Source organism: Hymenobacter edaphi (genome assembly GCF_003258365.1).
GTDB classification, from domain to species: domain Bacteria; phylum Bacteroidota; class Bacteroidia; order Cytophagales; family Hymenobacteraceae; genus Solirubrum; species Solirubrum edaphi.
The window spans coordinates 114,029-171,410 of the sequence record NZ_QHKM01000004.1 but is presented as its reverse complement, the minus strand read 5'-3'; the positions used below and the strand labels follow the sequence as shown (position 1 = coordinate 171,410).

Annotated in this window: 49 protein-coding genes, 1 tRNA gene and 1 pseudogene (2 of these 51 cut by a window edge); 9 read left to right on the top strand and 42 right to left on the bottom strand. The window is 63.4% G+C overall.

Annotated elements, in window-relative coordinates; genetic code table 11:
* The 4 genes from DLM85_RS13885 to DLM85_RS13870 form a co-directional block, all read right to left on the bottom strand.
* Nucleotides 1-328 carry the 5' end (the start) of an ABC transporter permease gene (locus DLM85_RS13885; protein ID WP_111478714.1) on the bottom strand. The gene continues 1,007 nt to the left of window position 1, outside the view, so the window shows 328 of its 1,335 coding nt (coding positions 1-328); it begins with the start codon at nt 326-328; its stop codon lies off the left edge, out of view.
* A gap of 51 nt (nt 329-379) precedes the next feature.
* Entirely contained in the window at nt 380-1,330 is a 951-nt protein-coding gene (locus DLM85_RS13880; RefSeq protein ID WP_111478713.1) for an ABC transporter ATP-binding protein, read from the bottom strand.
* 141 nt (nt 1,331-1,471) lie between these two features.
* A complete protein-coding gene (locus tag DLM85_RS13875) occupies nt 1,472-2,104 on the bottom strand; it encodes a hypothetical protein (RefSeq protein WP_111478712.1) in 633 nt (210 codons plus the stop codon).
* Entirely contained in the window at nt 2,104-2,610 is a 507-nt protein-coding gene (locus DLM85_RS13870; protein WP_111478711.1) for an RNA polymerase sigma factor, read from the bottom strand. The genes DLM85_RS13875 and DLM85_RS13870 overlap by 1 nt, the downstream gene beginning before the upstream one ends.
* A 141-nt stretch (nt 2,611-2,751) precedes the next feature.
* Here DLM85_RS13870 and DLM85_RS13865 point away from each other — a divergent pair, with 141 nt between their 5' ends.
* The gene (locus DLM85_RS13865) at nt 2,752-3,252 is read left to right on the top strand and encodes a hypothetical protein (RefSeq protein WP_133257057.1); all 501 of its coding nucleotides are present in this window, start codon (nt 2,752-2,754) and stop codon (nt 3,250-3,252) included.
* Between the two features lie 442 nt (nt 3,253-3,694).
* Here the strand turns inward: DLM85_RS13865 and dnaJ are convergent, their stop codons facing one another.
* Together dnaJ and DLM85_RS13855 are read right to left on the bottom strand one after the other, a co-directional pair.
* The gene (gene dnaJ, locus DLM85_RS13860; RefSeq protein ID WP_111478709.1) at nt 3,695-4,846 is read right to left on the bottom strand and encodes a molecular chaperone DnaJ; all 1,152 of its coding nucleotides are present in this window, start codon (nt 4,844-4,846) and stop codon (nt 3,695-3,697) included.
* 69 nt (nt 4,847-4,915) lie between these two features.
* A complete protein-coding gene (locus DLM85_RS13855) occupies nt 4,916-5,509 on the bottom strand; it encodes a nucleotide exchange factor GrpE (RefSeq protein ID WP_243635960.1) in 594 nt (197 codons plus the stop codon).
* A 265-nt stretch (nt 5,510-5,774) separates the two neighbouring features.
* Between DLM85_RS13855 and DLM85_RS13850 the strand changes: the two genes are divergently transcribed.
* Entirely contained in the window at nt 5,775-6,266 is a 492-nt protein-coding gene (locus DLM85_RS13850) for a GAF domain-containing protein (protein WP_133257056.1), read from the top strand.
* A gap of 4 nt (nt 6,267-6,270) precedes the next feature.
* On the opposite strand, the gene obgE is transcribed toward DLM85_RS13850, so the two are convergent.
* From obgE to DLM85_RS13825, 5 genes are all read right to left on the bottom strand, one after another.
* Nucleotides 6,271-7,380: a GTPase ObgE gene (gene obgE, locus DLM85_RS13845; protein ID WP_111478707.1), complete on the bottom strand. Its 1,110-nt coding sequence runs from the start codon at nt 7,378-7,380 to the stop codon at nt 6,271-6,273.
* 221 nt (nt 7,381-7,601) lie between these two features.
* Entirely contained in the window at nt 7,602-8,225 is a 624-nt protein-coding gene (locus tag DLM85_RS13840; RefSeq protein WP_111478706.1) for an adenylate kinase, read from the bottom strand.
* An 80-nt stretch (nt 8,226-8,305) separates the two neighbouring features.
* The gene (gene hpt / locus DLM85_RS13835; RefSeq protein ID WP_111478705.1) at nt 8,306-8,845 is read right to left on the bottom strand and encodes a hypoxanthine phosphoribosyltransferase; all 540 of its coding nucleotides are present in this window, start codon (nt 8,843-8,845) and stop codon (nt 8,306-8,308) included.
* A 212-nt stretch (nt 8,846-9,057) separates the two neighbouring features.
* Entirely contained in the window at nt 9,058-11,316 is a 2,259-nt protein-coding gene (locus DLM85_RS13830; protein WP_111478704.1) for a sodium-translocating pyrophosphatase, read from the bottom strand.
* Between the two features lie 132 nt (nt 11,317-11,448).
* Complete coding sequence (locus tag DLM85_RS13825; protein WP_111478703.1) at nt 11,449-12,363, bottom strand: M20/M25/M40 family metallo-hydrolase; 915 nt, start codon at nt 12,361-12,363, stop codon at nt 11,449-11,451.
* A gap of 104 nt (nt 12,364-12,467) precedes the next feature.
* On the opposite strand from DLM85_RS13825, the gene DLM85_RS13820 reads away from it, so the two are divergent.
* Both DLM85_RS13820 and DLM85_RS13815 read left to right on the top strand, forming a co-directional pair.
* A complete protein-coding gene (locus DLM85_RS13820) occupies nt 12,468-13,805 on the top strand; it encodes a hypothetical protein (RefSeq protein WP_111478702.1) in 1,338 nt (445 codons plus the stop codon).
* A 101-nt stretch (nt 13,806-13,906) separates the two neighbouring features.
* A pseudogene (locus tag DLM85_RS13815) lies at nt 13,907-15,225 on the top strand (IS3 family transposase).
* A gap of 31 nt (nt 15,226-15,256) precedes the next feature.
* Here DLM85_RS13815 and DLM85_RS13810 read toward each other — a convergent pair.
* The 18 genes from DLM85_RS13810 to DLM85_RS13725 all read right to left on the bottom strand — a co-directional run bounded on the left by DLM85_RS13810 (nt 15,257) and on the right by DLM85_RS13725 (nt 35,251).
* Nucleotides 15,257-16,330: a glycosyltransferase family 4 protein gene (locus DLM85_RS13810; protein ID WP_111478701.1), complete on the bottom strand. Its 1,074-nt coding sequence runs from the start codon at nt 16,328-16,330 to the stop codon at nt 15,257-15,259.
* Between the two features lie 27 nt (nt 16,331-16,357).
* The gene (rffA, locus tag DLM85_RS13805; RefSeq protein WP_111478700.1) at nt 16,358-17,485 is read right to left on the bottom strand and encodes a dTDP-4-amino-4,6-dideoxygalactose transaminase; all 1,128 of its coding nucleotides are present in this window, start codon (nt 17,483-17,485) and stop codon (nt 16,358-16,360) included.
* Between the two features lie 61 nt (nt 17,486-17,546).
* Nucleotides 17,547-18,200, bottom strand: coding sequence for a GNAT family N-acetyltransferase (locus DLM85_RS13800; RefSeq protein ID WP_165822139.1), 654 nt, complete (start codon nt 18,198-18,200; stop codon nt 17,547-17,549).
* 64 nt (nt 18,201-18,264) lie between these two features.
* Nucleotides 18,265-19,245, bottom strand: coding sequence for a glycosyltransferase family 2 protein (locus DLM85_RS13795; protein ID WP_243635959.1), 981 nt, complete (start codon nt 19,243-19,245; stop codon nt 18,265-18,267).
* A gap of 56 nt (nt 19,246-19,301) precedes the next feature.
* Nucleotides 19,302-20,495 (bottom strand): glycosyltransferase, encoded by a 1,194-nt coding sequence (locus DLM85_RS13790; protein ID WP_111478698.1) that lies wholly within the window; start codon nt 20,493-20,495, stop codon nt 19,302-19,304.
* Between the two features lie 36 nt (nt 20,496-20,531).
* Entirely contained in the window at nt 20,532-21,431 is a 900-nt protein-coding gene (locus DLM85_RS13785; protein WP_165822138.1) for a glycosyltransferase family 2 protein, read from the bottom strand.
* A gap of 63 nt (nt 21,432-21,494) precedes the next feature.
* Nucleotides 21,495-22,520 carry a glycosyltransferase family 2 protein gene (locus tag DLM85_RS13780; RefSeq protein WP_111478696.1) on the bottom strand — a complete coding sequence of 342 codons (1,026 nt, stop codon included), beginning with the start codon at nt 22,518-22,520 and terminating at the stop codon, nt 21,495-21,497.
* 148 nt (nt 22,521-22,668) lie between these two features.
* Nucleotides 22,669-24,075 carry a lipopolysaccharide biosynthesis protein gene (locus DLM85_RS13775; RefSeq protein ID WP_111478695.1) on the bottom strand — a complete coding sequence of 469 codons (1,407 nt, stop codon included), beginning with the start codon at nt 24,073-24,075 and terminating at the stop codon, nt 22,669-22,671.
* Between the two features lie 110 nt (nt 24,076-24,185).
* Nucleotides 24,186-25,388, bottom strand: a complete 1,203-nt coding sequence (locus DLM85_RS13770) for a glycosyltransferase (protein ID WP_133257055.1) — start codon at nt 25,386-25,388, stop codon at nt 24,186-24,188.
* Nucleotides 25,389-25,485: 97 nt separating this feature from the next.
* Nucleotides 25,486-26,871, bottom strand: a complete 1,386-nt coding sequence (locus DLM85_RS13765; protein WP_111478693.1) for a lipopolysaccharide biosynthesis protein — start codon at nt 26,869-26,871, stop codon at nt 25,486-25,488.
* A gap of 120 nt (nt 26,872-26,991) precedes the next feature.
* Nucleotides 26,992-28,104: a GDP-mannose 4,6-dehydratase gene (gene gmd, locus DLM85_RS13760; RefSeq protein WP_111478692.1), complete on the bottom strand. Its 1,113-nt coding sequence runs from the start codon at nt 28,102-28,104 to the stop codon at nt 26,992-26,994.
* 73 nt (nt 28,105-28,177) lie between these two features.
* The gene (locus tag DLM85_RS13755; protein WP_111478691.1) at nt 28,178-29,164 is read right to left on the bottom strand and encodes a glycosyltransferase family 2 protein; all 987 of its coding nucleotides are present in this window, start codon (nt 29,162-29,164) and stop codon (nt 28,178-28,180) included.
* A 165-nt stretch (nt 29,165-29,329) separates the two neighbouring features.
* A complete protein-coding gene (locus tag DLM85_RS13750; RefSeq protein ID WP_111478690.1) occupies nt 29,330-30,343 on the bottom strand; it encodes a glycosyltransferase family A protein in 1,014 nt (337 codons plus the stop codon).
* Between the two features lie 24 nt (nt 30,344-30,367).
* Nucleotides 30,368-30,937: an acyltransferase gene (locus DLM85_RS13745; RefSeq protein WP_111478689.1), complete on the bottom strand. Its 570-nt coding sequence runs from the start codon at nt 30,935-30,937 to the stop codon at nt 30,368-30,370.
* 102 nt (nt 30,938-31,039) lie between these two features.
* The gene (locus tag DLM85_RS13740) at nt 31,040-31,972 is read right to left on the bottom strand and encodes an NAD-dependent epimerase/dehydratase family protein (protein WP_207891028.1); all 933 of its coding nucleotides are present in this window, start codon (nt 31,970-31,972) and stop codon (nt 31,040-31,042) included.
* A gap of 8 nt (nt 31,973-31,980) precedes the next feature.
* On the bottom strand, nt 31,981-33,126 hold the full coding sequence (locus DLM85_RS13735; RefSeq protein WP_111478687.1) for a DegT/DnrJ/EryC1/StrS family aminotransferase: 1,146 nt from the start codon (nt 33,124-33,126) through the stop codon (nt 31,981-31,983).
* Between the two features lie 76 nt (nt 33,127-33,202).
* Complete coding sequence (locus DLM85_RS13730; RefSeq protein ID WP_111478686.1) at nt 33,203-34,273, bottom strand: Gfo/Idh/MocA family oxidoreductase; 1,071 nt, start codon at nt 34,271-34,273, stop codon at nt 33,203-33,205.
* Between the two features lie 63 nt (nt 34,274-34,336).
* Nucleotides 34,337-35,251 (bottom strand): glycosyltransferase, encoded by a 915-nt coding sequence (locus tag DLM85_RS13725; RefSeq protein WP_111478685.1) that lies wholly within the window; start codon nt 35,249-35,251, stop codon nt 34,337-34,339.
* 311 nt (nt 35,252-35,562) lie between these two features.
* On the opposite strand from DLM85_RS13725, the gene DLM85_RS13720 reads away from it, so the two are divergent.
* Nucleotides 35,563-36,582, top strand: a complete 1,020-nt coding sequence (locus DLM85_RS13720; RefSeq protein WP_111478684.1) for a hypothetical protein — start codon at nt 35,563-35,565, stop codon at nt 36,580-36,582.
* 97 nt (nt 36,583-36,679) lie between these two features.
* On the opposite strand, the gene DLM85_RS13715 is transcribed toward DLM85_RS13720, so the two are convergent.
* From DLM85_RS13715 to asnB, 10 genes are all read right to left on the bottom strand, one after another.
* A complete protein-coding gene (locus DLM85_RS13715) occupies nt 36,680-38,254 on the bottom strand; it encodes a hypothetical protein (RefSeq protein ID WP_111478683.1) in 1,575 nt (524 codons plus the stop codon).
* A 19-nt stretch (nt 38,255-38,273) separates the two neighbouring features.
* Complete coding sequence (locus DLM85_RS13710; RefSeq protein WP_111478682.1) at nt 38,274-39,236, bottom strand: glycosyltransferase family 2 protein; 963 nt, start codon at nt 39,234-39,236, stop codon at nt 38,274-38,276.
* Between the two features lie 53 nt (nt 39,237-39,289).
* The gene (locus tag DLM85_RS13705) at nt 39,290-40,396 is read right to left on the bottom strand and encodes a DegT/DnrJ/EryC1/StrS family aminotransferase (RefSeq protein WP_111478681.1); all 1,107 of its coding nucleotides are present in this window, start codon (nt 40,394-40,396) and stop codon (nt 39,290-39,292) included.
* 46 nt (nt 40,397-40,442) lie between these two features.
* The gene (locus tag DLM85_RS13700) at nt 40,443-41,417 is read right to left on the bottom strand and encodes a GNAT family protein (RefSeq protein ID WP_133257054.1); all 975 of its coding nucleotides are present in this window, start codon (nt 41,415-41,417) and stop codon (nt 40,443-40,445) included.
* Nucleotides 41,399-41,809, bottom strand: coding sequence for a sugar 3,4-ketoisomerase (locus DLM85_RS13695; protein ID WP_111478679.1), 411 nt, complete (start codon nt 41,807-41,809; stop codon nt 41,399-41,401). Before DLM85_RS13695 ends, DLM85_RS13700 begins: the two co-directional genes overlap by 19 nt.
* Before the next feature lie 280 nt (nt 41,810-42,089).
* Complete coding sequence (locus DLM85_RS13690; RefSeq protein WP_111478678.1) at nt 42,090-43,052, bottom strand: UDP-glucuronic acid decarboxylase family protein; 963 nt, start codon at nt 43,050-43,052, stop codon at nt 42,090-42,092.
* A 41-nt stretch (nt 43,053-43,093) separates the two neighbouring features.
* Nucleotides 43,094-44,437 carry a UDP-glucose dehydrogenase family protein gene (locus DLM85_RS13685; RefSeq protein WP_111478677.1) on the bottom strand — a complete coding sequence of 448 codons (1,344 nt, stop codon included), beginning with the start codon at nt 44,435-44,437 and terminating at the stop codon, nt 43,094-43,096.
* A 14-nt stretch (nt 44,438-44,451) separates the two neighbouring features.
* Nucleotides 44,452-46,071 (bottom strand): hypothetical protein, encoded by a 1,620-nt coding sequence (locus tag DLM85_RS13680; RefSeq protein WP_133257053.1) that lies wholly within the window; start codon nt 46,069-46,071, stop codon nt 44,452-44,454.
* A 77-nt stretch (nt 46,072-46,148) separates the two neighbouring features.
* Nucleotides 46,149-46,913, bottom strand: coding sequence for a glycosyltransferase family 2 protein (locus DLM85_RS13675; protein WP_111478675.1), 765 nt, complete (start codon nt 46,911-46,913; stop codon nt 46,149-46,151).
* Nucleotides 46,913-48,868: an asparagine synthase (glutamine-hydrolyzing) gene (gene asnB, locus DLM85_RS13670; RefSeq protein ID WP_111478674.1), complete on the bottom strand. Its 1,956-nt coding sequence runs from the start codon at nt 48,866-48,868 to the stop codon at nt 46,913-46,915. The genes DLM85_RS13675 and asnB overlap by 1 nt, the downstream gene beginning before the upstream one ends.
* A gap of 166 nt (nt 48,869-49,034) precedes the next feature.
* Here asnB and DLM85_RS13665 point away from each other — a divergent pair, with 166 nt between their 5' ends.
* The gene (locus DLM85_RS13665) at nt 49,035-49,556 is read left to right on the top strand and encodes an acyl-CoA-binding protein (RefSeq protein WP_111478673.1); all 522 of its coding nucleotides are present in this window, start codon (nt 49,035-49,037) and stop codon (nt 49,554-49,556) included.
* A 231-nt stretch (nt 49,557-49,787) separates the two neighbouring features.
* On the opposite strand, the gene DLM85_RS13660 is transcribed toward DLM85_RS13665, so the two are convergent.
* A complete protein-coding gene (locus DLM85_RS13660) occupies nt 49,788-51,218 on the bottom strand; it encodes an FAD-binding oxidoreductase (protein WP_111478672.1) in 1,431 nt (476 codons plus the stop codon).
* A 52-nt stretch (nt 51,219-51,270) separates the two neighbouring features.
* Here DLM85_RS13660 and DLM85_RS13655 point away from each other — a divergent pair, with 52 nt between their 5' ends.
* The 3 genes from DLM85_RS13655 to DLM85_RS13645 all read left to right on the top strand — a co-directional run bounded on the left by DLM85_RS13655 (nt 51,271) and on the right by DLM85_RS13645 (nt 55,868).
* Nucleotides 51,271-51,918, top strand: coding sequence for a C40 family peptidase (locus DLM85_RS13655; protein WP_243635958.1), 648 nt, complete (start codon nt 51,271-51,273; stop codon nt 51,916-51,918).
* Nucleotides 51,919-52,231: 313 nt separating this feature from the next.
* Nucleotides 52,232-55,639: a TonB-dependent receptor gene (locus tag DLM85_RS13650; protein ID WP_111478671.1), complete on the top strand. Its 3,408-nt coding sequence runs from the start codon at nt 52,232-52,234 to the stop codon at nt 55,637-55,639.
* A gap of 155 nt (nt 55,640-55,794) precedes the next feature.
* Nucleotides 55,795-55,868: transfer RNA gene (locus DLM85_RS13645), tRNA-Ala, on the top strand.
* Nucleotides 55,869-56,058: 190 nt separating this feature from the next.
* Here the strand turns inward: DLM85_RS13645 and cysK are convergent.
* The gene (gene cysK, locus DLM85_RS13640) at nt 56,059-56,982 is read right to left on the bottom strand and encodes a cysteine synthase A (protein ID WP_111478670.1); all 924 of its coding nucleotides are present in this window, start codon (nt 56,980-56,982) and stop codon (nt 56,059-56,061) included.
* A 96-nt stretch (nt 56,983-57,078) separates the two neighbouring features.
* On the bottom strand, nt 57,079-57,382 hold the 3' end of the coding sequence (epsC, locus tag DLM85_RS13635; RefSeq protein ID WP_111478669.1) for a serine O-acetyltransferase EpsC. The gene runs 527 nt beyond the window's last position; only the last 304 of its 831 coding nucleotides appear in the window; its start codon lies off the right edge, out of view — the gene reads right to left on this strand; its stop codon occupies nt 57,079-57,081.

Sequence of the window (57,382 nt, the reverse complement as noted above, 5' to 3'; positions counted from 1 at the left end):
AGCCGGCCGGGTTGCTGATGTCGAGCTTCGGCACGTAGAGCAGCGCGTCGTGCTTGCTCTTTTTAAACTCGGTTTTAGCCGTAGCCAGGTCCGGCGATACGCGGGTGAAACTGATGTCGTCCTTGGGCTCGGGCAGCTTGTCGGTGAAGAGGCCGCCGGCGTCGGCCACGGCCACCACCTTGCCGTTGTCCGACATTTTGGCGATGAGCACGGGCACCGCAAACAGGGCCACCGTCAGCAGCGGCCCGATCAGCGACATGATGATGAAGCTCTTTTTGCGCACCCGCGTGAGGTATTCGCGCTGCGCGATAAGCCAGATTTTAGACATGGTGTGGGTTGACAGTTGTCAGTTCTCGGTGGTCAGGCAATTCCGCTGCCGCTAGGCCAATACCGAGTCGGTATCGGGCACGTAGTCGGGCTGGGTTTCGCGCACGCGCTGAATGAAGATTTCGTTGATGCTCGGCACCCGCTCGCGGAAGGTGTGCACCTCCACGTTGGCCGGCCCGATGAGGTAGCGCAGCAAATCGTTGGGCGTGCCGTGCACGATGCGGATTCGGTCGTAGAAGTGGCCGTTTTCGCGCTCCTTGTGCTCCACCACCTCAAAATCGGGGTGCATCACCATCAGCTGGCCCTTGCCCTCCACCTCGTAGGTCTGGGTGCGGTAGGCGTCGCGCACCTGGCGCACGGGCCCGTCGAGCACCTTTTTCGAGCGGTTGATCAGGGCAATGTAGTCGCACATTTCCTCCACCGACTCCATGCGGTGCGTCGAGAAGATGATGCTGGCGCCCCGGTCGCGCATGGCCAGGATTTCGTCCTTGAGCAGGTTGGCGTTGATGGGGTCGAAGCCCGAGAACGGCTCGTCGAGGATGACCAGCTGCGGGTCGTGCACCACGGTGGCAATGAACTGCACCTTTTGCTGCATGCCTTTCGAGAGGTCCTCAATGTTCTTATCGGCCCAGCTTTTGATGTCGAAGCGCTCCAGCCAGTGTTTGATTTTCTGGCGGGCCTCCTCCTTCTGGATGCCCTTGAGCTGGGCCAGGTACATGAGCTGCTCGCCCACCTTCATCTTCTTGTAAAGGCCACGCTCCTCGGGCAGGTAGCCGATCTGCCCGATGTGCGAGGGATTGAGCTTCTCGCCGCGAAACAGAATCTGGCCCGAGTCGGCGCCGGTAATCTGGGTGATGATGCGGATGAGCGAGGTTTTGCCGGCGCCGTTGGGGCCCAGCAGCCCGAAGATGGAGCCTTCCGGCACCTCCAGGCTCACCCCGTCGAGGGCGGTATGGTTGGCGTACTGCTTGCGTACGTCAATGGCCTGTAAGATTGGTTTCATAGCTGTCGAAGAGCTGATTGTGACTGCCAAGGTAGAGAGTTCCGGGGCACGCCGCCCCAGGCCCGCGGCTAATCTTAGACCAACGGTCGTTCCGCGGGCCTGAACCGGCGAAAACGTGGCCCAAACGGCCGGGGCCGCGGCCTAGTCCCGCAGCTCCCGCAGCGCGTCCTGCAGCCGGGTCAGGTGCGGGCCGTAGCGGCGCTGCTCCCGGGCTTCGCTCCACAGCATAACCAGCCCCAGCGCCACGGCTCCCAGCGCCGCCAGCCCGGTGCGCTGCCAGTCCACCGAATCCGTAAACGGGTTGCTCACGAAGCGGTGCCGCAGCACAAAGCCCACGCCGAGCACCAGCACCACGGCGAACAGGTAGCCCACCCGGCGGTGCAGGCGAAACAGCTGCACCAGCTGCCGCGTCTGCTCGCGCAGCTGCAGGGCCAGGCCGGCGTCGGGCGTTTGCTGCTGCATGCGTTTCAGCAGGTGCAGGCGCGCCACCATGTACCACACGGTAAAGACCAGCATCACCCCGAAGATGACCAGCAGCAGCGGGCCGCCGTCGGCCAGGTAGTTGCCCTTGGAAAGGTTGATAAAGTTGGTCACGTTCAGCACCATCACCACCGCGAGCAGGCGCAGGTCGCGCTTGGCCGCGGTGGTCATCTGGTGAATGGGGTTGGTGGATTCGTGGGCGAGCATGGCGTTGAGGTTTTGGGAGGTCAAGGGAGTGGCCGGCTGGTCAGCGGGCTGCGTCTGCCACTGGCGGCGGAGGTCGTCGAGTTCCATCAGGCGGGCTGGGTCATTAGTTGGCGAAGCTTGTCCTGCACGCGGTGCATTTTCACGCGCACGTTGTTCTGGGTGAGGCCGAGGATGTCGGCCATTTCCTCGTAGCTGCGGTCTTCGAGGTAGAGCAGCACGAAGGCCTTTTCCACGCTGCTGAGCTGCCCGATGGCCCGGTAGAGCTGGGCCAGGTCGTCGGCGTCGGGGCCCTCGGGCGGCGGGGCGGGGTAGGGCGCCTCCGGGTCGAGGGGGCCGGGCGCGGGGCGGCGGGCGCGCCGCCGCAGGTCCGACACGGCCACGTTCAGCGCCACCCGGTACAGCCAGGTGCTCACCTTGGCCGCGCCGGGCCGGTACTGCGGCCACGCCCGCCACAGCTGCAGCACGATTTCCTGGTAGAGGTCCTGCCGGTCGTCGGCATCGGCGCAGTACATGCGGCACACGCGCAGCAGCAGGGGCTGGTATTCGCCGATGAGCGCGGTGAAATCGGCGGAAACGGTAGCGGCAGGCGTCATGGGAAGCAAGGTTCGGCCAATTAATCGACGGACCTGCCCGGGCATTACAGCCGGACGGAAATATTTTCGGCGGCGGCTGGCGCTGCGCCCCTAAAGCCCTGGTTATCCGCCCGTACCTTGGTGACCGAACCCGATTATATTATGTCCGTTTCCGCCTTGCGCCGTCGGAGCCGCCGCCTGCTGCCTGCCACCGTGGTCGTCGGCCTGGCCTTCCAGGCCCCGCCCGTCGATTACCACACCTACCGGAACGCCCGCTTCGGCTACTCCATCCCCTACCCCGCCGCCCTGGTCAGGCCCCAGCCCGAAGCCCCCAACGGTGACGGCCGCCGCTTCGTCTCGGCCGACGGCGCCACCACGCTTACCGTGTATGGCTCCCACAACGCCCTCGACCACACTGCCCACCAGCAGCTTACGATGAGCCGGCAAAGCTGGCAGGAAAAGGGCGCCACCGTCACGCTGGCCAAGGTGCTGCCCGGCGGCTACGTGCTGTCGGGCACGCTCCATACCAGCATTTTCTACGAAAAGGCCTCCCTGCAAAACGGCGTGTTCAGCACCTTCATCTGGCAGTACCCGGCGGCGCAGAAGCCGCGCCTGGATGCCGTCGTCAGCTACACCGCCCGCACGTTCCGACCGGGGCGGTAAAGACCCGAAAACCGCTCGTCTCTGCTACACGGATAAAGAAGCGTGCGAAATGGACAAAGAGGCATGCTAAACCAACAAAGAGACGCGCAGAACGGACAAAGTGTCGTGCGAAACCGGTAAAGAGACGCGCAGAACGGATAAAGAAGCGTGCAGAATGAACGTAGGAGCATGCGGAGCGGATAAAGAGACACGCAGAACGGACGTAGAGGCGGGCGAAACCGATAAAGAGGCGTGCACAACGAACAAAGAGCCTGTTCGGTCGACAAAGAGGCGTGCAGAATGAGCACAGGGGCCGCTCGCGCCGGTAAAGGCTCTTTGCGAGGCGGCGCAACAGCCGGTGGGAGCAGTACCAGACGCGTAAAAAAAGTGGTGCCACGGCTTTGAGCCGTGGCACCACTCGTTCAATCGTCCACCAAATCCGTGGAATCCGAAAAATCCGTGATTATTGGAAGTACTCCTTTACTTTCTCGAAGAAGCCTTTCTCGTTCTTGCCGGGGCTGGGCGTGAAGTTGGGCGAGGTGCGTAGCTTCTCCAGCGCGGCCCGCTCTTCGGCCGTCACGTTCTTGGGCGTCCACACGTTGATGTGGATGAGCTGGTCGCCCTTGCCGTAGCCGTTCAGGTCCGGAATGCCCTTGCCGCGCAGGCGCAGAATCTTGCCAGCCTGGGTGCCCGGGTCGATTTTCACCTTCACCTTGCCCTCAATCGTTGGCACTTCCAGCGAGGCGCCCAGGGCCGCGTCGACGATGGAAATGTACTGGTCGAGCACCACGTTGTTGCCGTCGCGCTTGAGCAGCTCGTGCGGCTCCTCCTCGATCTGAATGAGCAGGTCGCCGGGCACGCCGCCGCGCTCGGGGTAGTTGCCCTTGCCCGACATGGAGAGCTGCATGCCCTCGGCCACGCCGGCCGGAATGTTGATCGGAATGATTTCCTCCGACAGCTGGCGGCCTTCGCCGTGGCACACGTCGCACTTGCTGGTTACCACTTTGCCCTCGCCGTGGCAGGTGGGGCAGGTGGAGGAGCTGACCATCTGGCCGAGCATGGTTTGCACCACGCGCTTCACCTGTCCCTGGCCGTGGCAGGTGGCGCAGTCGCGCTGCTCAGTGCCGTTTTTGGCCCCGGTGCCCGAGCAGGTGTTGCAGGCGGTGTAGCGCTTCACCTTGATTTTCTTCTCGACGCCGTTGGCCACTTCCTCCAGGTCGAGCTTGAGCTTGATGCGCAGGTTGGAGCCCTTGCGCACGCGCCGGCCCTGGCTGCGGGCCCCGCCCCCGAAGAAGCTCTCGAAGCCGCCGCCCCCGCCGCCGAAGATGTCGCCGAACTGCGAGAAGATGTCCTCCATGCTCGGGCCGTGGCCGTTGCCCGCCGCGCCGCCCACGCCCTGGTGGCCAAACCGGTCGTAGCGGGCGCGCTTCTGCTCGTCCGACAGTACTTCGTAGGCCTCGGCGGCTTCCTTGAACTTGTCCTCGGCCGTGGGGTCGTCGGGGTTTTTATCGGGGTGAAACTTGATGGCCACCTTGCGGTAGGCCTTCTTGATTTCGTCGCCCGACGCGTTTTTGGCTACGCCCAGGATTTCGTAATAATCTCGCTTGGTCGACATGGTCGGTACTATCCTTGGTCGTCATGCCGCGCTTGCCGCAGCATGACGTTCTGTTGTGTTCGTTCTCCCCTACTGGCCCAGCACCACCTTGGCGTGGCGAATCACCTTGTCGCCGAGGTAGTAGCCCTTCTCCACTTCGTCCACCACCTTGCCCTTCAGGTCTTCCGAGGGAGCCGGAATCTGGGCAATGGCCTCGTGCAGCTCCGGATCGAAGGCGCCGCCCTTGGCATCCATGGTCTGCAGGCCTTTCTGCTGCAGGGCCTTGGCCAGCTTGTTGTACACGATGTCGATGCTCTCGCGCACCACGCTGGCGTCGTCGGAGTTCTGGGTGTGCTGGCGGGCGCGCTCGAAGTCGTCGAGCACGGGTAGCAGCACGGTCATCAGCTCCTGGTTGGCGGTTTTGAAGAGGTCGGCGCGCTCCTTGGTGGTGCGGCGCTTGTAGTTCTCAAACTCGGCGGCGAGGCGCAGGTACTTGTCTTTCAAATCGGCCACTTCCTGGTCGGTGCGGGAGGCTTCGGCCTTGGGGGCGCCGCCGTCGGGGGCGGCGCTGGTAGCGCCTTGCTCGTCAAACATTTCGCCGGCCACGTGGTCGGCGCTATTGTTGGTGGCGGCAGTGTTCGGGTCCTGCAGCTCGTCGGGGTTCGGGAAAGTCGCGTCAGCCATTCCTAAGCGGTAAGTATTTCAGGGTATGGAAGTTCAGATTCGGAAACTCGGGCAACTCAAAGGTACTGCCAAAGCCTCGCGCCGTGACACAGTGGCACGAAAACCACGCGGTGCGGCGGTTTAGTTCAGACGCAGCGGCAGTACCGCCGCCCGGCTGGCGCAGTTTGGCATTGCCCCGCCGCCGATGGATGTGGTATCTTGCGGGACTGGTGCTGAACTTTTGCTGCTGGGCCTTTCTGCCTGCCGCCACACCACCCGTTTACTTATGACTACTTACAGCTCAGGCGCTGCCCGCCCCATGCAGCGCGAAATCGACGAGTTTACCGCCGTATTAGCGCAGCAAGGCATTGCGGCCGCTCTGAAATACCTCAACAGCCGCACCCCGCACCGCTACACCGGCCTCTTCCGCTTCGATACCGACACGTTGCGCAACGAAGCCCTGTTCGACCGGTTTGACCCCGGCGTGGCCAAGGGCGCCGACGTGCCCACGCGCGTGACCTACTGCTCCTTGGTCGGCCGGCAGGAGGCGCCGCTGGAAATCAACGACGCCGCCACCGACGAGCGGTACCGTGGCCTCATTGAGACGCCGGTGGTGTCGTACTGCGGCGTGCTGATCCGCGACGAGGCGGGCAAGGCCTTCGGTACGCTGTGCCACTACGACATGCAGCGCTGCCAGGAGCGCACCTCCGATTTGCCCCTGCTGGAAGCGGCCGGGCAGCTGCTGTACCAGCAGCTGCGCCCGACTACCTCCGCGTAATTATTTAATCGAACTGGTCTTCCGAGGGCTCCTCGCCGTCGACCTCCTCTTCCTCCGCGTCGTCTTGGCTGCCTTTCTGCACCCAGATGCTGTGGCGCAGCGGCTTGGGGTCGTCGCGGCGGGCGTCCTGAATCTGCTGCCAGAGCAGGTCCTTCAGCTGCTGGATGTTCTTCTGGGTGATGCTGGAAATGAACACGTGCGGCACGTCGGCCGGCAGCGTGGCCGTGATTTCCGCCTCCAGCTCCTCGTCGAGCATGTCCGACTTGGTAATGGCCAGCACCCGGCGCTTGTCGAGCAGGTCGGGGTTGAACTGTTCCAGCTCGTTGAGCAGGATCTGGTACTCGGCGGCAATGTCGGGCGAGTCGGCGGCAATCATGAACAGCAGCGTGGCGTTGCGCTCGATGTGGCGCAAAAAGCGCAGGCCCAGACCTTTGCCCTCGGCCGCGCCCTCGATGATGCCCGGAATGTCGGCCATCACGAAGCTCTGATAGTCGCGGTAGCCCACCACGCCCAGGTTCGGCACCAGCGTGGTGAAGGCGTAGTCGGCAATCTTGGGCGTCGCGGCCGATACCACCGACAGCAGCGTGCTCTTGCCCGCATTGGGGAAGCCCACGAGGCCCACGTCGGCCAGCAGCTTCAGCTCCAGCACGTTCCACACTTCCTGGCCCGGCTCGCCCGGCTGGGCGTAGGTCGGGGCCTGGTTGGTGCTGGATTTGAAATGGTCGTTGCCCCAGCCGCCGCGGCCGCCGGGCGTCAGGATGATTTTCTGGCCGTCCTCGGTGATTTCCGCCCGGATTTCGCCCGTTTCGGCGTCGCGGGCGATGGTACCCAGCGGCACGTCGAGGATAATATCCTCGCCCTGGGCGCCGGTGCGCAGGTTTTCGCCGCCGCCTTCGCCGTGGCCGGCAATGACGTGCTTTTTGTACTGCAGGTGCAGCAGCGTCCAGAGCTGCTTGTTGCCGCGCAGGATGACGTGGCCGCCGCGGCCGCCGTCGCCGCCGTCGGGTCCGCCCATCGGCCGCCCCTTGGCGCGGAACATGTGGTGCGAACCAGCCCCGCCCCGGCCCGAGCGGCAGCAGATTTTGACGTAGTCGATGAAGTTATTGGAAGCCACTTGGTTGAATTAAGAATTGAGAATTAGGAATTAAGAATTGAGGCGGGCTCAACTCATCCTGATTCTTCGTTGGCGTGTCGTAAAAAAGCCGTCATCCTGAGCGAAGCGAAGGACCTCATCACGCCTGAACGAATCGTTCAAAATTGATAAGGTCCTTCGCTTCGCTCAGGATGACAGTCAATGTCAGATGTCAGCGGCTTAAACCCGCTGACTCTGCAAAGTTACGCTTTTACTTCATCAGCCGCCTTGGAGCCGTCGATGACGGTGGCGGGCTGGTGCCGGTCGATGATGCCGCAAAGCTGGCCGAAGATGTCGTCGATGGCGCCGATGCCGTAGATAGAGTGGAACTTGTCCTGCTGGGCGTAGTAGCCGGCTACCTGGGCGGTTTCGGTGTTGTACACCGTCACGCGCTTGCGAATTTTCTCCTCGTTCTGGTCGTCGGGGCGGCCGGAGGTTTTGCCGCGCTCCAGCAGGCGCGTCACCAGCTCATCTTCGGTTACTTCCAGGGCAATCATGCAATTGATGCCCGTGTCGTAGCGCTGCATCAGCTCGTCGAGGGCCTGGGCCTGCGGAATGGTGCGCGGGAAGCCGTCGAAGATAAAGCCGGCGGCCTCCTTGTTGCCGGCCAGCTGCGACTCAATCATGCCGATAACCACGGCGTCGGGCACCAGCTCGCCGGCGTCCATGAGTTTTTTGGCCGTCAGGCCCAGTTCGGTGCCCTGGGCAATCTGCGAGCGGAGCAGGTCGCCCGTCGACAGGTGCACCAGCCCGTAGCGCTGGATCAGCTTTTGGCTTTGGGTTCCTTTGCCGGCGCCGGGCGGGCCGAACAAGACGATATTCAGCATGAGGAGAAGTAAGCGGGGAGTGAGTGAAGCAGGGGAACTGTAGAAAGGTAAGAAAGAATCGGACAAGCCGCATTCCGTTCTTACACGGCCTGGTACAGGTCGCGGTAGTTGCGGCCGAGGCCGTCGTAGTCGAGGCCGTAGCCCACCACGAACTTGTTGGGAATGGCAACGCCCTGGTATTTGATGCTCAGAGGCACTTCCAGGGCATCGGGTTTGATCAGGAACGTAGCCACTTCCAGCGAAGCCGGATTCTGGGCGCCGAGCTGCTGGAGCAGCATCTGCATGGTGTGGCCCGTGTCGACGATATCCTCCAGAATAACCACGTGGCGTCCTTCTACGGCGTCCTGCAGCCCGAGGATTTCCTTGACCTGCCCGGTGCTGCTGGTACCCTGGTACGAGGCCACCCGGATAAAGCTGATTTCGCAGTCGATGCTGACTTCCTTCATCAGATCCGCAGCGAACATGAAAGAGCCGTTGAGCACGGCCACGAAAAGCGGGATTTTGCCGGCGTAGTCGGCGCTGAGCTGCTGGGCCACGCGGCGCACGGCGGCGGCCAGCTCGGCTTCGGTCAGGTAGGGAGTAAACTCTTTGTGGTGCAGCGAGATAGTAGCCTGAGACATGCCGGGAAAAGGTGGACCGGGGCGAAAGAGCGGCGAAGGTACGACAAAAAAGAGCAGCCCTCCCGGCGGGCGGAAGGGCTGCTCAAGGCGAACGGTAAGGCTCAGTGGGCGAAGTGCCTGACTGCTGAACTGACTAACAGCACGTTAAAGTGCCATTATTTGCAGCTTAAATGTAGCGACTTTCAACCACAGAGTACGCCCTCGACGCGCGTCTAGTCGGCGTGCTGCAGCAAGGTAGTCAGCACGATGCGGGCGGCTTCGGTGCCCAGCTCGGCGTAGCGCACCTTGGGCTCTACCTTCGGCACCACCCGTTCGATGGCGGGGCGCTGGGGCACGGGGGCCACGCCGCGGTCAATAACCGCGCCTTCGCGGGCAATGTGCGGGGCAATAACCAGCGAGACGATGCTCATGAGCTTGATGAGGATGTTCATCGACGGGCCGGAGGTGTCCTTGAACGGGTCGCCCACGGTGTCGCCGGTGACAGAGGCCTTGTGGGCGTCGGAGCCCTTGTACTCCATCTTGCCGTTGACCATCACGCCTTTCTCGAAGGACTTCTTGGCGTTGTCCCAGGCGCCGCCGGCGTTGCTCTGGAACATGGCCATCAGCACGCCCGACACGGTGACGCCGGCCAGGGTGCCGCCCAGTACCTCGGGCCCGAAGGCGTAGCCGATGATGATGGGCGAAATCAGGGCAATGGCGCCGGGCAGCAGCATCTCGCGGATGGCGGCCTGGGTGGAAATGGCCACGCACTTCTCGTACTCGGGGCGGCCGGTGCCCTCCATGATGCCCGGAATTTCGCGGAACTGCCGGCGTACTTCCTGCACCATGGCCATGGCCGCGCGGCCCACCGCCGAAATAGCCAGGGCCGAGAAGATAAACGGAATCATGGCCCCGATGAAGAGGCCGGCCAGCACCCGGGCGTTGCTGATATCGATGGCCGAAATGCCGGCCGTGCCCATGAAAGCGGCAAACAGCGCCAGCGAAGTGAGGGCGGCCGAAGCAATGGCGAAGCCCTTGCCGGTGGCGGCGGTGGTGTTGCCCACGGCGTCGAGGATATCGGTCCGCTCGCGCACTTCCTTGGGCAGCTCGCTCATTTCGGCAATGCCGCCGGCGTTGTCGGCAATGGGGCCGAAGGCGTCGATGGCCAGCTGCATGGCGGTGGTGGCCATCATACCGGCGGCGGCAATGGCCACGCCGTAGAGGCCCGCAAACTCGTAGCTGAGTACGATGCCGGCGGCCAGCACGATGATGGGCATTACCGTCGACTCCATGCCCACGGCCAGGCCGCCGATGACGGTGGTGGCGTGGCCGGTGCTGCTTTGGCGCACGATGCTGAGCACCGGGCGCTTGCCCATGGCGGTGTAGTACTCGGTGATGATGCTCATCAGGGTGCCCACCACCAACCCCACGGCCACGGCCCAGAACACGTCGGTAGCCGTGAAGGGCGCCGAGCCCAGGCGGGCCATGCTCAGGGTGCCCGAGGGCAGAATGTAGTGGATGATAAACCAGGACGCTACGGCCGTCAGGGCCACCGAAATCCAGTTGCCGATGTTCAGGGCCGCCTGCACGTTGCCGCCTTCCTTCACGCGCACGGCCAGAATACCGATCAGCGAAAACACGATGCCCAGGCCGGCAATGACCATGGGCAGAATGATGGGCGACATGCCGTTGTAATTGTCGCCGGCGGCAATGACTTCGCGGCCGAGCACCATGGTAGCCAGGATGGTGGCCACGTAGGAGCCAAAGAGGTCGGCGCCCATGCCGGCCACGTCGCCCACGTTGTCGCCCACGTTGTCGGCAATGGTGGCGGGGTTGCGCGGGTCGTCCTCGGGGATGCCGGCTTCCACCTTGCCCACGAGGTCGGCGCCCACGTCGGCGGCTTTGGTGTAGATGCCGCCGCCCACGCGGGCAAAGAGGGCAATGCTTTCGGCGCCGAGCGAGAAGCCCGTCAGCACTTCCAGGGCGCGCTCCATTTCGGGGCCGTTGGCCGAGGCGCCGCCCACGAACATGTTGTAGAACACAATGAACAGGCCGCCGAGGCCGAGCACGGCCAGGCCGGCCACGCCCATGCCCATCACCGAACCGCCGGCGAAGGACACGTTCAGGGCCTTGGAGAGGCTGGTGCGGGCGGCCTGGGCCGTGCGCACGTTGGCCTTGGTGGCAATTTTCATCCCGATAAACCCGGCCACGGCCGAGAAGACGGCGCCGATCAGAAAGGCCACGATGATAACGGGGCTGGACCGCTCGTTGCCGTAGCTCAGGAAGCCCAGAAAGGCGCTGGCAATGAGGGCAAAGATGGTCAGCACGCGGTATTCGGCCTTCAAAAAGGCAATGGCCCCGTCGGCAATGTAGCCGGCAATGGTGCGCATACGGTCGTCACCGGCGTCCTGGCGGGAAACCCAGCCAGCGCGCAAGGCCGTGTAGAGCAAGGCCAGCACGCCCAGCCCGGGCGCGAGGTAGAGAATGGTCATAAAGCGGTGTTAGGAGGTTGAGGAAAGATTTGGGGAGGCGTAGACGCAGTTTGGTGCGTGTAAAATAGAGGTTTTACCCGCGGGGCCAAGCTTTTTGCGCGCCTTGCCGCCTATTCTCTTCCTCCCGGCCGCCTACAGCTCCCGCATCAGCACCTGGTAGAGGCGCAACATGCTGTCGATGTCGGCCTTGTGCACCAGCTCGTCGGGGGTGTGCACGTGGTCTTCGGGGGCGCCCACGAAGCACCAGTCCCAGGGCTGGGCCCCGTGTTGCAGCTCCTTGCCGTCGGAGCCGCCGCTGCCCTCCACTTCCAGCTGGTGCGGAATGCCGGAGGCCGCGGCAATGCGGCGGATGCGCTCCACGTAGCTGCGGCGCGGGATGAGCGAGTCGCGCAGGGAAATGGCGCAGCCCTGACCGGCGTGCACGCCCTCCGTGACCCAGGTGATGTCGCAGACCAGGGCCTGACGCACCTGGTACTGCTCGTAAATGCGCTTGGCCAGGTACTTCACCGAGCCGCCGCCGTGCTCTTCCCAGCAGCTGAAGGCCACGATGCCGTGCTCCAGCGTTTCGCACAGGCGCAGGGCCGTCCACACGCCCAGGCGGTTGTCGAGGTAGCAGCTCTGCACCGCTTCGTCGGTTTCGCGGAAGTCGCAGTGGTAGGTCAGCTCGGTGCCCCGCTCGATGTCGCGGGTGAAGTCGTAGCCCAGCGCGCCGGTTTCCTCGTCGACGGTGAGGGTGCACTCGATGTTGCCCTGCCCGTCGCGGCCGACGAGGCGGGCCCCATGCTCGGCCGCCGGCCCGCCGATGCGCACCAGCTGCCGGCCGTAGCGCACGGTGTACCCGATGGAATCGATGTGCGCGAAGACGGCCGTGCGCGGCTGTCCGAACACCAGGATGATGCAGTCCTGCAGGTCGTCGCCGGCCAGCACTTGGGGCTGCACCCGCCAGCCGGGGGCGTGCTGGTGAATGTAGTTGAGCAGAAATTCGGTGAGCGGGGCTTCGTGGCCCGAAGGAGCGGCAATTTCGCAGAGGGTGCGCAGCAGGTGCATAGGCAGAAGGGGGTATCGGGCCCAATATCCGACCTAAATGGCGTATTTTAGCCTTTCGCTAAGGCGGCCCGGACGTGGCGGCCCGTTGGCCCAACCCGTTTTCTATGGAATTAACCGACCTTTTTCTCGCCCCGCTGTACCTGGCCCTGTTCTACGGGCTGGCGCTGTGGGTGCGTCCGCAGGTCACCAACGTCTACACCAAGCCTTACTTTATTCCGGCCCTGACGCTGAAGTTTGTCGGCGCCATTGCCCTCGGGCTGATCTACCAGTTCTACTACGGCGGCGGCGACACGTTTAACTACTACGTGCACACGAAGGTCATCAGCCAGGCCTTTTCGGAGTCGCCCTCGCTGGGCTGGAAGCTCATCACCGCCACCGACTACGACCCGGATATTGCCCGCTACATCGCGCGCATGTTCTGGTTCTACGCCAAGACGGAGTACTTCGTGGTGCGCATTGCGGCCTTTATCGGCCTGTTCTGCTTCAACAACTACTCCGTCATGGCCCTGACGTTTGCCCTGATCAGCTTCAGCGGCATCTGGGCCATGTACATCACCTTTGCCCGCATCTACCCGGCGGCCTATAAGGAGCTGGCCATTGCGGTGTTCTTCCTGCCGTCGGTGTTTTTCTGGGGCTCGGGGCTGATGAAGGACTCCCTGTGCATGGGGGCGCTGGGCTGGGTTTTTTACGGCTTCTACCACCTCTTCATCGAGCGGCGCAGCGTGGTATTGTCGGTGGTGATGGGCGGACTGGGCATGTACCTGCTGGTGATGGTGAAGGTCTACATCCTGATGTCGTTTCTGGCGCCGGGGCTGCTGTGGGTGTTCAACGAAAATAACCGCCGCATCAAAAATGCCACCACGCGCATGCTGCTCAAGCCGCTGTTTCTGGGTATCGGTGTGGTGGTGGGCGTGGTGGGCGCCACCAACCTGACGGCCGGCGACGAGCGGTTCGACGTGGAAAACATCGGTGAACGGACCAAAATCAACCAGACGGCGCTGTACGAGCGGGCCCGCGACAAAGGCTCGGGATACAACATCGGCACCATCGACGGCAGCGTGGGCAGCATTCTGCGCGTGGCCCCGCAGGCGGTAGTGGTGTCGCTGTACCGGCCATTTCTCTGGGAAGCGCGCAACCCGGTGATGATGCTGTCGGCCCTGGAGGCGCTGTGGTTTACCGTCGTGACGGTGCGGATTTTCGTGCGCACCGGGTTCATGCGCACGCTGCGGCTTATTGCCAGTCAGCCCCTGGTCACGCTGTGCTTTATCTTCAGCATCATCTTCGCCATCGGGGTGGGCACCAACAGCGGCAACTTCGGCACGCTGGTGCGCTACAAGATTCCGCTCATGCCCTTCTACGCCGCCGGCCTCTACGTGCTGCAGGCCGAAGCCAACAAGCTCAAGCGCCCCGCCCGCGCCCGGCGCACCGCCCTTAGCGCCTAACGGCTGCATCCATCAAAAAAGCCCCGACCGGTTGCAGGTCGGGGCTTTTTGTTTGGTTTTGTCCCGTCCGGGAATGTGTTGACACTTTCCTCACAGTTGTCATGCAAGTACCGGAAGAGAAGCGCGTTAGGCGCAGCCAGCGCGACTACAGTTTGCCCTTTAAGCTGGCGGTGGTGGGCGAAGTGGCCCGCGGTGAGTTAAGCTACAAACAAGCCCAGCGGCGCTACGGCATCCAGGGCCGCAGCACCGTGCTGGCCTGATGCCGCAAATACGCGACGCATTTCGCTACCTTTCAGCACGCCGGGCCGGCTTTCCCTGGCGTGTCCGAGGCCGTGGAACCGACGCCCGAGCAGCGCATCAAGCAGTTGGAAACGCAACTGCGCGAGCAGAAACGCCAATTCGAGCAGCAGTTGCGCGACGCGCGGGAGCACAACCTGCTCTTGCGCACCATGCTGCAAGTGGTGGAGGAGGACCACGGCCTCAGCCTGCCAAAAAAGTCTTTCCAGCGGCCGTTTCCCGCCTCAAAGCCGCCCGGCTCATGAGCGTGCAGCGCGCTTGCCGCCACTTTGGCGTCAGCCGGCAGAGCCTTTATCAGCGCCGCCAGCGCCAACGCTGTCGGGCGGCGCGGGCCGAGCAGGTGCTCGCGCACGTGCGGGCCGAGCGCGGCCGCTTGCCGCGGCTGGGCACGCGTAAGCTGCTGCACAAACTCGCCCCGCGCCTGCGGGCCCAGGACCTGCGCTGCGGGCGCGATGCGCTGTTCACGCTCTTGCGCAGCCGCCACCTGCTCGTGGCGCCCAAGCGCCGCTTCACCAAAACCACCGACTCGCACCACCGCTTCCGCAAGCACCCCAACCTGGTGCGGGACGCGCCGCCGCCCGCCGCCCCGCACCGGCGCTGGGTCAGCGACCTGACGTACCTGCCCACCCGCCAGGGCACGGTATACCTGAGCCTGGTCACCGACGCCTATTCGCGCCGGATCGTCGGCGCGCACGTGCACGCGAGCTTGCACACGGACGGCTGCCTGGCGGCGCTCGACCAAGCCCTGCGCCAGTGCCCGTCCGGCCTGCGGGCGGGGCTGGTGCACCACTCCGACCGGGGCACGCAGTACTGCGCCGACGCCTACCAGGCGCGGCTGCGCGCCGACGGCTTGCGCTGTTCCATGACCGAGGGCACGGGCGATTGTTACCAAAACGCCCTGGCCGAACGCGTCAACGGCATCCTCAAGGACGAATTCCTGTTCGTCGTGCCCGACGACCTGGCCCAGGCCCGCTTGCTCGTCGCGCAAGCCGTGCACCTCTACAACCACGAGCGCCCGCACCTGGCCCTCCACTTCCAAACCCCCAATCAAGTGCATCAGCAAGCAAAAAGCCCCGCCGGAAAATCCGGACGGGGCCCTTGCCTTATTGCTGTCAACGTTTAACCGGACGAGACATTTCGATGGGCGCGGCGGGCTAGCGCGTGAACAGGTTCAGGAAGTTCTGCGTGTTCGATACCACCGAGTACCGGTCGACGACGGTGGCGCGGGCGGCCTTGCCCAGGGTCTGGCGCAGGCCGGGATTCTGCAGCAGCCGCTCCAGGGCGGTGCGCCACTCCTCGGGCGTGGCGCACACGTAGCCGTTCACGCCGTCTTCCACCACTTCGGTGTTCATGCCCACCGGCGACACCAGGGCCGGCTCGCCCAGGGCCATGTACTGCAGCGCTTTGAAGGCGCACTTGCCCTTGGCCCAGGGGTCATCTTCCAGCGGCATCAGGCCCACGTGAAACTGCAGCAAATCGGCAATTTCGGTGTCCTTGCGCCAGGGCTGGTAGCGCAAGGAGCGCAGCGGCAGCTCGGGCGGCTGGTTGGAAATAACGCGGAACTCGAAGTCGTAGCGCTGCTCCAGCTCGGCCAGCACCGGCACCACCTGCTCGATGTACTTCAGGGTGGAGTGCGTACCCGTCCAGCCAATGACCAGCGGGCCGGGAATGGCCTGGTCGCGCACCTGGTTGTGCAGGTGCTCGGTGTCGATGGTGGTGGGGTTGACCACGGCGCGGGGGTTGAACTGCGCCGCGTAGTTGCGCAGGTAGCTGTTGCCGCAGCTCACCTTGTAGGCCCAACGGCAAATGCTGTCCACCTTGTGGTGCCACTTCACCCCCGCCACCACTTTGTTGGCCTCCGAGGTGTTCGGAATCCAGATGGCGTCGTCGAAGTCGTAGATGATGGGCTTGCGCAACAGCCTGGCAATCATCCACTCGAACACCGGCGGGCCGATGGGCGCCGCCTCGCGGTGAATAAACACGAAGTCGTACTTGCCCACGGCCGTCAGCACCAGCAGCAGGCGGCGCAGAAAGCCCGCCAGGATGCCCAGGGCCTTTTTCGCGGCCAGACCCGGCTTGTAGAGAATGGCCCAGGTGGCGTCGTCGAGGAAGGGGGCCAGCTGGTACTGATGGCCGTGCTCGGCCAGCAGCGGCAGGTACTGCTCGAAGCGGAAACGCTGCGAGGGCGCCTTGCCGGGCGGATACGGAATGATAAAGAGGATGCGCACAGGAAAGAGGCCGGTTCGGAAGCCGGCTCAGCGGGTTTGGTAAAAGGTCAGGACCTCGTCGATGATGTACTGCTGCTGCGCGGCGGTCAGCTCGCAGAACAGCGGCAGGCGCACGAGGCGGGCGCCGTAGTGCTCGGCCCAGGGCAGGGCGCGGCCGTCGTGCTGGGGGGCGTAGTAGGGGCTGGCGTGCAGGGGCAAGTAGTGAAATACGGCCATGATGCCCCGCTCCCGCAGCCGGGCAATAAGGGCGGTGCGCTCGGCCTCGTCGCGGCACACGAGGTAGAACAGATGACCGTTGACGGTGGCGTAGTCGGGCACCACGGGCAGGCCCACGCCCAGCGCCCGGAGGCCGGCCAGCGCGTCGTTGTAGGTGTGCCAGATACGGCGGCGCGTGTGCTGAATCGACTGCCAGTGCTCCAGCTGCCCCCACAGGAAGGCCGCCGTCAGTTCGGAGGGCAGGTACGACGAGCCCACGTCGACCCAGCTGTAGCGGGCCACGTCGCCGCGAAAAAAGGCGGTGCGGTTGGTGCCCTTCTCGCGGATGATTTCGGCCCGCAGGGCGTACTGTTCGTCATTAATGACCAACATGCCGCCCTCCCCGGCCTGAATGTTCTTCGTTTCGTGGAAGGAAAATGCGGCCAGCTGCCCGAACGAGCCCAGCGCCCGGCCGCGGTAGTAGCTGTCGAAGGCTGGGGCGGCGTCTTCCACCACCGCCAGGTTGTGGCGGTGGGCGGTGGCCAGCAGCGGGTCCAGGTCGCAGGCAATGCCGGCGTAGTGAATGGGCACGATGGCGCGGGTGCGCGGCGTCACCAGCGCCTCCAGCTGGGCGGTATCGAGGTTGGGGTTGAGCGGATTGCTGTCGGCAAACACGACGCGGGCGCCGCGCAGCACGAAGGCATTGGCCGTCGACACGAAGGTGTAGCTGGGCATGATGACCTCGTCGCCGGGCCCGATGTCGAGCAGCAGGGCCGCCATTTCCAGCGCCGCCGTGCAGGAGGTCGTCAGCAGCGGGTGGCCGAAGCCGAAGGTGTCGGCGAAAAACCGGTGGCAGCGCCGCGTAAACTCCCCGTCGCCGGACAAATGCCCCGCCCGAATGGCCTGCTCGATGCAGCCCAGCTCGGGTCCGGCCAGAAAAGGCTTGTTGTAGGGTATCAAGCGGCGACAGTCAGGAGAAAAAAACGGTGCGGCAAAGATAGCCGACGGCCGCCAGCTTGGCTTACAGCCAAATGTGGTAGATCAGCGCTTCCGTTTCGACGCGGAACCCGCCGGCCCGGTACAGCGCCACGGCGGCGTGGTTAGCTTGCTGCGTCGTCACGCGCAGCTCGGTGCAGCCCCAGCCTTGGGCCCGCTGCCCGGCGGCTTGCAGCAACGCCCGCCCCACGCCCTGCCGCCGCGCCGCCGGCGCCACCGCCAGCAGCCCGATGGTGGCCACGGGCCCTTGCTGCGCCAACGTCAGCATCCCGAGCGGCTGCCCGGCCGCGTCGTCGTGCACCAGCACTTCCCGCGCCAGCCGCCCGCGCAGCGACTCCTGCAGCCACTGGTTGTAGAGCCGCTGCCAGCTGCCCGGCGCAAAGCATGCGTCGCGGCGAAACCGAGACCAGCCGCTGCTGTCCTGCGCCAGCGCCCGCAGCGCCGGCGTAGCCGTGAATACCGGCCGCACGTCTGGCACCGGGGCGACAATGGCCCGCCCGGCCAGCGGCAGCCCGAAGGTAATGCGGTGGTCGATGGGGCGCAGGTGCAACGCCTTGGCCGCCGCCACGGCAGCCGCATCATGGGGCTCAACCAGCCAGTACAGCAGGCGGTAGCCTTGCCGCCGGGCTGCGGCCAGCCAGTGCCGCAGCCCGGCGGCATCGGCTACGGGAGCCTGCAAGCGGCCGACTGGGAAACCGAAAAAGGCGCTGTCCCAGGCCAACTTTTCCAGGGCCGAATCAGGGCTACTCATGCGGCGGGCCGGTCGGGGGCGCCGGCGGAGTCAGCTGGTCGATGAGGTAGAGCGGGCGCTGCCGGGCTTCCTCGAAGGTGCGGCCCACGTAGAGGCCCACCAGCCCGATCAGGGCAATGACGAGGCCGAAGAAGAAGCACAGCAGCAGCGTCAGGCTGGTGTAGCCGGGCACGGTGATGCTGCCGATGAAGTAGCGCACCAGCGTAATCAGCCCCAGCGCGGTGGCGGCGGCCGAAATGAGCGCGCCGAACAGAATGGCCAGCCGCAGCGGCTTGTCGGACCAGGCCAGCAGCACGTCCAGCGCCAGCTGCAGGCGCCGGCCGAAGGAGTAGCTGCTGCCACCCGCCGGCCGGGTGCCGTGGGGCACCGCCAGCGTGGTGCCTTCGAAGCCCACCCAGCGCACCAGCACCGGAAAAAACCGACCGCGCTCCGGCAGCTGCCCCACCGCCTCGATGACGCGCCGGTGGTACACCCCGAAGTTGGCCACTGCATCGTCCTGCGGCACGCCGGTAAGGGCCGACAGCACGCGGTAAAACACTTTCGAGGTGAGCCGCACGCCCCAGCCGTGCTGCCGGGCTTCGCGGCGGGCCACGGCGTAGTCGCAGCCGGGCTGCTGCGCAGCGGCCCACAGCGCCGGAATGGCTTCGGGGGCGTCTTCCAGGTCACAATCGAGCACGGCTACCCAGGTGCCGCGGCTCTGGGCCAGGCCGGCGGCCAGGGCCCGGTGCTGCCCGAAGTTGCGGGACAGGCGCACCCCGCGCACCCGCGCATCGGCCCGGCTGGCCGCTTCGATGCGGGGCCAGGCCTGGTCGGGGCTGCGGTCATCGACGAGGACGATTTCAAAGCGCCCCCCCGTCGGCCCGTCGACGGCCGCCACGATGCGCCGCACCAGCTCGGGCAGCAGCGCGGCGGCCCCGTACACCGGGCTCACCACCGACAGCAGCGGCGCGCCGGAATCAGCGGTGGGCAGCACGGGCGGGGCGGAGGCGGGTGACGACGGGCATGACGCGCGGCTCGATCAGGCGGCGCTTAGGCGCCGAAGAAAGTGGCGTAGGCCTGGCGGGCGCGCTCGGGCGAGCGGTACCGCTCGGCCAGCTGGCGCGTCTGCTGGCGGTAGTCGGGCTGCTGCACCAGCTCGGCAATACGCCGCACGGCGGCGGGCACGGTTTCGGGGTGGTCGAGGTTGAACACCGCTCCCCCACCCTCGGCCTTGATGATGTCGCTGTCGTCGCCTACGCCTTCGGTCAGAATGACGGGCAGGCCGTTGGCCCAGTACTCGCCCACCTTAATCGGCGAGCAGAACTGCCGGCAGTCGGCGGGCTTAATGGGCGCAAAGGCAAAATCGGCGGCCGAGAGGTAGCCGGGCACCTCATGGTGCTGGGCCTTGGTCACGAAGCTGCGTTCCGGGCCCAGCCCCACGGCGGCCAGGCGGGCCTGCACGTCGGAAATGGCATTGGGCGTCAGCACGATCAGGCGGAATTTCTCGCCGAAGTGCTGAGCCGTGGCGGCAAACAGGTCGTAGGCTTCTTGGTCGTAGTAGATGTCGCCGAACTTGCCCACGTAGATGCCCACGATGGCGTCGGCGGGCAGGCCGAGTTGCCGGCGCACGTCGGCCCCGCGGGCCGCGTCGTAGCCGAAGGCGGCCAAGTTCACCGAGCAGGGCACCGTCACAATCTGGTCGGCGGGCACGCCTTCGCTGATGAGCTGACGGCGGTAGTTTTCGGCCACCGGCATCAGGCCGCGGGCCAGCTGCTTCTGCTTCCGCTCCCAGTGGCGCTGAAACAGGTAGCGCGGGTCGTAGCGCCGCCACACGCCCGATTCGAGCATGTAGTCGGCGTGCGGCTCGAAGGACTCCACGTAGAACGGCAGCTTGTTTTGCTTCCACACCAAGTAGGCCAGCGCCCCGGCCGGGGCGCCGCGGGCCAGCAGAAAGTCGCTGCGGTGGGCGGCGGCCAGCTGCACCAGCTGCTTCGGGAAGCGCAGGAAGTCGTCGGTCTTGGTGACGAGCACGTTGCGGCCCGGCTCGGAAATCAGCGGGGCAAACTCGACTTTATCGGCCGCGAATGGCAGCCGGAAAGCCGGCGCCTTGCCGTTGCGCTCGATGGTGACGAGCAGCACGCTCTCCACGTCGGGGCGCTGCTGCAGCAGCTGCAGGTGCGGGAAAACGGTGGAGACGGTCAGCGGGTCGTCCAGCCCCCAGTAGCTCAGAAACAGAATGCGCATGATGGCAATAACAACGGTGGGCGGCCGGGCGGTGCCTTAGCCCCGGATTTTCTTGAGTCGGTCCACGAACTGCACGCCGAGCAGGCAGCGCACTAGCAAAATGAGGCCCTGGGCCGTGGGCAGGTGCGGGCGGGCCAGCTGCGCGTAGCGCACGGCCTCGCTGCGGTGGTCGTCGGCGTAGGCGTGGATGGCGCAAAGGTAATACACCCGCCCGGTCAGCGTCCGGCGCTGCTCGGGGGTAAGCTGAATTCGGGCCAACATCCACTCCAGGGCCAGCTGCAGGCGGCGCACCAGGGCCGAGTTGTCGGAGCGCATGGAGCGGGTGTCGTGGTCGTTCATGGTGATGCTCACCTGGTCGACGACGTAGACGCGGTCCTGCTGGGTGTTTTCGAGCATAAACATCCAGTCCTCCACGGCCGAGTAGCGGCGGTCTTCCTCAAAAGGGCGCAGCCCCGGATTCTCGCGGCGCACGCAGATGTTGCAGGCCAGGGCGTTACCGCGCACGAAGGTATCGAGCCCGTACCAGCCCTCGGTCAGCCCGGCCATGTCGCTGTCAGCGCGCACCCCGTCGCGGTCGAAGTCGTACTTGGCGGCAATGAAGTTGGGCTGCTTCAGCTCCTGAATCTTGGCGTAAAGCCCCGACAGATGATTGGGATGAAACAGGTCGTCGGAGTCCAGAAACAGCACGTACTCGCCCCGGGCGCGGGCCAGGCCGTAGTTGCGGGCCGCGCCCCGCTCCCCGTTGGCCTTGGGCAGGTACTGAATGCGCGCGTCGGGCAGCGAGGCCACGACTTCGGCCGTGTTGTCGGTGCTGCCGTCGTCCACCACCAGCACTTCCCAGTCGGCGAACTGCTGGGCTAGCACGGACTGCAGCGTGGCCTTGATGAAGCCGGCGCGGTTGTAGGTCGGAATGACGATGCTGAAGTAGACAGCCACGGAAAAGCGAAAAAAGGTGAGCCGCCGCAGCGGCGGACTGAGTACGGGCCGGGGCCGCCGGGGTTAGTCGACGACCACGCCCATGCTGGCGTACACGCCCTTGAAGCGCTCAATCCAGCGCAGCCAGTTCGGGTAGGTGCAGCGCGGGTCGTTGGCCTGGTCGAAGATGGGCTTCAGGTACTCGGTCGAGAAGTCCAGCGGGTAGTCGTGCATGGCGTCGAGGCGGCCCTGCAGCCAGGCTTCGTTGAGGTGGTAGTTGGCCGCCACCACGTCGAATTCCACGCCCTTGAACATGTTGGTGGCCGACGAGGTGAACGAGGTTTGCGTCACCTCCTGCTCGGTTTTGGCGAAGCGCGTGGGCTGGCTTTTGGTCCAGTGCAGGGCCCGCGAGAGTTGGTGCACTTCGTCGGCCTGCTTCTGCCCGGCCTGCCAGAGGTGCAGCCAGTAGGCCTTGTCGAACACGGCCGAGGCCACCGAGTACATGCTGTAGAACGGCAGCTGGAAGTAGATGCCCTCCTTGGCCAGCCCCAGCCGGTGCAGGATGGAGTGCGACTTGAACTTATTGAGCAGCAGCATCCGCAGCCACCACTCGGGGCCGGCGGGCAGGGCCAGCTCGTACTCCTGCACCTGCGGCCCGCGCCCGCCCATGCGTGCCTCGAAGGTATTGATGTTGCCGCCCCAGTAGAACTTGGTCATCACCACCTGCCGCTCCTGCATGTAGTCGGCCATCTGGCTCAAATCCACGGGCCGGGTCATCCAGATGTCGTCTTCGAGCAGGCAGAACTTCGGGGTGGCCTGCTCCACGCCCTCAATCCAGAGCTTGGTGGGGATGATGCGCAGCGAAAACGGCGCCCCGCCCGCCGCGTGGGCGTCGAGCTGGGCCACCTTGGCGTCGTAAAGCTCCGAGCGCACGATGCGCACCCGGGGGTAGCGGCGCTGAATTTCGTCGAGGTAGCGGCCGGGCGTGCCGTCGTCGAGTACCGTGATGGTATAGCTGCCCGTTACGTGGTCGTAGATGCTGCGCAGGCAGCGGTCCAGGTAGTACGGGCGGTTGAATGACTTAACCAGGATGGAAACGTCGGTGGGCATGGAGGCCGAATAACTTGCGCCCGACGTCACAATGACGAGCCGGGCAGTGAAACCGGCGGCCAAGGCCCCGGCGGAAGCGGCTGCGAAATTACTACAAATGGCGGCCCCGCCCCCGCGCCGCACGGTTATTCAGTTGCGACCGGCCACGTTAGCGGAAAAACGGCAGGTAATGCGCCAGCCCCAGCCGCGTAAGCCACACCAGCAGCAGCGTCACCCCGATCAGGCCCACCGTGCGCAGGGCAATGCGCAGCACCGGCAGCCGCAGCAGGTACAGCACGTGCAAATCGACGGCAAAGGTGGCCAGCAGCGAGCCGACGCCGAACAGCAGCAGCGTCAGATCGAGGTTGTGCTGGCTGATGCCGATGCTCAGCCCGAGGGCGCGCACGGCCAGCAGCAGAATGTTGGCGTAGAGGTAGTACTTCTGCCGCTCGGTGATGGTGTAGATGCCCGCCGTGCCCAACGAGAGCAGCTTGAACAGCGAGTAGAAGCCCAGGTAAGCGGTGAATACGCCCGCCTGCTCCCACTTCGCCCCGAACACCACCCGGAAAAGCACGTCACCGTACACCGTGACGATGCTGAAGGGCAGCACCCCGAGGTAGAGGAGCTTGTAGTAGAGGTTCAGGGTGATGCCCGGCAGGCGCTCGGGCTCGGTCTGGTAGGTTTCGGCCGCCTTCTGCATGTACACCGGCGCAATGGCCGCGCCGAGCACGTTGATGGGCATTTCCAGCAGGCTCATCGAGAAGGAGTACAACCCCACGGCCTCGGCCCCGAAGGCCGGCGCCAGCAGAAACACCGGCAGCTGCGTGGAGAGGATGTAGACGTAGCCGCCGGGCAAGTACACCAGCGGAAAGTCGCGGTACTTATAGGCCACCAACCGCAGCCGCTTCCACGAAAACTGCCGCAGCACCTCCCGAAACTCGTGGCGGATGCTCCCGGCAGCCAGCGTCACGGTGCTGACCACGCGGTTGAGGAAGTCGGCCAGCAGCAGGCCCGCCACGTGGCCGCCCGTGAGCAGGCCGTAGCCGATGGTGAAAGCCCGCCCGCCGAGGCTGGTAGCAATTTCGACGCCCACGCGCTTGCCGAACTGCTTGTCGCGCATGTACCAGGTGCTCAGCACGTTGTTCAGGTTGAACACCAGCAGCATCACCGGCAGGGTATACAGCCAGTTGCCCAGCGCCTCCACGTGCAGCTGGTGCATCACCCAGGGTCCGGCCACGCCCAGCCCGAAGGCCAGCAGCCCGCAGGTGGTCAGCGACACCAGAATGGTGAGCTGCACCAGGGCCAGAAACTGCGAGCGGCGCCGCGGCAGCAGAAAGGCGCCCGGAAACGAGAGCGTGCTGAGCAAATTCAGGTTGCTGATCAGCGCGTTGTACACCGCAAACTGCCCGTAGGCCGCCGGGTGATAAATGCGCGACACCACCGGGGTCAGCAGAATACCGATGAGGGTACTCAGCGTGGAGCCCGACAGCGTAATGGCCAGATTACGCGTGAAGGAGCCTCGCTGGCGCAGACTCTGCAGCAACTCCTGCAGACGTTTCAAAGGGGTTTGGCTCATGCCAACGGGGGGGTACGGTCCGCCTCATATCCATCAAATACGCACACTAACCTCCCGCCAAAGTTACGCCCTTCTTGCCGGGTGGTCCGGCTTGAGCCTGATTTCCCTGCCTAGCGCCCCGCCTCGACGCGGTCGAGCAGCGCCGCAAACGACTGCGCGTAAGCCGCCCGCGTATGGTGCCGCCGCGCAAACGCGTGCGCGGCCTCGGAGCGGGCGTGCAGCTCGGCTTCGGGCAGGGCCACCAGCTCGCGCACGGTCTTGATGGTTTGGGCAATGATTTCGCTGGGTTCCTGCGAGCGGATGACGGTGGCCAGCTCGTCGCGCACGGTGCTGGTTTCGGTGGTAATGGGAATCAGGCCGAAGTGGGCCAGCTGCACCACGGCCCCGCCGCCGCCTTCGCTGGCGCTGAGGTACACCGTGCCGAGGCATTGCTGGGCCAGGTCGGCAAACTTGCGGCTGCCCACGTCCACCCAGCCCATATACTTCAGGTTGGGGTGCTTGGCCAGCATGGGCTCCAGCCACGACCAGAACCGCGCCTCCCGCTCGGCGTGCCCGCCGATGTAGAGCGTCAGCTCGGGCATTTGGGCAAAGGCTTCCACCACTAGGTCGAGGCCCTTCAGCAGCAGCCCGCCGCTGCCCAGCCACACGAACTTGGTGCGGGCCTCGGCCATGTTGCGGCGCTGGTAGTCGGGCTCGTATACCGCCGAAATGTTCAGCTGATGCTTGTGGGCCGGCCGATCAAACAGGCGCAGTTGAAAATCGGTGCCGAGGTAGGTCATGTAGTCGGCGGCCTCGTTGGCGTAGTTGGGCGGGGCCTGCCGCTCGGGCGAGATGAAGAGGCCGTGGCGGCGGTGAAAGTCCTCGATGCGCCTGAGCTCGGCCATGTTCTGAAACAGCCAGTAGTTGCTGGAAGCGTAGAAAATTCGGGTGCGGCCAGCCCGCAGGTGCTCCGGCATCCGGATCAGGCTGCCGCCCTCATCGATGAGCAGGTCGTACTTTTCCCACTCGATGGGCGCCTTGCTGTGCACGTGGTGGTAGTCGACCACGTAGCCGCGCTCGTTGAGCTGGCGCACCATTTCAGCGGCCTCCCAGTACATCGAGTGCTCGTTGATCTGCGGGCACTGCAGAGGGTCGCCCTTGATGTAGTACGGAATGGAGTAGATGGAATACTTCACAAAGGCTCGCTTGGCCTTGGGGCCCAGCTTGGCCAGGCCGATGTCGTGAATTTCGCCGCCGGGCGGACGATAAGTAAAATCGGCGGTTTGCTTGAGCAGTTGCGAGAGGCGGTAGCGCGCCCCCATAATGGTTGGCATAACGTCGGTACAGTTGCCGCGAGTCCGGGACCCGCGTCATAGGGTGGGAAACATCGTTCACGTCAACCGGCCCGTCGGTGTTCAGGCCGTTGCTTGACTATTGCAGGAATGGCAGGTGCAGGCTCTCGATGCCGAGGCGCAGCAAATACAGCAGGCCCGTCACGCCGGCCGTCAGCAGCACCGAGCGCAGCGCAATGCGCAGCACCGGCAGGCGCAGCAGGTAGAGAATGTGCAGATCGGTGAGGAAGCTGCCGAGCATGCTGCCCAGGCCGAACAGCATCATGGCAATGCGCACGTCGTGGAAGTACAGGCCGATGGCCAGGCCGGTGCCGCGGGCCACCAGGTTGCCGCAGTTGGCAATCAGCTGGTAGCGCTGCTTGCCGTACACGGTGTAGATGCCCGAAGTGGCCAGCGAAGTCAGCTTGAACACGTAGTAGTAGCCCAGAAAGGCCGTGAACAGGCCAGCCGCCTCCCAGCGCGCCCCGAACACGAACTTGAACAGCCAGTCGCCGAACACCGTGACGGCCCCGAAGGGCAGCAGGCCCAGGTACAGCAGCTTGTAGTACAGGTCGAGCGTAATGACCGGCAGGCGCTCGGGCTCGTTCTGGTGCACTTCGATGGCCTTCTGGGCAAACACCGGCGCAATAGCGTTGCCGATCAGGCTGATCGGAATTTCCAGCAGGCTCACCGAAAACGAGTACAAGCCCACCACCGTCGAGCCGAAGCCCGTGGTGAGGGCAAACACCGGCAGCTGCGCCGACACCGTCTGCACGTAGCCGGCGGGCAGGATGTAGAGCGGGAAGTCCTTGTACTCGCGGGCTACATGCTTGATGTTCTGCCAGCTGAAGCTGCGCCACAGCTCGCCCAGGTTGCGCCAGATGCCCCCGTAGAGCAGCGCGACGGTGGCGGTGATGCGGTTGAAAAACTCGCCCAGGATCAGGCCCGTTACCGGCCCGCCGAAGCGCCAGCCGTAGCTGATGGTGAAGCCCCGCCCCGCCAGCGTGGTGGCAATGTCGACGCCCACGCGCTTGGTAAACGCCTTGTCGCGGGTGTACCAGGTGAACATGATGGCGTTCAGGTTGAAGAGCAGCAGCAGCAGCGGAATGGTGTAGAGCCAGCCGCCCACGCCCTCCAAGTGCAGAAAATTCCGCAGCGGCTCGGCCGCAAAAGCCAGCAGCCCGCCCAGCACGACGATGGCCGCCACCGTCAGCAGCAGGCTCAGGTGCACCAGGGCCAGAAAATGCTCCCGCAGCTTGGGCATCAGCATGGCGCCGGGGTAGCCCAGGGTGGTGAGCAGGTTCAGGTTGCCCACCACCGAGCTGAACACGGCGAACTGCCCGTAGCTGGACGGCGGGTAAATCCGCGACATAATCGGCGTCAGCACGAAGCCAATGGCAGCCACGATGGTGGTACCGGAAAGCGTGACGGCAAAATTCTGGGCGAACGAGCCGCGCTGGCGCATGGCCTGCGTGCTGCTGCGCACCGAATTACGAACCCTGTTGATCAAATTCCTGGCGGACCAATCCGTTTAGTTGAGACTCTAAAAAGGCCTTACCACTGCCCGGCGGGCAATGGTAAGGCCTTCATTATTGCGTGGCTACGCCTATTCGTGCTGCCACAGTACTTTGTGGCCGCCCTTCAGCAGGTACGCGTCGCGCTTGAACAGCGACACGTCGGCTTCCATCATGTCTTTCACCAGGGCCGCCAGGTCGTACTTGGGCTCCCAGCCGAGCTTGGTTTTGGATTTGGTCGGGTCGCCGATCAGCAGGTCCACTTCGGTGGGGCGGAAGTAGGTCGGGTCGACCTTCACCACCACCTGGCCTACCGGCAGGTCGTACTCGCCGTTGCTGGCCACCACGCGGCCGATTTCATTTACACCTTCGCCTTCGAAGGCCACCTCTACGCCCACCTCAGCAAAGGCCATCTTCACGAAGTCGCGCACGGTGGTCGTCACGCCGGTGGCAATGACGTAGTCCTCGGGCGTGTCCTGCTGCAGGATGCGCCACATGGCCTCCACGTAGTCCTTGGCGTGGCCCCAGTCGCGCTTGGCGTCCATGTTGCCCAGCTTGATGTTTTCGCGCATGCCCAGGGCAATCTGCGCCACCCCGCGGGTGATTTTGCGGGTCACGAAGGTTTCGCCGCGCAGCGGGCTTTCGTGGTTGAACAGGATGCCGTTGCAGGCGTACATGCCGTAGGCCTCGCGGTAGTTCACCGTAATCCAGAAGCCGTACATTTTGGCCACGGCGTAGGGCGAGCGGGGGTAGAAGGGCGTCGTTTCCTTCTGCGGCACTTCCTGCACCAAGCCGTACAGCTCCGAGGTCGAAGCCTGGTAGATGCGGGTTTTCTGGGTCAGGCCCAGGATGCGCACGGCTTCCAGGATGCGCAGCGTGCCGATGCCGTCGACGTCGGCCACGTACTCGGGCGAGTCGAAGGACACTTTCACGTGCGACATGGCGCCGAGGTTGTAAATCTCGTCGGGCTGCACCTCCTGAATGATGCGGATCAGGTTCGTCGAGTCCGTCAGGTCACCGTAGTGGTTGGTGAACCGGGGGTTCTTCGCGCCGCGCTCGTCCGTGATGAGGTGGTCGATGCGGTCGGTGTTGAACAGTGACGTGCGGCGCTTGATACCGTGGACTTCGTAGCCTTTTTCCAGCAGAAGCTCGGCCAAATAAGCCCCGTCCTGACCGGTGATACCAGTGATAAGAGCTACTTTCATGGGGTGCAAATTGCGAAACGCGTTAGGGGCCTAGGCGGCCGTGGTTCAATTGATTTCTTGAGAAAAGGCAGCCTTAAGCCTTTTGCAGGGCTTTGGTTACCTGATTGGGCCGGTAGATGAAGGTGGTTTCCCGCTCGGCGTTGCGGGCAGCCATAAACTCGTCGCACACGCGGTAGGTGGCGGTGAGGTGGTCTTCGCCCTCGCGCGGCACGTAGTTGGTGCTGTAGCGCTCCGGGTCCTGCACCTGCGGCAGGCCGCGGGCTTCGAAGAAGCGACGCTTGGCCGGGCGCAGCGGGCGCTTCAGGCGCTCCACAAACTCCTTGGAAGCGGCCACCGCCCCGTCGAGGGTGAAGGGCGACTTGTACACGTCGTAGAAGATCTGCACGCGACGGGCCTCGTCGGCGATGCTGCGCGGCGACATGTTGTTGAAGTTGCCGTTGGGGTTGTTCAGGTGCATGCTCAGCACGCCGTTGCACCAGGCAATGTTGACGCCCAGGCGGGTAATGCGGAAGATGAACTCGGCATCGACCATTACCACGCCGGTATAGAACAGCCCGGTAATGGCCAGCGACTTGCGGCGCACCAGCATGGGCATGTCAATCATCCAGAACGGCTCCTTGGTTTCCATCCACCGCTTAAACTCCTCGACTTTGCTCTCCCCTACCCGGGCAAACGTGAGGTCGTTCAGCTGCCCAAAGGCGGTGAAGCCCAGCATCACGTCCACGTCGGGGTGCTCGATCATGAAGTCGGCGGCCTTGCGGATGGTGGGGTACCAGTAGGCGTCGTCGTCGCTGATGGACTTGATGATTTCGCCCTGGGCCATCAAAAAACCCTTGTTCAGGCCGTGCGACTGGCCCTTGTCGCGCTCCGAGACGAACTGCTGAATCTTGCCTTCGTCGAAGAGCTGCTGCAGGAATTCGGGCGTGCCGTCCTTACTGCCGCCGTCGCACACGATAATTTCCTCGTCGGGTTGCCGGGCCGCCACCAGCCGCTCCATAATGTGGCGCAGGTAGGGCAGTTTGTTGTAAGTGGAAACGACGTACGAAATGCGGTACTCCATCAGAGATTCAAAGGTGTTGGGCAATGGCCGGGCGCAAAGGTAACTCAAATCAGGGGCTTGGCCGCAAACCCCGGCGCGGCAAGTGTGGTTTTGCAACGCGCTAATGCCGCTTCCGGGGCAAATAGATGCTAAAATTTCCTGCTTAAGCACCGCAGTCGCGGCCAATTATCCATTGCCAGTGCCCGGCGTCAGGGTTTTGGTCAGCGGGTTTTGCTTGAAGAGAAATTCGGTCGGGTGCGCGGCGTTGTACGTGCGCATGAACTCATCGGCCACCCGAAAGGCGGTGCTGAGCTGCTCGGCGGGGCTCTGGGGCTGGCCGTCGGGCACGTAGCCGCTGGGCTGGGCGGTGTTGCCCTCGTAGACCGGGCGGTTCAGCAGCTGGAACACGGCCCGCTTGAGCGGGCGCAGCGGCTTTTTCACCCACTCAAAGGGCAGGCGCTGGGTCAGCATGTTCTTGAGGCTGCCGTAGCGCTTGTCGTAATAGTAGCGCATGCGGTCGGCTTCCGCGTCGCTGGCGCGGCGCCACTTCGGGCCCTGGTTCATCACCCGGAAGTTGCTCTGCGGGTTTTCCAGGCGCACGCTCATCACGGCGGTGCTCCAGGCCAGGTTCACGTTCAGGCTGGTGATGCGGTAGGTGAATTCGGTATCCACCTGCACGGCGCCGGTGTGCAGCAGGCCGGTCAGGGCCAGGGCTTCGCGCCGGATGAGGAGCGGCAGCCCGATCATCCAGACCACTTCCTTTTTATCGAGCCAGCGGCGGAAGTTGTCGGCCACGTCGTCGTAGAAGCTCACCGATTCGAGGTGCTCCAGGTGAATCAGGCCGGTGTTGCCGGTCAGCACCTCGATTTCGGGGTTGGCCAGCATGAAGTTCTTGGCCTCGCGAATGGCCGAGTAGCAGAATGCGTCGTCGTCGGTGATGAGCTTGATCAGCTCGCCGCGGGCCCGCAGCATGGCCTTGTTGAAGCCGTGGGCCTCGCCCTTGTCGCGCTCCGACACGAACTGCTGAATCTGGCCGGCTTCGTAGAGCCCGCGCAGGTACTCGGGCGTGCCGTCCTTGCTGCCCCCGTCGCACACCACGATTTCCTCGTCGGGCTGCCGGGCGGCCACGAGGCGCTCCACCACCTGCTTCAGGTAGGGCAGCTTGTTGTAGGTGGTCAGGACGTAGGACAGCGTGTACATGCAGCCAGGAAGTGAGGCGCGAAATTATTCGTAGCCGAGGCGTTTGGCGTACTCCAGCATTTTTTCGCGGGGGCGCACCTTCACCGGCCGCGCCGGTATACCCACGTACACCGTCCAGGGTTCGGTGTCGTGCGTCACGAGGGCGCAGGCGCCCACCACGCTGCCTTCGGCGATGGTCACGTCGGGCATGATGACGGCGTTGGTGCCGATGCCGGCGAAGCGCTGGCAGCGGATGGTGCCAAAGTCCACCGTGTCGCGGAATTCCGCGGGTACCGTCACGCTGGTGAAGCCGTCGCCCATAAACCGGTCGGAGCCGCAGATCAGGCGGCTGCCGGCGGCAATGGTCACGAAATCCTCCACGATGAGCGTACTCTGGGCCCCGCCGATGATGGTCAGGTAGGGCGAGAGGTGAATGTAGTCGCCGATGCTCGCGGCGGTGGTCAAATACACGCCTGAGTCGATGGCCACGTGGCTGCCCACCGCGACGAGGTGGGGCCGGCGGATTTCGACGTTGGCGCTGATGAACACGTCCTCGCCGCAGCTTTGGAGCAGGGAGTAGTCGTATTGGGCCGAAGACAACGCGGGAGAAGCCATGGCGGGAAGGTACACATTCAGCCGGCTATGCCGCCAGACGCAACAAAGCGGGGGCCCGGCGCCGCCGCAGCAGCCCGAGCCCCCGCTCGCGCGGCCGGCAGCTTAGTAGGGGAACACCGATTCGTAGTACTCGATGGTCTTGGCAATGCCTTCCTGGAAGTCGGTGAACTGGAACTCCGGGAATACCTCGCGGAAGTGCTTGTCGTCCATCACCTTCTTGGGCGCGCCGTCGGGCTTGGTGTGGTCCCACACCACTTTGCCCTTGTAGTCGAACTTCGACTGGATGATGTCGACCAGCTCCTTCACGCTCAGGCCATCGTTCTGGGCCAGGTTCAGCGGCTGCTCCAGGCCGTGGCGGTCGGGCTGCAGCAGCACCTGCCACACGATGCGGGCGAAGTCGGGGGCGTAGAGCCACTCGCGGATGGCCACGCCGGTACCCCAGATGGGCAGCTCGCTCTGGTTGATCTGCTCGGCTTTCACAAACTTGGAAATCAGCGCGTTCAGGGCGTGGGCCTTGTTCGGGTCGGTCGAGTCGTAGGGGCCGTACATGTTGGGCGTGAGCAGGTTGATGCTGTGCACGGCGTGCTGCATCTGGAAGCACTCGGCCGTCACCCACAGCAGGCGGCGGGTGGCGCCGTAGCTGAGCACCGAGCGGTGCAGGTGGCCGTCCCACCACTCTTCCTCGCGGAACATGTCGGCCTTGGCCGGGTAGGCGCAGTTGGCAATGGGGTTGATGACCAGGGCGCGCGGGCAGGCCTTGGCAATGGCCTCGTACATGCCCACAATCATGCGCATGTTGTCGGCCACCACGGTGGCGGCCTGCTCGGTCACGTAGTTCAGGCTGCCCACGTGGGCGGCGCAGTTGATGATGTGCGTGGGGCGGTGCTGGCGCAGGAAGGCTTCGGTGGCGGCGGCGTCGCGCAGGTCGAGGCCGGTGCTCAGCGACGCTTCTACGGGCTCCACGCCGTGGCTGCGCAGCTCGTCGGCGACGTTGCGGCCGGCAAAGCCGGTGGCGCCGAACAGGACAATCTTCATTTTGGGGTTTACCATCCTTGTTTGATAACGGCTATGATGTGGTCCACGGCGCGGTCAGTGAGGGCGTCGTGGAGGGGAATGTGAATCTGGGTGTCGTCGAAGCGGCGCTGGTTGCGAAGCTCCATGCGCTTGCCGCCGAACAGGGTGTTGTGGTCGATGCCAACGTGCACGACCGAGGCAGAAATTCCCGCGGCCTTCAACTGGCGAATGAAGCTCAACCGCTGCTCTACGTGGAAGCCGAACAGCCAGTAGGCACTTTCGCGGTCGGTTTGGTACTCGAAATGCGTCAGGCCGGGCACGCCCTGCAGCTCCGCGTGGTAGCGCCGGGCAATGGCGCGGCGCCGCTGCATCCGCTCGTGGATGCCGGTCATGTTGGCCAGCCCGAGGGCGGCGGCGTAGTCCGAGAGGTGGTACTTGTAGCCCAGCTGGCGCAAATCGTACTCCCGCTCGCCCAGCTCCGACATGGGCGAATGCGCCCGGTCGATGCCGAACCAGCGGCGGTGCAGCACCTCTTCGGCCTGGGCCGGGTCCAGCGCACACACGGCGCCGCCGTCGCCGGTGGTCAGGTGCTTGATGGCCTGGAAGCTGAAGCAGGTGTAGTCGGAAATGGCGCCGATGGGCTGCCCGCGGTAGGTGGCGCCGAGGGCGTGGGCCGCGTCTTCCACCACCACCAGCCCGTGCCGCGCGGCCACGGCGCCGATTTCGGCCAGGTCGCAGGGGTAACCGCCCCAGTGCACCGGCATGATGGCCTTGGTGCGCCGGGTGATGCGGTGCTCGATATCGGCCGGGTCGAGGTTGCCGTCGGCGTAGCGGATGTCGGCGAAGATGGGCACGGCACCCGTTTGCAGGATGCTGGTGCCCGAGGCCACGAAGGTTTGCGCAGGCAGAATCACCTCGTCGCCGGGGCCTACGCCAGCCACTTCCAGGGCCAGGTGCAGGGCGCTGGTGCCGCTGTTGACGGCCGCCGGGTGCAGTAGGCCGAATTCGGTCGTGAGCTGCTGCTCAAACTGCCGCACCAATCGGCCTTCGCTGAGCATGGTGCTGGCCAATACCGCCGCCACCTGCTCGGCCGCGCGCGGGTGCACGTAGGTCGAGAACAGCGGAATGTCGGCGGGCGGTACCACCGGCCGGGCGGCGGAGTCGTCGGGGGCCATAAAAACTCAGGGAAGACGCTGGAGAAGGCAAAGATACGGGCCGCGCCCACTGCCGGGGCAAGCGGGCGCAGGGGCGCTACAGCGTGAAGGGAATCGTGCGCTTCTCGCGGCTGCTCTGCTCGGCCAGCTCGATGATGCGAATGACGTTGCGCGCTTCCTCGGGCTTCACAATCAGCTCCTTGCCGGCCGTGATGACGTCGTGCAGGTTGTGGTAGAAGTCGCCGAAATTGCCCAGCTCGCTGCGCACGATGCCGTTGATTTCCAGGCCCTGGTGCGAGGTGTGCAGGCGGCCCCAGAAGTTTTCGGGCTCCAGGCCCCATTCGGGGCCGTTGTGGGGCACCGTGCCGATGCGCAGCGCGTCGTCCTGCACGTCGCGGCCGTACTTCATGAAAGTGCCGTGGTCCCCGAACACGGTGAACTGCGGAAACGGCTCCTTGGCCAGCATGCTGCCCTTGAGCGTGGCTTTCAGGTTGGGGTACTCCAGCACCACCTCGAAGCTGTCGATGGACTGCCCGCCGGTGCGCTGAATGCGCAGGTCGGCGCGCACGGCTTCGGGCAGGCCGAACAGCTCCAGGGCCTGGTCGATGAGGTGGGTGCCCATGTCGTAGAAGATGCCGCCGCCGGGGCCGTTGTCTTCCTTCCACGAGCCGGCGCGGATGCTGTTGCGGAACCGGTCGAAGTGGGCTTCATATTCCACCACGCGCCCGAGCAGGCCGCTTTGGCACACTTTCTTCACGGTGCGGAAGTCGCTGGTGAAGCGGCGGTTGTGGTACACCGTCAGCACGCGCTGCTGCTGCCGGGCCACTTCGATCAGCTCATCGGCCTCGGCCGTGGTCAGCGTGAAGGGCTTGTCGACGACCACGTGCTTGCCGGCTTCCAGGGCCTGTTTGGCCAGGGAGTGGTGCAGGTGATTGGGCGCAGCCACCACCACCAGGTCGATGGCTGGGTCCTCGAAGATGGATTCGCTGGTCGATACCACCTGGGTATGGCCTTTCAGCTCCCGGGCGCAGATTTCGGGGCTGGTCTGGGCCGTGCGCACCTTGCTGAGCCGGTAGCCAGCGTAGGCGTTCAGGAAGGGGGCGTGGTAAATACGGCCGGCGCTGCCGAAGCCCAGCAGGCCAACGTTGATAATGGAAGTGGTTTTCACGGGCAGTAAGCAGCCGCGCCGCCCGGCCCGCCGAAGCAGACCACGCGGCGCGGGCAGTTTAGATTAGCGGAGGAACGATTCGCCTTTGGCGTCGGCAAAGCCCTTGTAGAGCGTGTCGCGGTGCTGCTGGTAGAGCTTGGCGAAGCTGTCGGCCGTCATTTCGTACTTCTCCGGCGCGATGGTGGACGAGCGGCGGTACAGCAAATCGTACACCTTGCGCTTCACGGCGTTGATCATCCGCTCGCGCTTGGCCTGCGACACGGGGCGGCCGGTGGCAATTTCGCGGTACACGTCGTTGAGGCCCTGCTCCACGCGCTTGATGTTGAGGAACTTCAGCGTGTTGCTGTCGGGGTTGATGATGCGCACGAACACCGGCTTGCGGTACCAGGCCATCTTGATGGGCAGCGAGGTAATGCGGTAGGTGTACTCGTTGTCGACGAAGCGGCTCAGGGCGTGCGTGAGGCCGATGAGCGTGAGGGCCGAGCGGCGCAGCATCAGGCCCGGGCCGTAGAAGCCGAAGGGCTCTTTCTCGGCCTTCCACTTGTTGAAGTGCGGCAGGTGGGTTACCAGTTCCAGCTCCTGCCCGGTGTAGTTGTCGTAGCCATCGGCGCCGATGACGTCGTACTCCGGGTTGTCGAGCAGAAACTGCTTGCACTCCTCGATGGCCGGGTAGCAGAACACGTCGTCGTCGTTGATCCACTTCAGCACGGTGCCGCGGCAGGCCATCAGGGCGCGGTTCACGCCGTGGGCTTCGCCGCGGTCGGGGGCGGTGATGAAATGCTGAATCTTGCCGGCGGCCAGCAGCTCGGCCAGCCACTCGGGCGTCCCGTCCTTGCTCCCGCCGTCGGCCACCACGATTTCCTCGTCGGGCTTCCGGTTGTCGATCAGGTCCTGCAGCGCCACTTTCAGGTAGGGCAGCTTGTTGAAGGTCGTGATGTAATAGGAGAGGCGGATTTCCGGGGTGCTAGCGGTGCTCAAAACGTCGGACGTTGGTTCTCAGTGAGGGGTAGTTGCCGGCGGGTGTGTAGTCCGTCCGCCGCGCACAGTACGCAGCCGGCGCCCGGCCGGGCGTCTGGCAAATGGCGACAAAGTTCTGCCTTTTTCGGTGGCCGACCAAGGTGCGGGCCGAAGCCGCCGGCAAATTTTGCCCTGAGCGTCTGAAACAACCGTTTGCGCACGCGGGCCGCCGCCGCGCCCCGCCGCTGCCGCCAGTCTGCCGAAAGACGGGTACTTTTGCCGGGTCCAACCTATTTCCGTTGCCGCCGCGGCGGCAGCCCCTTCGCCTTGCCATGACGAACCTCGTAGTGCTTTCCTACGGCAGCCAGAAAGAGTACCGGCGCGCGGTGCTGGCCGTGCTCAGCTTTTTCAGCTTCTACGACGCCCCAGCCGCCCGGCCCGAGGTTCAGGTCATCATCTACACCGACCGCTCCGACTACTTCGAGCAGTTCCTGGGCGACGTGCCGGTGCAGTACGTCATCCTTACCCCCGAGCAGCAGACGGCCATGATGGGTACCGTGGGCTACCGCCACCGCATCAAGGCCGTGGTGGTGGGCGACACCCTGGTGCAGCACCCCGCGGATAACCTGCTGTTCTTCGACTCCGACACGTTCTTTATCAAGCACCCCGGCCCGCTGCTGGCCAGCATCCGCCCCGGCGTCGACGTGATGCACACCGTGGAGTTTACCTTCAACGACATTGCCGCGCAGCCCCTGCCCCACGACAAGACGGTGGCCGACTTCGTGCGGATGATGGAGCGGGAGCCGTTTCAGACCACCCGCGGCGCCGAGCGGTTCTCGGGCACCCAGCAGTGCTGGAACTCGGGCGTGCTGGGCCTCGCGCCCTCGGTGGCGGCCTACCTGCCCGACGTGTACCAACTCATCGACCACCTCTACGCCAATTCGCACTGGCACATCATCGAGCAGATTGCCTTTTCGCTGGTGCTCCAGACCCGGGACCAGATTCTGCCGGCCATCGACTACGTGTACCACTACTGGGAAGGCGACAAGAAAGTAGCTGCCGACGCGCTGCTCACCGAGGCCATCGACGCCCGCTTCGCCGCCCTCCCCTACTCCGAAAAGCTGGCGCAGGTGCGGCAGCTGGTGGAGCGCCTGCCCGCGGCCATTCCGGCTTACCTGGCCGCGCACCGCGAAATCGGGCTGAAGCAGGACGCCATTACGGCCTTCAACGCCGACCACTTCTGGCCGGCCTACCGCGCCGCCCTGGCTTACCTGCTGAAAGTGCCCTCCGACCGGAAATTCCTGAAGGACGTGCTCTACCACACCAAGCGCGGCCTGACCTCGCGCGGCTAGCCCCGGCGTTCTGTCCAAGCAGTCCGGCCCGCCCCGAGTACCTTAACAAGGTACCGGAGCGGGCCGGACTGTTTCTGAACCGTTCTGGGATGGTGGGCTATTCGCTGGCCCCGGCTTCGGCGCCGGGACCGGCGGGCCGCCGTAGCTGGAACAGGCGGTACACCAGCCAAGCGACTAAAATTAACACCAGGCCCTGCCCGATCAGGTATTCGTTGCTGATCCAGGGGCCTTGGTTCATGAAATACACCTGGAAGGGCCAGTGCAGCATGAAACCGTCGTGCACAAAGGAGAAGGACGGGAACCGGTCGTTGGGCTTGCCGTAGGTCGGGTCGAACCAGTTGAAGGGCAGCCAGGCCTTGGAAATCAGAAACATCAGCCCCGCCGTGCCCAGCACCGCGGCGCGGCGCAGCTCAAAGGTTTCGGCCACCAGCGCCGTCACCAGGGCCAGCAGCGGTAGCACGTTGCCCAGCTGCCGGGTTTCGCTGTTGATGCCCTGCAGCATCACAATCATGAACATCAGCGCCAAACCCAGCCCGAGGCGGTGCTGCACGGCCACCACCCGCCGCCAGAACAGGCAGAAGACGATGGTGCACAGGCCGTAGTACACGCCGTGCGACACCAGAAACTGCAGCGGGCGCTGCAATACGGCGAAGGTGGTATTGATCAGGAACGTCTTGAACGGGAGGTACGGGCGGCTCGGGTCGCCCAATACGCGCGTAAGGGCCACGTAAGCCACCAGCAGCACCGCTACGTAAAGCCACTCCAGCCGCGGGCGCAGGGTGCGGCGCACCAGGGCCCAGAGCTCCGGCCAGCCGGGCAGCACCTGCCGGGCCAGCGTCCACTGGGTGTAGTAGAGGAAGAGGCCGGTCAGGACGATGCCCACGGGCAGCAGCGAATGAACGTCGGGCGTCATGCGGGGCGGCACCGGCACCTTGCGCACGTAGAGCACGCCGACGAACAGCCCGCTGAATAGCAGCGCAACGGCTATGGCCCACGCCCGGCTCAGGCCGCGGTTAGTGGTTTTGGGCAGCGCCTCGCTGTACGGAATCAGCAGCAGCAGCAGGTTGTAGGCCAGCGCCGTGGGCCAAATACTGAGCGACACCAAAGCGTTCAACCACAGAGCCAGCGAGTTGCGGCGCACGTAGAAATACAGGCTCAGCAGCCCGACCGTGGCACTGAGCCGGTCGGTGGTAAAGGGAATGTAGACGTCGTACTTGGCGAAGGCGAAGTTGACCATCAGGGCCACGAAGCCAATCCACTCGCCGGCCAGCGACAACCCCAGCGCACGGGCCGTGCGGTGCCACACGTACACGTTCAGCGCCCCGAGCAGCATATTAAACACCTGCATCCACAGGATCAGGTTGGCATCGGTAAACGGAATGCCGAGCCCGCGGAAAAACCAGTGCAGAATCACGAAGGGGAAAATGCGCTGGATGCTGTAGCTGTTGATACGAATATCGAACATATTGTATTCCAGCGACATGGCAATGCGCCGGTAATACTCCCCTTCCCAGGCAAACCCGTTGTGCAGCGGGATGATGTCGGGCAGAAACATGTACCACAGCGAGAGCAGCGTCGACAGCACGAAGAACACCCGGGCGGGCGAGCGGTAGAGCGTATCGACAAAAGAGGCGGGCTCGTGCGCTACGGCGGGGGAGCTGGTCGGGAGCATAGCGGTGGGAAAGCGGAAGCTAGGAGGAGTGCGGCGCGCGCACAGCGGCAGCCGGCTCGTGGATGTTCTTCACCACGTAGAGGGGGCGTTGCCGCGCGGCGTCGAGGCCGCGCCACACGTATTCGCCGATGACGCCGAGGGCCACCATCTGGAAGGCCGATACGAAGAGCACCACCACCATCAGCGTGGTCCAGCCCTGCGGCTCGTCGGGGCCCACCAGGCGCAGGCCGATGATGTAGAGTCCGTAGAGCAGCGCCACCAAGCCCAGGCCCAAACCCACGGCCGAAATGGCGCGCACCGGGAAGTAGGAAAACGAGAGCAGCGAGTCGATGAGCAGCTTGATCTTCTTCGACAAGGTCCAGCGCGAGGTGCCGATTTCGCGCTTGCGGCGCACGTACGGGATGTTCACGTAGGGGAAGCCCAGCCACACCATCAGGTAGAACACGTTGGAGTTGCGCTCCTGCATGCCCACCACCTGGTCGCTCACCTGCCGGTCGAAGAACACGAAGTCGAAGCCGCCGTCGGGAATGTTCTTGAGCGCGAGGTGCTTCATCAGCCAGTGAAAGGTCTTGGCAAACACCTGCGAGAGGCCCTTCTCCTCGCGGTCCTGCCGGTTGCCGATGACCAGCTTGAAGCCCTTCTTCCAGTACTCGTACATCTGCACCATCAGCTCCGGCGGGTCCTGCATGTCGGCCGTGATAACCGACAGACAGTCGCCGGTGGCGTGGGCCATGCCGGCCACGATGGCGTTGTAGGAGCCCACGTTGGCGGCCAGGTCCACCACCCGCACGCGGTCGGGGTAGGTGTCGCGGGCGCGCAGCAGGGCGCCCAGCGTATCGTCGCCGGAGCCGTCGTTGACGAACACGTACTCGAAGCTGACTTCGGGCGGGAAGTTGACTTCGTTGGCTACCAGCTCACGAACCGTAACGGGGATGTTGTCCTCGTTGTAGTAGCAGGGAATGACGACGGAAAGCTTGGGCATCGACTAAAGCAGGACCAGAAAATAAAACGCCAGGCGCAGCCGCCGGCGGCTGGTTAGAAGCGGCGGATAGCGGCGGCAACGAGGGCCACGTGCTCCTCCGTCATGCCGGGCCACATGGGCAGGCTCAGGCAGGTCTGGGCCAGCTCCTCAGCAATGGGGAACGAGCCCACCGGCATCTGCAGGTCGGCGTAGGCCTGCTGGCGGTGGGGCGGCACCGGGTAGTGAATCAGCGTGCCGATGCTCTGCGCCGTGAGGTGCTGCTGCAGCGCGTCGCGGCGCGGGTGCTGCACCACGTAGAGGTGGTACACGTGGGTGGCGCCGGGCGCGGTGTGGGGCAGGCGCAGATCGGCAATGCCGGCCAGGTGCTGGTCGTACCAGGCGGCTACCTGCTGGCGCTGCTTGGTCCACTGGGCCAGGTAGGGCAGCTTGGCGCGCAGCACGGCGGCCTGCAGCTCGTCGAGGCGGGAGTTATAGCCCACCACTTCGTTGTAGTATTTCTGCTGCGAGCCGTAGTTGCGCAGCACCCGGATTTTGTGGGCCAACTGCTCGTCGTTGGTCGTCACGGCGCCGGCGTCGCCGAGGGCGCCCACGTTTTTGCCGGGGTAGAAGCTCGTGCCGTTGATGTCGCCGAAGCTGCCGGTCTGCTGCCCGTCGAAGGCAGCGCCCTGCGACTGGGCGTTGTCCTCCACCACGTACAGGTTGTGCTCTTTGGCCAGGGCCATGATTTCCGTCATGCGGCAGGCCTGTCCGTAGAGGTGCACCGGCATGATGGCCTTGGTGCGCGAAGTCAGGGCGGCCGGAATCAGCGCCGGGTCGATGTTGCTGGTGGCCGGGTCGGGCTCCACGGGCACCGGCGTGGCGCCCACCTGCGTGACGGCCAGCCAGGTAGCAATGTAGGTGTTCGAAGGCACGATGACCTCGTCGCCGGGGCCGATGCCGAGGGCCCGCAGGGCCAGTACCAGCGCGTCGAGGCCGTTGGCCACGCCCACCACGTGGGCTACTTCGTTGAAGGCGGCGTATTCCTGCTCAAACTGCTTCACCTCCTCGCCCAGCACGTACCAGTAGGAGTCGTACACGCGGGCCACGGCGGCCAGCACTTCTTCGCGGATGGGCGCGTGCTGGGGTTGAAACGAGAGGAAGGGAACGGCGAGGGTGCTCATGCGCTAGCTCGAAACTTGATGCGAAATGAAAGAAATAACGAACGGCCTACCAGCGGTTGTGGCAGGCCAAGACGTGCGTGGTGCTGCCCAGGCGGAAGCCGAGCTTTTCGCAGGTGCGAAACACGGCGCGGTTGGTGGCCTGGGTGGTCATCAGCACGTAAGGCAAAGATAGGCCGGCGGCGCGACGCACCGTCTCGGCCACCAGCTTCAGGTGCCAGCCGCGGTTGGCCGGGCCCACCGCCGTCAGCAGCACGCGCGAGTGGCCGGTGCCCGGCAGCTGTGCGGTAGCCGCCGTGTCGCCGATGGCCAGAAAGGCATCGACGGGCAGGCCGGGCTCGTCGGGCACCAGCACGGCGTCGGCGTAAGCACCGGCCGTGGCGGCTTCGGCGTAGCGGGCCAGGAAGGCGTCGGCCCTGGCCTCGCCAAACCACGGGTCGGCGTGAAACCGGTCGTATACGTTGCGGGCCGCGGCCGAAATGCGGCCGATGTGCGCGGCTTCGTCGGGGCGGGCCAGGCGCACGGCGGCGGGCTCGGGCAGGCGGGCCTCAGCCACCGGGCAGTAGAAGTTCAGGCGCGTTTCGATGAGCTGCCAGCCGCCGCCCGTCAGGGCCTGCAGCAGGGCCGTGTCCTCGGCCGGCACCACGCTGAAGGCATAATAGTCGCCGCGGGCGTGCAGGGTTTCGCGCAGCTGAGTGGCCGCCATCCGCAGGCCGGCGGGGTCAGCATCGGCCCCGAACAAGCCGCTGAACAGCCGGTAGGTGGGCGTGCCGAAGTAGTCCGAATCCCAGGGCAGGCGCTGCAGCAGCCATTGGCCGGCGGCGCCCTGCATGGCCAGCACCTCGTCGTGGGCACCGCTCCCGAAACGCTGCGCCACCCCGGTGCCGAACTGCTCCTGTTGGGCGGCCAGCGGCAGCTCGCGCAAGAATAGGTAGGGCGAGTGCAGCGCCAGCGCCTCGGCGCGGGCGGCTACCAGCGCGGCATCCACTGGGCTGGCCGGGCCGCTCACGGTTGGGCTTGCCATATCTGCCGGAACTGCTCGTAGTCGCGGATGTAGTCCTTTTCGTCGTAGCCAGCCGAGGCCAGCACCAGCTGCACGGCCGAGTGCGAGTACTGCATGGTGTGCCAGGCGTGGGGCGGCACGTAGAGGCCCACGTGCGGGTCTTCGAGGCGGAAGGTCTGAATGGTGCCGTCGGCCAGCTCGGTGGTGACGATGATGCGCCCGGCGGCGGCAATGAGGACCTGCTCGGTGCGGTGGTGGGCGTGGCGGCCCCGCACGATGCTTTCGGGCGTGTAGTAGGTCCAGAACACGCGCTTCACCTCAAACGGGACCAGCTGCTGCTGCTCGACTACGGAAATGTAGCCGATGCCCGGCGCGCCGAGCTTGGGAAATTCAATCAGAAAAGGATTCGTCACGGGCGGCCAGGTGTTCCAGAGGCAAATAGGGGGACAAGTCAGCGCCGACAACTCCGACTGCCGTTGGCGGCTTCGGGGTGTCGTACCGCAGGCTGGTGTGCGACAAATCTATGGCTTTTTGGGCAGTATGCCGCTGTTCCGGCCGGCTTCGACCGAGGTTTAACGCCCACTTAGGGTCCGTCAGCGGGTTGAAAATCAGCCGGCGTTTCGGGCGCGGAAAAGCCCGGCTCCGGCACGCGCAGGCGCACCAGAGCCGGGCTCTTACAGTTGTTAGCCGCGCTTACGCGCTGTGCTGCACGTGCTCCTTGAAGTACTCCAGGGTGCGGCGCAGGCCTTCGGCGCGGTCCACCTTGGGCTCCCAGCCCAGGATTTCGCGGGCCTTGGTGATGTCCGGGCGGCGCTTCATCGGGTCGTTTTCCGGCAGCGGGTGGTAGCTCGGCTTGAACTCCACCCCGGTCAGGCGGGCAATTTCCTCCCCGAACTCGCGGATGGTAATTTCGGCCGGGTTGCCGATGTTGACCGGCATGTGGTAATCCGACAGCAGCAGGCGGTAGATGCCCTCCACCAAGTCGTCGACGTAGCAGAAGGAGCGCGTCTGCGAACCGTCGCCGAACACCGTCAGCGACTCGCCCTTCAGCGCTTGGCTCAGGAACGCCGGCAGCACGCGGCCGTCGTCGAGGCGCATGCGCGGGCCGTAGGTGTTGAAGATGCGGATGATGCGCGTCTCCACGTTGTGCACGTTGTGGTAGGCCATCGTAATGGCTTCCTGGAAACGCTTGGCCTCGTCGTAGCAGCCGCGCGGGCCCACCGGGTTCACGTTGCCGTGGTACTCCTCCACCTGCGGGTGAATGTCCGGGTCGCCGTACACCTCCGAGGTGCTGGCAATCAGCACGCGGGCCTTTTTCACCCGGGCCAGGCCCAGCAGGTTGTGGGTACCCAGGGCGCCCACTTTCAGGGTCTGAATCGGAATCTTGAGGTAGTCGATGGGCGAGGCGGGCGAGGCGAAGTGCAGGATGTAATCCAGCTCGCCGGGCACGTGCACGAACTTCGACACGTCGTGGTGGTAGAACTCAAAGTCCTTCTTGCCGAACAGGTGCTCGATGTTGGCCAGGTTGCCCGTCACCAGGTTGTCCATGGCAATGACGTGGTAGCCTTCGGCCAGGAACCGGTCGCACAGGTGCGAGCCGAGGAAGCCGGCGCCGCCGGTAATCAGAATGCGTTTCTTATCGGAGCTGGTAGCCATTGACGGTCAGCGAAGTGTAAAATGAATGAGCGGCCCGGTTGTTATTGAACCGCCGGCTCGGGGTGACGCGTGCGGATGCCGATGCAGTGGTAGGCGAAGCCGGCGGCTTCCATTTCCTTGGCGTCGTAGATGTTGCGGCCGTCGAACACCACGCGCTGCTTGAGCAGGCGGGCCACCACCTCGAAGTTGGGGGCGCGGAACTGCGGCCACTCCGTCACGATGAGCAGGGCATCGGCGTCGATGAGAGCTTCGAACTGGTCCTTGGCGTAGCTGATCCGGTCGCCGAGCGTGTGCTTGGCCTCGTGCATGGCCACCGGGTCGTAGGCCGTCACCGTGCAGCCCGCGTCGAGCAGCTTGTCGATGATGACCAGCGAGGGCGCCTCGCGCATGTCGTCGGTTTTGGGCTTAAAGGAAAGGCCCCACACGGCGAATTTCTTGCCTTTCAGGTCGCTGCCGAAGTGCTGCTGCACTTTGTTGAAGAGCACCGACTTTTGGTCCTCGTTCACGCTTTCCACGGCCTTGAGCACCTGCATGTCGTAGCCGTTTTCCTGCGCGGTCTTGATGAGCGCCTTCACGTCCTTGGGAAAGCAGGAGCCCCCGTAGCCGATGCCGGGGTAGATAAACTTGTTGCCGATGCGCGCATCGGAGCCGATGCCCAGGCGCACCTTGTTCACGTCGGCGCCCATGATTTCGCACAGGTTGGCAATGTCGTTCATAAACGAAATCTTGGTCGCCAGCATGGAGTTGGCGGCGTATTTCGTCATTTCGGCCGACGGAATATCCATGAAGATGATCGGGTGGCCGTTCATCAGGAAGGGCTTGTAGAGGCGGCGCATCACCTCCTCGGCGCGCTCCGAGGCCACGCCCACCACGATGCGGTCGGGCTTGAGGAAGTCGTCGATGGCGGCGCCTTCCTTCAGGAACTCGGGGTTGGAAGCCACGTCGAAGTCGATGTCGGCGCCGCGCTTGGCCAGCGCGTCGGCCAGCTCTTTGCGCACCTTGGCGGCCGTGCCCACCGGCACGGTGCTCTTGGTCACGATGACGCCGTAGCTGTTCATATGCTCGCCGATGCCGCGGGCCACGGCCAGCACGTACTTCAGGTCGGCCGAGCCGTCTTCGCCGGGAGGCGTGCCCACGGCGATGAACGCCACGTCGGCGTCCACGATGCCTTCGGCCAGCGAGGTGGAGAAGTGCAGGCGCCCCGCTTCCACGTTGCGCGTCACCATTTCCTCCAGGCCCGGCTCGTAGATGGGCAGGATGCCCTGCTTGAGGTTGTCAATCTTGCGCTGGTCGATGTCGATGCAGGTTACGTAGATACCAACCTCGGCAAAGCATGTGCCGGTAACCAGGCCCACATAGCCGGTCCCTACAACTGCAATTTTCATGTGCGTTTCTGTAGTTAGTTAAGAGGCGTTACACCGCCAGTTGGGGTCGAGCCAGAAAGCCCGCGGGTGCGGATTTGGAAATGAAATTTCGACGCTCGAATCAGTTCTCGTTCGGCAATGGTAAAGCCTTCGAACTGGTAAGCTCTGAAGTTGAGAAAATGCGGGCCGTCGAAGAGCACTTGGGAGCCGAGCTTGGCCAAATCGGGAGCCGGGGTCAAGTGCTTCATGGGAAACAGGAAGGCGAAGTTAATCAACGTAAGAGAATCAGTAGTCGGGGCCGTGCTTGCCTCATTGAGGCGTGCAGGTTCCGGGATATCATACTTAAACCCGGGCGACTTGCCGACTTCGTTCACGTACCGGACCTTGCTGGCGGTGTTAGTATTGAGGTGGTACTGGCTCAAAACGTCGTAAGGGTAATCCAGCACCCGGTATTCCTTGAAAAATAGACCGAACGATACCAGTGAAATCAGGGGCAAGGCAAAAACCAGCGCCGTACGCAACGGCGGTATAGACAAGCGCTGAATGACCGATACAGCCCCTAGCACCACAAATGGCATAAAGGGGTGCATAAGACGACCGTAGAACACCATTTTGTGCACGAAATATGTGCAAAAGCCGTGTAGAAAGTAGAAAGCCGCTACCACCAGGACCAGTTTATCCAAGTCATCTAATTCTGAGTTGTCTTTGAAAGATTTAATCAAATTACCACCCAAGTAAATAACATAAACCACAAATAAGGCTACTAAGCTTGTTCCGATAAAGCCTTCAATTTGATATAGATATTTAACTAGGAAAGTAAAACCCTCCTCATAACTTCCCTGATCAATAGTATGAGCCAAATGAAAGCTTGAAATCAAATACGAAGTGCCGCCTAACCGGGATATTAGCTCAAAAATCAGCAAAGCTACTGTGCCGGCGAGGCCATATACCACAATCCCAGCAAAATACTTTTTAAGCAACACAAACGGATTTCGATCATCCAGCAATACAGCCAGCACAATAAAGGGAGCCATATAAAATCCTGGATAAACGGTAATTAAAAAAACAGAGATAAACCCAACCTTGGCAAAGAAAGCATAGTTCCAAGCACGGCCCTGCTGCTTTTGCCTTAACACAGTATACAATACATATAACATTAAGCACATAGCAAAATCGTATGGCAGTACATGTCGCATATACACGTTGGTATTGATCAACCCAGCGTATATCAGCGTAGCCATCACACCTAACAACTCACTCCGCAGTAAGAGGTGAGCGACCTTATAAAAAATATAGGCAGAGACTATCAATACCAACCAGTTAATTATAACTGGAATCATGAGAGAATCTGGACTATTTAGATTCAAACCAAACGCCGTATAGGCAGCATTCTGTAACAGGGCTGGTACCAATCGAACAAAAGCGTCACCAGGGCGCCCAGAAGTACTAGTAACTTTTGCAGCAAAAGTCTGCCAATTTCCATTAAGCAGGCTTTTCGCGGCTATTAGAGAGCTTTGGTAGCGCGTCTCGTCTGGAAAGGCCATAGTGCCCTCGCCGATGAAAAACAAGCGGGCCAGCACTACCAAAACTACGCATAGCGTAAGCAGACGTACGTAAAGGCCTTGGGCTCGGCTATTTTCAATAATTATGGGCATGAACAGCGAAGCAATACTATGAGTACACAGAAGCAGCAATCCTCACCCAATCAGCATTAGGCAAAAACTGCTACTTCTTACGAAAACAGGCCGTATTTCAGAATGCAATAAATGGCACGAAATCCGTCTCGCCAACCAATTTTCTTTCCTTCAGCATAAGTACGGCCATAATAGCTGATGCCCACCTCATAAATACGCACATTAGGCACCTTAGCTACTTTAGCCGTTACTTCTGGCTCAAAACCAAAACGATTTTCTTCAAGTTTTAGCCCTTGTATAATATCTCGACGGAATAGTTTGTAGCAAGTTTCCATATCCGTCAAATTCAGATTAGTAAAGGCATTAGAGGCCATCGTCAGCCACTTATTACCAATGCTATGCCAGAAAAACAGAATACGGTGCGGTCGACCACCCATAAAGCGCGACCCATATACTACATCAGCCATTCCACGCATAATCGGCCTTAGCAATACATTATATTCCTCCGGGTCGTACTCTAAGTCAGCATCCTGAATAATGACATAATCACCCGTGGCATGCCGAATACCCGTGTGAAGGGCTGCCCCTTTTCCTTGATTAATCTCGTGCTTCAAATAGCGAATCGGCAACTCAGGATTAAGATTGATATAACGCTCGATAGCAGCCTCCGTATCATCTTTGGAGCAATCATTGACGATAATAACTTCCTTTTCCAGATTACCGATGAGCTGCACAGCTTTCACATGATCCAAAATCAAGTGAATAGTGGGGCCTTCGTTGTAGGCAGGAACGACAATACTGAGCTTACGCGGCGGAAATTGCACCGGAGCGGCTTGAATGTCGGCCGTAGAGGTATGATTCATTAGGAAGGAAAATGTTGCGCAGAAGATGCTTGAAGAGTTGATTTTACTGGATTCATGTGGCGCTTCCACCAGTGCTGGAACACGATGAGCGCCCAGATGCGGGCGTGCACGTCGCCGGGGTTGCGCGAGAACAGCTGCTGCTTGAGCGCGCGCACGGCATCCACGGAGAAAATGCCCTGGGCTTCCACGAAGCCGTCGGAGAGCAGGTCGTCCTCGATGAGCGGGCGCAGCTCGTTGCGGAACCACTTCAGCAGCGGCACCTCGAAGCCGTGCTTGGGGCGCTTGTACAGCTCTTCGGGCAGCATGGGCCGGAAGGCGTCCTGCACGATGCGCTTCTTGATCTGCGCGTTGACTTTGCTTTCGACGGGCAGCGAGAAGGCGAAGTTCACCACGTTGTAGTCCAGAAACGGGCTGCGCACCTCCAGGGAGTTGGCCATGCTCATCAGATCCACCTTGGCGTTCATGTCGTAGGGCAGCACCAGGTGCATGTCCGTGAGCAGCACCTCGTTCAGGTCGCCGTCGGCGTGAATGTCCTCCAGGATGTCCTTGCGGCGCTTGTCGGCCAGCTTCTTGTTGACCTTGCGGCGGGCATCGGGGCTGAGCAGGTTGCGGGCATCCTTCTCGTTGACGAAGGTGGCCCAGTCCCAGTACCGGTCCTTGGGCCCGGCCAGCATGCCGCGCGAGAAGCGCTGAAACTGCCGCACCTTGTTGCCCAGGAAGGAGTTGCGCGACTTCGGCAAGGCGTCCCAGAGCAGGTTCAGGCCCGTGACGGCCTCGGCTTTCCAATCGGGGTGGCGCACCTGCCACTCGCCCATGTGCTTGTTGTAGCCGGCAAACATTTCGTCGGCCCCGTCGCCCGAGAGGGCCACGGTGACTTTCTCGCGGGTGCGCTTGCTGAGGATGTACACGGCCAGGGCCGAGGAGTCGGCAAACGGCTCGTCGAGGTAGTCGAGCACGTCGAAGAGGTGCTCGTAGATGTCGTTGTTGGTCAGCGAGAAGACCGTGTGCTCGGTCTTGTGCATCTTGGCCACCAAGTTGGCGTACTTCGTCTCGTCGAAGAAGGGCTCGTCCTTGAAGCCAATGCTGAACGTGTTCAGGTGCGGGGTGTGCTTGGCGGCCAGCGCCGTCACCACCGACGAATCGATGCCACCGCTCAGGAAGGAGCCCAGGGGCACGTCGGCCACGAGGCGGCGCGCCACGGAGGCGTCCATCAGCTCCACCAGCTTGGCTTGCTGCTGCTCGTAGCTGAGCTTGTTTTTGGCGACTTTCTTCGGGTCGTACGGAATCTTGTACCAGCGCTTGCGCACCACCTTGCCATCGGCCTTAATGAAAAGGTAATGGCCGGGCAGCAATTTCTTCACGCCCTTGAAGATGGTGGCCGGGCCCGGGATGTAGTTCAGCTGCAGGTAGTGGCTGAGGGCGGCGTAGTCGAGCTTGCGCGGCACTCCGAGGGCCAGCAGCGACTTCATCTCGGAGGCAAACATCAGCTTGTCCTCGTCGCGGTACACCAGCAGGGGCTTCACGCCCATCCGGTCCCGCGCAATGAAGAGCGTGTTTTCCTCTTTGTCGAAGATGGCCAGGCCGAAAAAGCCGTTGAGCTTTTTCAGGAAGCCGCGGCCTTCGGTGATGTAGAGCTTCAGGATAACCTCCGTGTCGGTGTGCGACTTAAAGGTGTAGCCCTTCTTCTGCAGCTTGGCCCGCAGCTCGCGGAAGTTGAAGATTTCCCCGTTGAAGACGATGGTGTAGCGCCCTGATTCGTCGGTCATCGGCTGGTTGCCGTCGGCCGAGAGGTCGAGGATGGCGAGGCGGCGGAAGCCCAGGCCGCACTGGTCGTACACAAAGTGCCCCTGCGAGTCGGGCCCGCGGCTCACAATGGCGTCGGTGGACGCTTGCAGCCCCGCCAGCGAGGAACGTCCTGAATCAGAAAAGGCGAAGAGTCCGGTGATTCCACACATAATTGGTGGGCAAAGGTACGAAGGTTGAGGACTTGCGGGCGACAAAATAGCACCGCGGCACTGGAGCAAGCCAGTGCGCAACCAAAGCCCGCCCGCGGCAGTAGAGTTCCTGTCGGCGCCGTCGATACGGTCAATCCTCCTTTTTCCCCTAACCCCTTCCCTTCCGATGAGCCTCCAAGATCAGCTAAGCCTGCAGCAGCAATTCGAAGCGGCCGTGTCGCGCGTCGACGGCCTGCCCGGCGACAAAGCCGCCGCCCACATGAACGAGCTGTACGGGCTCTACAAACAAGCCACCGAGGGCGACCATGACACCAAAAAAGACAGCGTCGGCGACGATACCCCCGACAATCCCAACGGCCCGGCCGGTCTTTCGCAGGCCCAGTGGGATGCCTGGAGCAAGTACAAGGGCGTGAGCGAAGACGCCGCCAAGCGCCAGTATATCGAGAAAGTCGGGGAGCTGGCCGGTCCGGTGGGCGAAGCCACCACCGTCATTACCGGCAACGGTCAGCCCGCCACGGCTTCGCAGGTCGGGAACGGCGACAAAGTGCCCGGCAACGAAGCGCCCGCGCCCGGCACGGCCAAGGCGCCCTACGAAAATGAGGGTGGCCAGTCGATGGGCGGCCTGCGCGGCGACATCAACGCCGGCGCCCCGTACGGCGGCGAGGACAAGCTGAAGACTCAGCAGTAAGGACCACGGATTCGACGGATTGTTCGGATTACGCGGATTTCGTGGACGATTAAAAAGCCGGAGCCGTTAGGGCTCCGGCTTTTCATTTCTGGTTGCCACAGTAGCGCTCGACGCCGGACCTTGGCTGCTACTTAAATAAAGCCGCCCGGCCACGCTGGCTAGGCGGCTTTACGCGGAAGAATAATCGTCCCCGAAATCCGCGTAATCCGAACAATTCGTCGAATCCGTGGTCTAGAAAATCTTGCCGGGGTTCAGAATGCCGTGCGGGTCGAACACCTGCTTGATGCCGCGCATCAGCTGCAGGTTGGCTTCCTTCAGCGCAATGCCGATGTAGCCTTTCTGCACCAGCCCGATGCCGTGCTCCCCGCTGATGGTGCCGCCGAGCCGCACGCACAGCTCGAAAATTTCGGTAATGGGCTGGCGCAGGCCCACATTCCACTGCTCGTCGGTCAGCTCGCCGCGGATGATGTTCACGTGCAGGTTGCCGTCGCCGGCGTGGCCGTAGCACACGCTCTTGAAGCCGTAGCGCGCCCCAATTTCCTTCACGCCCCGGAGCAGGGTAGGCAGCTCGGCGCGGGGTACCACGGTGTCCTCTTCCTTATATACGGAGTTGTAGCGCACCGAATTGCCGATGTTGCGCCGAATTTTCCACAGTTCATCCTTCTGCGTGGCGTTGTCGGCCAGCAGGATTTCGCCCACGTCGTAGGCTTCGAGCACGCTGTACACCTGCTCAGCCTCCTTATAGAGCTGGTCGAGGTCGTTGCCGTCCAGTTCGATGAGCAGGTGGGCGCGGATGTCTTCGGGCAGGGTCAGCGGAATCTTCAGGTAGTCCGACGACCAGGCAATGGCCTCGCGCTCCATAAACTCCATGCCCGAGGGAATGATGCCGGCCCGAAACACCGCCGCCACGGCCTCGGCCGCCTGGGCTTCCTGCCGGAAGGGCACCAGCATCAGGATGTTCTGCTGCGGGAAGGGCAAGAGACGAAACACCACCTTGGTAATGATGCCCAACGTGCCCTCCGAGCCCACCATCAGCTGGGTGAGGTTGTAGCCGGTGGAGTTTTTCAGGGTGTTGGCGGCCGTCCAGATGATGTCGCCGTTGGGCAGCACCACTTCCAGGTTCAGCACGTAGTCCTTGGTGGTGCCGTATTTCACGGCCTTGGGGCCACCGCTGCTGTGGGCCAGGTTGCCGCCCAGTGAGCAGGAGCCCTTGCTGGCCGGGTCGGGCGGGTAGAACAGCCCGACTTCCTTCACCGCGTTCTGAAACGTCTCGTTGACCACGCCCGGCTCCACCGTAGCCTGCAGGTTGCGCTCATCGATGTGCAGAATCTTGTTGAGCCGCTCGGTGCTCAGCACCACGCCGCGGTGAATGGGCAGCGCGCCGCCGCTCAGCCCCGTGCCCGCGCCGCGGGGCGTGACGGGCAGCCGGTGCGCGTGGCAGAGCCGCATAATACCGCTGATCTGCTCCGCGTTAGCGGGACGCAGCACCACGTCGGGCCGGAACACGAAGTCCTCGGTGTGGTCTTGCCCGTAGCGGGCGTACTCGTCGTCGTCGAGGCGGCCGGGCGTGAGCACGTGCTCGGGCCCGACCAGGGCCTCAAAAGCGGCCACCAGGGCGTCGGTGAGCTGCCCGAAGCGGGTTTCTTCCAGTAAATGACTCATTCACGTATCTTTGTAGCCGATGCGGAAAACGTTCCCAAAGGTACGGCATTCGATGTGGCCCACCCGCTGGCTGGCGCCCTCCCTGTTTGCCGGGTTGCTCCTGCTGGCCAGCTGCGGCGGCACCAAAAAGCTGAACTACCGCAACGGGCGTTATTATTCGGCCTCGGAAATAGCGCGCATGAAGGCCGCCGAGCGGCGCGGCGCGGGTTCGGGCAAGACCAAAGTAAAAACCAAAACGGCCGGCATGAGCCCCGGCAGCCGCAAAATCGTGGCCAAAGGCCCCCGGCGGGCCAGCAGCCCGGCATCGGCCAATCGGCAGATTGCCAACGTCATCGAGGAGGCCCGCTCGTACCAGGGCACGCCCTACAAGTTTGGCGGCACCACGCGCCTGGGCATGGATTGCTCGGGGCTGCTGAGCGTGTCGTTTGCGGCGGCCGGCATTCAGATTCCAAGGTCGTCGAACGAGCAGGCGGCCTGGGGCGACCCGGTGCGGCCGCAGGATCTGCAAACCGGAGATTTGGTATTTTTCGGAGCTTCACCTGGCAGCGCCAGCATCACCCACGTGGGCCTCGTCACCGACGTAAGTTCGGAAGGGGTGCAGTTTATCCACTCCTCCACCTCCCTGGGCGTGGTGGAAAACGCTTTGGAAAGTGATTACTACTTAAGCCGCTTTATTAAGGCGGTGCGGCCGAAGTTGTGAAATCCCCTCGTAGCTTTGCGGTGTTTTTGGCCTTTTGGCTTCTCCCGAACCGAGGCGCTGACTTCTCACCTAAAATGTAATAATTCTGTAACACCGACTTGCTGCCCTGAAGCCGTAGTTTTGCCGCGTTTTTTGCCTCTTCCTTCTTCCCGACTGTCGCGCTCCTGAAAGATGTTGCTGGCTGACTGCTGAGCGCCGCCGGGACGCCTCCTTTCTGAGGCCCCACCCCCTACCGTCCGCTGCTGGTCTTGACCGCGCAACCGCCCCGCTGGAGCGGAAAAAATAGCTTGCTCACCGTTTCTCACACTCACTCATGAAACACAAGTTTATTCACCATTTCCTAGCCCCGACGCTGCTGGTAGCTGCTGCAACGCCGGGCTGGAGCCAAGGCATAACCACCTCCGCCATCAGCGGGGTGATTACCGATAAGGCGGGCTCGGGCCTGCCGGGCGCCACGGTTATTGCCGTGCACACGCCCACCGGTACGCAGTATGTGGCCCCCACCAACTCGGAAGGTCGCTTCAACCTGCAAAACATGCGCGTGGGTGGTCCCTACACGGTTCGCATCACCTTCGTGGGCTACCAGGACGTGACCCGCGAAGGCGTTTACCTGACGCTGGGCCAGACCCTGCGCCTGGACGTGAACCTGAGCGAGCAAACCCAGACCCTGGCCGACGTAGTAGTAACCGGCCGCGATTCGCGCTCGGTGCTGAACGCGGAGCGTTCGGGCTCGACGACCAACATCAGCACGGAGGAAATCCAGCGCCTGCCCACCATCACGCGTAACCTGAACGACTTCACGCGTCTGACGCCGCAGTCGTCCTCGACCAACCAGGGCGCTATCGGCGGGGGCAACTACCGTCAGAACAACGTGACCATCGACGGGGCTGACTTCAACAACAACTTCGGTATCGGCGGCAACCTGCCGGCCAACGGCAACCCCATCTCGCTGGATGCCGTGCAGGAAATCAGCGTGAACCTGACCCCGTTCGACGTGCGTCAGTCGGGCTTTATCGGCAGCGCCGTTAACGCCGTGACCCGCTCGGGCACCAACGACTTCTCGGGCTCGGTATACACCTACTGGCGCAACCAGAACCAGCAGGGCAACGAGGTCGGCAACGAAACCTTCCCCAAACAGAAGCTCGACGACAAGCAGTACGGCTTCCGCATCGGCGGTCCGGTGATTAAGAACAAGCTGTTCTTCTTCCTGAACGCCGAGCGCCAGCAGACCGAGCGCCCGGGCCAGCAGAACCTGGCCTCGACGCCGGAACTGCGCTACGGAGCCCAGGGCACGCCCTCGAACGTGGTGCGTCCGCGCGCGACCTTCCTGGACTCGGTGAGCAACTACCTGCAGACCCGCTACGGCTACGCCACCGGCCCGTACCAGAACTACGCGTTCAAGAGCGACCGGACCAACATTCTGGGCCGTATCGACTGGAACATCAGCAACAACCACCACCTGGCCGTGCGCTACAGCCAGGTAGAAAGCAAGTCGCCGAGCTTCGTGAGCACCTCGCGCAGCCCGCTGGCCAACCTGCCCCAGACGCGCACCAGCAACTTTGCCCTGCCGTTTAAAAACTCGAACTACTTCCAGGAGGCCAACTTCTACTCCCTGGCCGTGGAATTGAACTCGACCTTCGGCGGCAAGTTCTTCAACACCCTGCGCGGCACGTTCACGCACCAGAACGACCCCCGCAGCTCGGACAGCGAGGTGTTCCCGTTCGTCGACATCCTCGACGGCACCGGTACCATCACCAACAACAACAGCGTTCCGCTGACCTCGTTCGGCTACGAGCCCTTCACCTTCGGCAACCTGCGCGACGTGAAGTCCTACTCGATTGTGGACTTCGTCAACTACACCACGGGCATCCACAACTTCACCCTGGGCGGCCAGATTGACCTGCAGGAAACCAAGAACGGCTTCCAGCGCTTCGCCACCAGCTACTACGCCTTCAACTCGTACAGCGACTTCGTGAACGGCCGCAACCCGCGCGACTTCGCCCTGACCTATTCGCTGCTGCCGGGCTACGAGCAAGCCTTCCCGCGCTTCAAGTTCGCCCAGTACTCGGTTTACGGCCAGGACGAGCTGACGCTGAGCGAGAAGTTCCGCCTGACCCTGGGTCTGCGCGCCGAGCTGAACGCCTACCGCGACGTGAAGGAAGTGCAGACCCTGCAGAAAGTAGCGGATCTGAACTTCGCCGGCGGACGCAAAATCGACACGGGCATTCTGCCCAAAAACCGGGTGCTGCTCTCGCCGCGCATCGGTTTCAACTACGACGTGAAAGGTGACCGGACCCTGCAAATCCGCGGTGGCTCGGGCATTTTCGCCGGCAAAGTTCCCACGGTGTGGATCGTAGCCCAGTCGGGCGACGCCGGCCTGCTGCAGGTAACGCAGACCTGGTCGACGACCAACGGTGGCACGCTGCCCTTCGCCAGCATGCCCTTCAGCGACGACCCGAACGCCTACCGTCCGGCCACCCAGCCGGCCCCCGGCGCGGTTATCCCGTCGACCATCAGCGCCACGGACCCGAACTTCAAGAACCCGCAAGCATGGAAGAGCAGCCTGGCCGTTGACGCCCAGCTGCCCTGGGGCCTGGTGGGTACCCTCGAAGGTATCTACAACCGTGACCTGGTGACGGCCTACGGCAAAAACTACAACCTGGTGGATGCTCAGCCGCTGAACACTACCACCAACGGCGTAGTCTACCCCGATAACCGTCCGATCTACCCGCTGGCCAACAGCGCCAAGTTCATCAACCCGCTGAACAACGGCGGCCTGGCCGCCGGCAACACGAATGCCAACGGGACGCCCGCAACCGGGCCGTTCAACTCGGCCTTCAACCCCATCGTCCTCAGCAACGGCTACAAGGGCTACTACTGGTCGTTGACGGCTAAGCTGGACAAGCGCTTCTCCAACGGCCTGTTCGCCTCGATTGCCTACGTGAAGAGCCAGCAGAAAGTGCTGTACGACGGCAGCGGCGACCAGCTGATCAACACCTGGTCGGGTACGCCCATCGTCAACGACCCGAACCGCCCCGAGCTGAGCTACTCCAGCTTCGTGGTGCCGGACCGCCTGGTCGGTTCGCTCTCGTACCGCAAGGAGTACTTCGGCCACCTGGGCACCCAGATTTCGGTTTTCTACGAAGCCTCGACCCAGGGCCGCTTCTCCTACACCTACAGCAGCGACTTCAACCGCGACGGTCAGACCAACGACCTGATCTACGTACCGGCTAACGAAAGCGAAATCGACTTCGTGTCGGGCTCGTTCGGCACCGCCACGGTTAGCGCCGAGGAGCAGAAGCGTCTGTTCTTCGAGTACATCGAGCAGGACGACTACCTGAAGAGCCGCCGCGGCAAGTACGCCGAGCGTAACGGCGCCAAGTACCCCTGGCGTCACCAGTTCGACGTGAAGCTGGCGCAGGACCTGTTCACGAACCTGGGCGACAAGCGCAACACGCTGCAGTTCACCCTGGATATCTTCAACGCGGGCAACCTGCTCAACAGCGACTGGGGTATCTACCGCCTCGTGAACAACTCGGCTCTGCTGGTACCGCAGAACGTAACGTCGACCGGTTCGACGGTGAACCCCGGCGGCACGACGCGCCCGACCTTCCGTCTGGCCAACGACCGTGGCAACCCCATCACCTCCACGTTCCGCAACAACAACGCTCTTACGTCGACCTACTACATGCAGTTCGGCCTGCGCTACATCTTCAACTAAGCCAAGGGCTTAGCGCTTAGAAAGTGGGCTGACGAGTCGTCAGCCCACTTTTTTTTGCTTTTTTTCGCAAGTTTTTTTCGCCCAGCTCTTGCAGAATCAAAAACGCGCTGTACTTTTGCATCACCAAACGCAACCGGCGAATGGGTTTGACAAACGGGGGATTAGCTCAGCTGGCTAGAGCGCTTGCATGGCATGCAAGAGGTCATCGGTTCGACTCCGATATTCTCCACTCCTGTTTTCAAATGCCCCAAGAAGCCCGACCCACAAGGTCGGGTTTTTTGTTGCCCCTGGCTGCCGTTAGGCTCCGTGCTTAGGCTGCTGCTTCCGCGGCTTGCAGCGAAGACGACGGTTCTCCCCAATAAAACGCCCCGGCACCTTGCGGTACCGGGGCGTTGCCGTTATGGGCGCGGGCCGGCCGCCTACACGAACAGACCGTCGACGGAGAGGTACCGCTCGCCGGTGTCGTAGCAGAAAGTCAGGACGCGGCCGCCCTGGGGCACTTCGGCCAGCTTTTTGGCCACGGCTGCCAGCGAGGCCCCGGAGGATACGCCGAGGAAGATGCCCTCCTCCTTGGCCGCACGGCGGGCGTAGTCGAAGGCTTCGGCCTGGCTGACCTGGATGACGCCGTCGAGCACGTCCTGGTGCAGGTTCGTGGGGATGAAGCCGGCGCCGATGCCCTGGATGGGGTGCGGACCGGGCGCGCCGCCGCTGATGACGGGCGAGAGTTCGGGCTCGACGGCGAAGACCTGCAGGTTCGGCTGTTGCGGCTTGAGCACCTCGGCCACGCCGGTGATGTGGCCGCCGGTACCCACGCCGGTAATCAGGAAGTCGAAGCCCTCGGGGGCGTCCTGCTGGATTTCGCGGGCGGTGGTTTCGGCGTGCACGCGGATGTTGGCCGGGTTATCGAACTGCATGGGCATCCAGGCGCCGGGCGTGTTCTGCACCAGCTCGTGGGCCTTTTCGATGGCGCCCTTCATGCCTTTCTCGCGCGGGGTCAGCTCCAGGTTGGCACCGTAAGCGGCCATCAGCCGCCGCCGCTCGATGGACATGGACTCGGGCATGACCAGGGTGAGCTTGTAGCCCTTCACGGCGGCCACCATGGCCAGGCCCACGCCGGTGTTACCGGAGGTCGGCTCCACGATAAGGCTGTCGGGGGTGAGCAGGCCGTCCTTTTCGGCCTGCTCGATCATCGAGAGGGCAATGCGGTCTTTGATGCTCCCGCCGGGGTTGGCGCGCTCCAGCTTCACCCACACCTCCACGTCGGGGCGGATATCCTGAAACAGGCGGTTGATGCGGACGAGCGGCGTGTTGCCGATGGTGTCGAGGATGGAATTGGCTTTCATGTAAGAGGTGAAATGGCGAGCTGGTGAAATAGGGAGCTAGTGTTTCGAGGCAGGCCGCTTCAACGGCACTCCCCATTTCACTATCTCACCAACTCGCTAAATGGAAAACGTGAGGTCGGCCGAGGGGTCTTCGACGCGGGTGACGTGGATCTGGGCGCGGTGGTACACGCGGGAGTGCGAGGGCACGCTCTCGGTCAGCCACACGTTGCCGCCGATCAGGCTGTGGCGCCCCACCACGGTGCTGCCGCCCAAGATAGTGGCCCCGGCGTAGATGACCACGTGGTCTTCGATGGTGGGGTGACGCTTCTGGTGGGCCAGCTCCTTGGCCACGCTCAGCGCCCCCAGCGTGACGCCCTGGAACAGGCGCACATGGTCGCCGAGCACGGCCGTTTCGCCGATG

Bases quoted from the DNA above. Each gene is read 5' to 3' on its own strand.
- asnB (WP_111478674.1), bottom strand. From the start codon at position 48,868: ATGTGTGGAATCACCGGACTCTTCGCCTTTTCTGATTCAGGACGTTCC.
- DLM85_RS13715 (WP_111478683.1), bottom strand. From the start codon at position 38,254: ATGCTCCCGACCAGCTCCCCCGCCGTAGCGCACGAGCCCGCCTCTTTT.
- DLM85_RS13840 (WP_111478706.1), bottom strand. From the start codon at position 8,225: ATGCTGAATATCGTCTTGTTCGGCCCGCCCGGCGCCGGCAAAGGAACC.
- DLM85_RS13875 (WP_111478712.1), bottom strand. From the start codon at position 2,104: ATGGAACTCGACGACCTCCGCCGCCAGTGGCAGACGCAGCCCGCTGAC.
- gmd (WP_111478692.1), bottom strand. From the start codon at position 28,104: ATGAAAGTAGCTCTTATCACTGGTATCACCGGTCAGGACGGGGCTTAT.
- DLM85_RS13850 (WP_133257056.1), top strand. From the start codon at position 5,775: ATGACTACTTACAGCTCAGGCGCTGCCCGCCCCATGCAGCGCGAAATC.
- hpt (WP_111478705.1), bottom strand. From the start codon at position 8,845: ATGTCTCAGGCTACTATCTCGCTGCACCACAAAGAGTTTACTCCCTAC.
- DLM85_RS13780 (WP_111478696.1), bottom strand. From the start codon at position 22,520: ATGCCCACCGACGTTTCCATCCTGGTTAAGTCATTCAACCGCCCGTAC.
- DLM85_RS13705 (WP_111478681.1), bottom strand. From the start codon at position 40,396: ATGAGCACCCTCGCCGTTCCCTTCCTCTCGTTTCAACCCCAGCACGCG.
- DLM85_RS13865 (WP_133257057.1), top strand. From the start codon at position 2,752: ATGTCCGTTTCCGCCTTGCGCCGTCGGAGCCGCCGCCTGCTGCCTGCC.
- DLM85_RS13690 (WP_111478678.1), bottom strand. From the start codon at position 43,052: ATGGCTACCAGCTCCGATAAGAAACGCATTCTGATTACCGGCGGCGCC.
- dnaJ (WP_111478709.1), bottom strand. From the start codon at position 4,846: ATGTCGACCAAGCGAGATTATTACGAAATCCTGGGCGTAGCCAAAAAC.
- DLM85_RS13660 (WP_111478672.1), bottom strand. From the start codon at position 51,218: ATGAGTCATTTACTGGAAGAAACCCGCTTCGGGCAGCTCACCGACGCC.
- DLM85_RS13880 (WP_111478713.1), bottom strand. From the start codon at position 1,330: ATGAAACCAATCTTACAGGCCATTGACGTACGCAAGCAGTACGCCAAC.
- DLM85_RS13680 (WP_133257053.1), bottom strand. From the start codon at position 46,071: ATGCCCATAATTATTGAAAATAGCCGAGCCCAAGGCCTTTACGTACGT.
- DLM85_RS13720 (WP_111478684.1), top strand. From the start codon at position 35,563: ATGACGAACCTCGTAGTGCTTTCCTACGGCAGCCAGAAAGAGTACCGG.
- DLM85_RS13700 (WP_133257054.1), bottom strand. From the start codon at position 41,417: ATGGCAAGCCCAACCGTGAGCGGCCCGGCCAGCCCAGTGGATGCCGCG.
- DLM85_RS13710 (WP_111478682.1), bottom strand. From the start codon at position 39,236: ATGCCCAAGCTTTCCGTCGTCATTCCCTGCTACTACAACGAGGACAAC.
- DLM85_RS13745 (WP_111478689.1), bottom strand. From the start codon at position 30,937: ATGGCTTCTCCCGCGTTGTCTTCGGCCCAATACGACTACTCCCTGCTC.
- DLM85_RS13775 (WP_111478695.1), bottom strand. From the start codon at position 24,075: ATGAGCCAAACCCCTTTGAAACGTCTGCAGGAGTTGCTGCAGAGTCTG.
- DLM85_RS13675 (WP_111478675.1), bottom strand. From the start codon at position 46,913: ATGAATCATACCTCTACGGCCGACATTCAAGCCGCTCCGGTGCAATTT.
- DLM85_RS13655 (WP_243635958.1), top strand. From the start codon at position 51,271: ATGTGGCCCACCCGCTGGCTGGCGCCCTCCCTGTTTGCCGGGTTGCTC.
- DLM85_RS13755 (WP_111478691.1), bottom strand. From the start codon at position 29,164: ATGGAGTACCGCATTTCGTACGTCGTTTCCACTTACAACAAACTGCCC.
- DLM85_RS13790 (WP_111478698.1), bottom strand. From the start codon at position 20,495: ATGCGCATTCTGTTTCTGAGCTACTGGGGGCTGGACGACCCGCTGACC.
- DLM85_RS13650 (WP_111478671.1), top strand. From the start codon at position 52,232: ATGAAACACAAGTTTATTCACCATTTCCTAGCCCCGACGCTGCTGGTA.
- DLM85_RS13820 (WP_111478702.1), top strand. From the start codon at position 12,468: ATGGAATTAACCGACCTTTTTCTCGCCCCGCTGTACCTGGCCCTGTTC.
- cysK (WP_111478670.1), bottom strand. From the start codon at position 56,982: ATGAAAGCCAATTCCATCCTCGACACCATCGGCAACACGCCGCTCGTC.
- DLM85_RS13855 (WP_243635960.1), bottom strand. From the start codon at position 5,509: ATGGCTGACGCGACTTTCCCGAACCCCGACGAGCTGCAGGACCCGAAC.
- DLM85_RS13825 (WP_111478703.1), bottom strand. From the start codon at position 12,363: ATGCACCTGCTGCGCACCCTCTGCGAAATTGCCGCTCCTTCGGGCCAC.
- DLM85_RS13870 (WP_111478711.1), bottom strand. From the start codon at position 2,610: ATGACGCCTGCCGCTACCGTTTCCGCCGATTTCACCGCGCTCATCGGC.
- DLM85_RS13735 (WP_111478687.1), bottom strand. From the start codon at position 33,126: ATGGCCCCCGACGACTCCGCCGCCCGGCCGGTGGTACCGCCCGCCGAC.
- DLM85_RS13685 (WP_111478677.1), bottom strand. From the start codon at position 44,437: ATGAAAATTGCAGTTGTAGGGACCGGCTATGTGGGCCTGGTTACCGGC.
- DLM85_RS13770 (WP_133257055.1), bottom strand. From the start codon at position 25,388: ATGCCAACCATTATGGGGGCGCGCTACCGCCTCTCGCAACTGCTCAAG.
- DLM85_RS13830 (WP_111478704.1), bottom strand. From the start codon at position 11,316: ATGACCATTCTCTACCTCGCGCCCGGGCTGGGCGTGCTGGCCTTGCTC.
- DLM85_RS13750 (WP_111478690.1), bottom strand. From the start codon at position 30,343: ATGTACACGCTGTCCTACGTCCTGACCACCTACAACAAGCTGCCCTAC.
- DLM85_RS13740 (WP_207891028.1), bottom strand. From the start codon at position 31,972: ATGAAGATTGTCCTGTTCGGCGCCACCGGCTTTGCCGGCCGCAACGTC.
- DLM85_RS13665 (WP_111478673.1), top strand. From the start codon at position 49,035: ATGAGCCTCCAAGATCAGCTAAGCCTGCAGCAGCAATTCGAAGCGGCC.